At 62.2% G+C, this 56,520-nt stretch carries 50 protein-coding genes and 1 pseudogene (1 of these 51 cut by a window edge); 28 read left to right on the top strand and 23 right to left on the bottom strand.

Features of this window, described 5'->3' with window-relative positions; genetic code table 11:
- From MJ122_RS21820 to MJ122_RS21810, 3 genes are all read left to right on the top strand, one after another.
- On the top strand, positions 1-326 hold the 3' portion of the coding sequence (locus tag MJ122_RS21820) for a histone-like nucleoid-structuring protein, MvaT/MvaU family (RefSeq protein ID WP_239746014.1). It extends 37 nt beyond the left edge of the window; 326 of the gene's 363 nt are visible here — the last part of the coding sequence; its start codon lies off the left edge, out of view; its stop codon occupies positions 324-326.
- A gap of 400 nt (positions 327-726) precedes the next feature.
- Positions 727-1,488 (top strand): SDR family oxidoreductase, encoded by a 762-nt coding sequence (locus MJ122_RS21815; protein WP_239746013.1) that lies wholly within the window; start codon positions 727-729, stop codon positions 1,486-1,488.
- Between the two features lie 78 nt (positions 1,489-1,566).
- On the top strand, positions 1,567-2,124 hold the full coding sequence (locus MJ122_RS21810; protein ID WP_239746012.1) for a flavin reductase family protein: 558 nt from the start codon (positions 1,567-1,569) through the stop codon (positions 2,122-2,124).
- An 11-nt stretch (positions 2,125-2,135) separates the two neighbouring features.
- Here the strand turns inward: MJ122_RS21810 and MJ122_RS21805 are convergent, their stop codons facing one another.
- The 3 genes from MJ122_RS21805 to MJ122_RS21795 all read right to left on the bottom strand — a co-directional run bounded on the left by MJ122_RS21805 (position 2,136) and on the right by MJ122_RS21795 (position 4,210).
- A complete protein-coding gene (locus MJ122_RS21805) occupies positions 2,136-3,035 on the bottom strand; it encodes an AraC family transcriptional regulator (RefSeq protein ID WP_239746011.1) in 900 nt (299 codons plus the stop codon).
- A gap of 153 nt (positions 3,036-3,188) precedes the next feature.
- Positions 3,189-3,443, bottom strand: coding sequence for an Atu4866 domain-containing protein (locus MJ122_RS21800; protein ID WP_239746010.1), 255 nt, complete (start codon positions 3,441-3,443; stop codon positions 3,189-3,191).
- Between the two features lie 29 nt (positions 3,444-3,472).
- Complete coding sequence (locus tag MJ122_RS21795) at positions 3,473-4,210, bottom strand: SDR family oxidoreductase (protein ID WP_239746009.1); 738 nt, start codon at positions 4,208-4,210, stop codon at positions 3,473-3,475.
- A 303-nt stretch (positions 4,211-4,513) separates the two neighbouring features.
- Between MJ122_RS21795 and MJ122_RS21790 the strand changes: the two genes are divergently transcribed.
- Entirely contained in the window at positions 4,514-5,422 is a 909-nt protein-coding gene (locus MJ122_RS21790) for an AraC family transcriptional regulator (RefSeq protein WP_275590769.1), read from the top strand.
- Positions 5,423-5,760: 338 nt separating this feature from the next.
- Here MJ122_RS21790 and MJ122_RS21785 read toward each other — a convergent pair whose 3' ends face one another.
- Positions 5,761-7,215, bottom strand: coding sequence for a TolC family protein (locus MJ122_RS21785; protein ID WP_045217868.1), 1,455 nt, complete (start codon positions 7,213-7,215; stop codon positions 5,761-5,763).
- 103 nt (positions 7,216-7,318) lie between these two features.
- On the opposite strand from MJ122_RS21785, the gene MJ122_RS21780 reads away from it, so the two are divergent.
- The 6 genes from MJ122_RS21780 to MJ122_RS21755 all read left to right on the top strand — a co-directional run bounded on the left by MJ122_RS21780 (position 7,319) and on the right by MJ122_RS21755 (position 14,934).
- Positions 7,319-7,936 (top strand): TetR/AcrR family transcriptional regulator, encoded by a 618-nt coding sequence (locus MJ122_RS21780; RefSeq protein ID WP_045217869.1) that lies wholly within the window; start codon positions 7,319-7,321, stop codon positions 7,934-7,936.
- 71 nt (positions 7,937-8,007) lie between these two features.
- Positions 8,008-9,123, top strand: a complete 1,116-nt coding sequence (locus tag MJ122_RS21775) for an efflux RND transporter periplasmic adaptor subunit (protein WP_239746008.1) — start codon at positions 8,008-8,010, stop codon at positions 9,121-9,123.
- On the top strand, positions 9,120-12,209 hold the full coding sequence (locus tag MJ122_RS21770) for an efflux RND transporter permease subunit (protein ID WP_045217871.1): 3,090 nt from the start codon (positions 9,120-9,122) through the stop codon (positions 12,207-12,209). The genes MJ122_RS21775 and MJ122_RS21770 overlap by 4 nt, the downstream gene beginning before the upstream one ends.
- A gap of 31 nt (positions 12,210-12,240) precedes the next feature.
- Positions 12,241-13,047 (top strand): oxidoreductase, encoded by an 807-nt coding sequence (locus MJ122_RS21765; protein ID WP_045217872.1) that lies wholly within the window; start codon positions 12,241-12,243, stop codon positions 13,045-13,047.
- Between the two features lie 28 nt (positions 13,048-13,075).
- Positions 13,076-14,359, top strand: a complete 1,284-nt coding sequence (gene fabF / locus MJ122_RS21760; RefSeq protein ID WP_045217873.1) for a beta-ketoacyl-ACP synthase II — start codon at positions 13,076-13,078, stop codon at positions 14,357-14,359.
- Between the two features lie 2 nt (positions 14,360-14,361).
- Positions 14,362-14,934 (top strand): TetR/AcrR family transcriptional regulator, encoded by a 573-nt coding sequence (locus tag MJ122_RS21755; protein ID WP_045217874.1) that lies wholly within the window; start codon positions 14,362-14,364, stop codon positions 14,932-14,934.
- Positions 14,935-15,069: 135 nt separating this feature from the next.
- Here MJ122_RS21755 and MJ122_RS21750 read toward each other — a convergent pair whose 3' ends face one another.
- Together MJ122_RS21750 and MJ122_RS21745 are read right to left on the bottom strand one after the other, a co-directional pair.
- On the bottom strand, positions 15,070-16,056 hold the full coding sequence (locus tag MJ122_RS21750; RefSeq protein ID WP_239746007.1) for a slipin family protein: 987 nt from the start codon (positions 16,054-16,056) through the stop codon (positions 15,070-15,072).
- A 568-nt stretch (positions 16,057-16,624) separates the two neighbouring features.
- On the bottom strand, positions 16,625-17,131 hold the full coding sequence (locus tag MJ122_RS21745; protein ID WP_143514266.1) for a hypothetical protein: 507 nt from the start codon (positions 17,129-17,131) through the stop codon (positions 16,625-16,627).
- A 209-nt stretch (positions 17,132-17,340) separates the two neighbouring features.
- On the opposite strand from MJ122_RS21745, the gene MJ122_RS21740 reads away from it, so the two are divergent.
- Positions 17,341-17,583, top strand: coding sequence for a hypothetical protein (locus tag MJ122_RS21740; protein ID WP_143514267.1), 243 nt, complete (start codon positions 17,341-17,343; stop codon positions 17,581-17,583).
- Between the two features lie 548 nt (positions 17,584-18,131).
- On the opposite strand, the gene MJ122_RS21735 is transcribed toward MJ122_RS21740, so the two are convergent.
- Positions 18,132-18,533: a response regulator gene (locus MJ122_RS21735; protein WP_084358971.1), complete on the bottom strand. Its 402-nt coding sequence runs from the start codon at positions 18,531-18,533 to the stop codon at positions 18,132-18,134.
- A 96-nt stretch (positions 18,534-18,629) separates the two neighbouring features.
- Positions 18,630-18,935, bottom strand: coding sequence for a hypothetical protein (locus MJ122_RS21730; RefSeq protein ID WP_084358972.1), 306 nt, complete (start codon positions 18,933-18,935; stop codon positions 18,630-18,632).
- A 382-nt stretch (positions 18,936-19,317) separates the two neighbouring features.
- On the opposite strand from MJ122_RS21730, the gene MJ122_RS21725 reads away from it, so the two are divergent.
- Positions 19,318-27,828 carry a glucoamylase family protein gene (locus MJ122_RS21725; RefSeq protein ID WP_239746006.1) on the top strand — a complete coding sequence of 2,837 codons (8,511 nt, stop codon included), beginning with the start codon at positions 19,318-19,320 and terminating at the stop codon, positions 27,826-27,828.
- Between the two features lie 7 nt (positions 27,829-27,835).
- Here MJ122_RS21725 and MJ122_RS21720 read toward each other — a convergent pair whose 3' ends face one another.
- The 3 genes from MJ122_RS21720 to MJ122_RS21710 form a co-directional block, all read right to left on the bottom strand.
- Positions 27,836-28,573: a Crp/Fnr family transcriptional regulator gene (locus MJ122_RS21720; RefSeq protein ID WP_084358973.1), complete on the bottom strand. Its 738-nt coding sequence runs from the start codon at positions 28,571-28,573 to the stop codon at positions 27,836-27,838.
- An 864-nt stretch (positions 28,574-29,437) separates the two neighbouring features.
- Positions 29,438-29,647 carry a cold-shock protein gene (locus MJ122_RS21715; RefSeq protein ID WP_045217843.1) on the bottom strand — a complete coding sequence of 70 codons (210 nt, stop codon included), beginning with the start codon at positions 29,645-29,647 and terminating at the stop codon, positions 29,438-29,440.
- Between the two features lie 464 nt (positions 29,648-30,111).
- A complete protein-coding gene (locus MJ122_RS21710; RefSeq protein WP_239746005.1) occupies positions 30,112-30,732 on the bottom strand; it encodes a tyrosine-type recombinase/integrase in 621 nt (206 codons plus the stop codon).
- 172 nt (positions 30,733-30,904) lie between these two features.
- Between MJ122_RS21710 and MJ122_RS21705 the strand changes: the two genes are divergently transcribed.
- The 3 genes from MJ122_RS21705 to MJ122_RS21695 all read left to right on the top strand — a co-directional run bounded on the left by MJ122_RS21705 (position 30,905) and on the right by MJ122_RS21695 (position 32,673).
- Entirely contained in the window at positions 30,905-31,147 is a 243-nt protein-coding gene (locus MJ122_RS21705; protein ID WP_239746004.1) for a hypothetical protein, read from the top strand.
- A 292-nt stretch (positions 31,148-31,439) separates the two neighbouring features.
- Positions 31,440-31,910: a hypothetical protein gene (locus MJ122_RS21700; protein ID WP_239746003.1), complete on the top strand. Its 471-nt coding sequence runs from the start codon at positions 31,440-31,442 to the stop codon at positions 31,908-31,910.
- A 142-nt stretch (positions 31,911-32,052) separates the two neighbouring features.
- Positions 32,053-32,673 (top strand): tyrosine-type recombinase/integrase, encoded by a 621-nt coding sequence (locus tag MJ122_RS21695; protein ID WP_239746002.1) that lies wholly within the window; start codon positions 32,053-32,055, stop codon positions 32,671-32,673.
- Positions 32,674-33,284: 611 nt separating this feature from the next.
- Here MJ122_RS21695 and MJ122_RS21690 read toward each other — a convergent pair.
- From MJ122_RS21690 to MJ122_RS21670, 5 genes are read right to left on the bottom strand one after another with little or no spacing between them, the layout of a single operon-like run.
- Positions 33,285-35,399, bottom strand: coding sequence for a TonB-dependent receptor (locus MJ122_RS21690; protein ID WP_239746001.1), 2,115 nt, complete (start codon positions 35,397-35,399; stop codon positions 33,285-33,287).
- A 28-nt stretch (positions 35,400-35,427) separates the two neighbouring features.
- Positions 35,428-35,871, bottom strand: coding sequence for a hypothetical protein (locus MJ122_RS21685; RefSeq protein WP_239746000.1), 444 nt, complete (start codon positions 35,869-35,871; stop codon positions 35,428-35,430).
- Positions 35,868-36,554, bottom strand: a complete 687-nt coding sequence (locus MJ122_RS21680) for an ATP-binding cassette domain-containing protein (protein WP_239745999.1) — start codon at positions 36,552-36,554, stop codon at positions 35,868-35,870. The genes MJ122_RS21685 and MJ122_RS21680 overlap by 4 nt, the downstream gene beginning before the upstream one ends.
- The gene (locus MJ122_RS21675; protein WP_239745998.1) at positions 36,547-37,299 is read right to left on the bottom strand and encodes an ABC transporter permease subunit; all 753 of its coding nucleotides are present in this window, start codon (positions 37,297-37,299) and stop codon (positions 36,547-36,549) included. The genes MJ122_RS21680 and MJ122_RS21675 overlap by 8 nt, the downstream gene beginning before the upstream one ends.
- A 10-nt stretch (positions 37,300-37,309) precedes the next feature.
- Positions 37,310-38,197, bottom strand: a complete 888-nt coding sequence (locus tag MJ122_RS21670; protein ID WP_239745997.1) for an MqnA/MqnD/SBP family protein — start codon at positions 38,195-38,197, stop codon at positions 37,310-37,312.
- A gap of 277 nt (positions 38,198-38,474) precedes the next feature.
- On the opposite strand from MJ122_RS21670, the gene MJ122_RS21665 reads away from it, so the two are divergent.
- Positions 38,475-39,071: a Crp/Fnr family transcriptional regulator gene (locus MJ122_RS21665; protein WP_239745996.1), complete on the top strand. Its 597-nt coding sequence runs from the start codon at positions 38,475-38,477 to the stop codon at positions 39,069-39,071.
- A 147-nt stretch (positions 39,072-39,218) separates the two neighbouring features.
- Here MJ122_RS21665 and MJ122_RS21660 read toward each other — a convergent pair whose 3' ends face one another.
- On the bottom strand, positions 39,219-39,590 hold the full coding sequence (locus MJ122_RS21660) for a DUF6306 domain-containing protein (RefSeq protein WP_239745995.1): 372 nt from the start codon (positions 39,588-39,590) through the stop codon (positions 39,219-39,221).
- 369 nt (positions 39,591-39,959) lie between these two features.
- On the opposite strand from MJ122_RS21660, the gene ccoN reads away from it, so the two are divergent.
- The 5 genes from ccoN (at position 39,960) to MJ122_RS21635 (ending at position 44,880) form a co-directional block, all read left to right on the top strand.
- Positions 39,960-41,405, top strand: a complete 1,446-nt coding sequence (ccoN, locus tag MJ122_RS21655; RefSeq protein WP_239745994.1) for a cytochrome-c oxidase, cbb3-type subunit I — start codon at positions 39,960-39,962, stop codon at positions 41,403-41,405.
- Positions 41,406-41,415: 10 nt separating this feature from the next.
- Entirely contained in the window at positions 41,416-41,613 is a 198-nt protein-coding gene (locus MJ122_RS21650; RefSeq protein ID WP_017516351.1) for a hypothetical protein, read from the top strand.
- Between the two features lie 139 nt (positions 41,614-41,752).
- Entirely contained in the window at positions 41,753-42,886 is a 1,134-nt protein-coding gene (locus MJ122_RS21645) for a CBS domain-containing protein (protein WP_239745993.1), read from the top strand.
- Positions 42,887-42,934: 48 nt separating this feature from the next.
- A complete protein-coding gene (locus tag MJ122_RS21640; RefSeq protein ID WP_017516353.1) occupies positions 42,935-43,795 on the top strand; it encodes a LysR family transcriptional regulator in 861 nt (286 codons plus the stop codon).
- A gap of 605 nt (positions 43,796-44,400) precedes the next feature.
- A complete protein-coding gene (locus MJ122_RS21635) occupies positions 44,401-44,880 on the top strand; it encodes a carboxymuconolactone decarboxylase family protein (RefSeq protein ID WP_239745992.1) in 480 nt (159 codons plus the stop codon).
- On the opposite strand, the gene MJ122_RS21630 is transcribed toward MJ122_RS21635, so the two are convergent.
- Positions 44,873-46,309: a PLP-dependent aminotransferase family protein gene (locus MJ122_RS21630; protein WP_239745991.1), complete on the bottom strand. Its 1,437-nt coding sequence runs from the start codon at positions 46,307-46,309 to the stop codon at positions 44,873-44,875. The two genes, MJ122_RS21635 and MJ122_RS21630, sit on opposite strands and share 8 nt — an antisense overlap.
- 91 nt (positions 46,310-46,400) lie before the next feature.
- Between MJ122_RS21630 and MJ122_RS21625 the strand changes: the two genes are divergently transcribed.
- Together MJ122_RS21625 and MJ122_RS21620 are read left to right on the top strand one after the other, a co-directional pair.
- Positions 46,401-46,883, top strand: a complete 483-nt coding sequence (locus MJ122_RS21625) for a GNAT family N-acetyltransferase (RefSeq protein ID WP_239745990.1) — start codon at positions 46,401-46,403, stop codon at positions 46,881-46,883.
- A gap of 32 nt (positions 46,884-46,915) precedes the next feature.
- Positions 46,916-47,575: an NAD(P)H-dependent oxidoreductase gene (locus MJ122_RS21620; protein WP_239745989.1), complete on the top strand. Its 660-nt coding sequence runs from the start codon at positions 46,916-46,918 to the stop codon at positions 47,573-47,575.
- Between the two features lie 162 nt (positions 47,576-47,737).
- Here the strand turns inward: MJ122_RS21620 and MJ122_RS21615 are convergent, their stop codons facing one another.
- Positions 47,738-49,231 (bottom strand): PLP-dependent aminotransferase family protein, encoded by a 1,494-nt coding sequence (locus tag MJ122_RS21615; RefSeq protein WP_239745988.1) that lies wholly within the window; start codon positions 49,229-49,231, stop codon positions 47,738-47,740.
- Positions 49,232-49,471: 240 nt separating this feature from the next.
- Between MJ122_RS21615 and MJ122_RS21610 the strand changes: the two genes are divergently transcribed.
- Positions 49,472-49,921 (top strand): carboxymuconolactone decarboxylase family protein, encoded by a 450-nt coding sequence (locus MJ122_RS21610; protein WP_239745987.1) that lies wholly within the window; start codon positions 49,472-49,474, stop codon positions 49,919-49,921.
- Positions 49,922-50,317: 396 nt separating this feature from the next.
- Here MJ122_RS21610 and MJ122_RS21605 read toward each other — a convergent pair whose 3' ends face one another.
- On the bottom strand, positions 50,318-51,049 hold the full coding sequence (locus MJ122_RS21605) for a site-specific integrase (protein ID WP_239745986.1): 732 nt from the start codon (positions 51,047-51,049) through the stop codon (positions 50,318-50,320).
- A gap of 62 nt (positions 51,050-51,111) precedes the next feature.
- Between MJ122_RS21605 and MJ122_RS21600 the strand changes: the two are divergent.
- Positions 51,112-51,270, top strand: a pseudogene (locus tag MJ122_RS21600) (JAB domain-containing protein); the annotation flags it as partial.
- On the opposite strand, the gene MJ122_RS21595 reads toward MJ122_RS21600, so the two are convergent.
- The gene (locus tag MJ122_RS21595) at positions 51,244-51,813 is read right to left on the bottom strand and encodes a hypothetical protein (RefSeq protein WP_239745985.1); all 570 of its coding nucleotides are present in this window, start codon (positions 51,811-51,813) and stop codon (positions 51,244-51,246) included. The pseudogene MJ122_RS21600 and the gene MJ122_RS21595 sit on opposite strands and share 27 nt — an antisense overlap.
- Positions 51,814-51,821: 8 nt before the next feature.
- Positions 51,822-53,393: an ABC transporter substrate-binding protein gene (locus tag MJ122_RS21590; protein ID WP_239745984.1), complete on the bottom strand. Its 1,572-nt coding sequence runs from the start codon at positions 53,391-53,393 to the stop codon at positions 51,822-51,824.
- Between the two features lie 365 nt (positions 53,394-53,758).
- Between MJ122_RS21590 and rpmB the strand changes: the two genes are divergently transcribed.
- Together rpmB and rpmG are read left to right on the top strand one after the other, a co-directional pair.
- Positions 53,759-53,995, top strand: coding sequence for a 50S ribosomal protein L28 (gene rpmB / locus MJ122_RS21585; protein ID WP_015479545.1), 237 nt, complete (start codon positions 53,759-53,761; stop codon positions 53,993-53,995).
- A 12-nt stretch (positions 53,996-54,007) separates the two neighbouring features.
- Complete coding sequence (rpmG, locus tag MJ122_RS21580) at positions 54,008-54,163, top strand: 50S ribosomal protein L33 (RefSeq protein WP_017520721.1); 156 nt, start codon at positions 54,008-54,010, stop codon at positions 54,161-54,163.
- Between the two features lie 115 nt (positions 54,164-54,278).
- Here the strand turns inward: rpmG and MJ122_RS21575 are convergent, their stop codons facing one another.
- On the bottom strand, positions 54,279-54,641 hold the full coding sequence (locus MJ122_RS21575) for a cupin domain-containing protein (RefSeq protein ID WP_024762072.1): 363 nt from the start codon (positions 54,639-54,641) through the stop codon (positions 54,279-54,281).
- Positions 54,642-54,941: 300 nt separating this feature from the next.
- Between MJ122_RS21575 and MJ122_RS21570 the strand changes: the two genes are divergently transcribed.
- On the top strand, positions 54,942-56,435 hold the full coding sequence (locus MJ122_RS21570) for an aldehyde dehydrogenase (protein ID WP_088419889.1): 1,494 nt from the start codon (positions 54,942-54,944) through the stop codon (positions 56,433-56,435).
- The last annotated feature ends 85 nt before the right edge of the window (positions 56,436-56,520 follow it).

Genomic DNA, 56,520 nt, shown 5'->3' with positions numbered 1-56,520 from the left:
CTTTGGCCGATCAGTTGGCTTATCTTGAGTCTCTGAAGAATGATGCTGGCCTGAAGAAAGAGATTGAGTTCGAAGAGAAACTCAAGAGTCTCCTCAGTAGCTATGGCAAATCGCTTAAGGACATCATCGCGATTCTCGATCCTGACTGCCAGCGCGGCCTGCGTCCCCGCACCGTCAAACCTGGCCGTCGCGCTCGTGCGATCAAGGTCTACAAGAATCCACACACCAACGAGGTCGTTGAGACCAAGGGGGGGAATCACAAGGTTCTGAAGGCCTGGAAAGCAGAGTTTGGCAATGATGCTGTTGAGTCTTGGCTGCAGCCGTAAGCAGCCCCGAAGATCACTGCACTGGAAGCGCCGTTGGCCCTCTTGCCCTCGGCGCTTTTTCATTTGAGCCTTCCACTGATGCCTACGTACAAGCCCAGCAGCACTATCTGAATCACCTTAATACTGCTTGTAATTAATCTGGCATCTTTGAATTCGATCGGGCGCCTATTGCTGCACTTTATTTGAAGCCGTAGGAGACCCAGAAACCTGCACACGCCGAGGAGGCGACCGGCAGTAATCGGCCAGAAGCAGACATCAGGCATCGCAAGGCCGCCAGCCGGCGCAAAGAAAGGAGCAAGATCCCGACAGGCTGAGCAACCCTGCCAAAGAGAGGCATGTCGAGAAGAGGGAAATTTGAATCGTCGGCAGCGACGACTCAATAACTACCTGGAGACATGACATGAGTGACTTCATCCCCACCCCCAACGAAGTGGCAGGTAAAGTAATTCTGGTGACCGGCGCAGCCAGCGGTATCGGCAAGGCCATTACCGAGTTGCTGCATTCCCGTGGTGCGAAAGTAATCGCAGAGGACATCGACGCTTCCGTTAATGCACTTGAGCGCCCCGGCATTGTTCCCTTCGTCGCGGATATCACCGTCGACGGCTCTGCCGAGAAGGCGGTTGCCCTAGCCGTGGAGAAGTTCGGCAAGCTCGACGTTCTGGTCAATAACGCCGGACGCATTCTCTACAAGCCGATCGTCGAGATGACCCGTGAAGACTGGGTCTGGCAAATGGAAACGAACGTCACCGGTGCCTTCCTTCACTCCCGCGAAGCGATGAAGGAAATGATGAAACACAAATCCGGTGCGATCGTGAACATCGCCTCCTATGCCTCGTATTTCGCCTTCCCAGGCATCGCCGCCTATACCGCCTCCAAGGGTGCGCTGGCGCAGCTGACGCGCACCCAGGCGCTGGAAGCGATCGAACATGGCATCCGCGTCAATGCCATCGGCGTAGGCGATGTGGTGACCAATCTGCTGAACCACTTCATGGAAGACGGACGTGGTTTTCTGGCGGAGCACGGCAAGTCCGCGCCCATCCGCCGAGCCGCTGCGCCAGAAGAGATCGCCGAGATCGTGTCGTTCCTGGCCTCTGAGCGCGCCAGCTTCATCGTAGGATCGGTGGTCATGGCGGACGGCGGCATGAGCATCCCGGTGGGCTAATACGCCTCGATGCGCCGGGTGCAGGTTAGCCCTGAACCCGGCGTTTCTTTGTCCTTTCGACTATTCAACGGAGGCGCCATGAACGCACTTCGAAAGTCTGACTTTCCCCTGATCGACGTACGCCAACATCTGGAGACCGGACCTATCGTACTGGTCACCTCAGCCTGGAAAGGTGAAACCAATGTCATGACCCTGGGCTGGCACATGATGATGCAGTTTTCACCCGCTTTGGTCGGGTGCTACATCTGGACGGGAAACCATAGCTACGAGCTGATCCGAAGCAGCGGGCAATGCGTCATCAACGTGCCCACAGTGGAGCTGGTCGATCAGGTCGTCTCCGTGGGGAACAGCACAGGCACAGCCATCGATAAATTCTCCGCTTTTGCCCTGACCGCGGCCCCGGCAGAGCGGGTAAAGGCGCCGCAGATCAAAGAGTGCTACGCCAATTTCGAGTGCCAGTTGTTCGATGCCAACTTGATTGGCGAGTACGGCCTGTTCGTATGGGAGGTCGTGAAAGCGCACGTTGCGCTATCGGTGAAGAATCCAAAGACACTGCACTACAGAGGCAGGGGCCAGTTCATGGTTGCGGGAGAAATGCTGGATTTCCACGAAAGATTTCACCCCCAGAACCTTTGAAGCCCCGATCCTCATTTACGGTAATCGCTGGGTGTGACGCCAACTTCGCGCTTGAAAATCTGAGAAAAATGACTTGGGCTGCCATAGCCGACCTCCAGACCGATATCAATGATGTTCTGATCCGTTTCTAGGAGAAGCTGCCGGGCTCTGGCCATTCGCATTCGGATAAAGAACTGCGAGGGTGAATGCCCGGTAGCTTTCTTGAACAGTCGGCTGAAATGGTATTCGCTCATGCCGGCCTCCTCCGCCAGTGTCCCAAGACTGAACGGCGAACCCAGATTGGCTTCCATGGCAGACAAGACCCGCCGCAACTTGAAGGCGGGCAGCGCGTTGCGGTGTGCAATATCGTCCGCCGAGCTGTCCAGGTACTGTCGGGCAAGGTGGACGGCCAAACATTGGGCCAGCCCCTGGAGAAACAACGTACTGACAGCATCCCGACTCATCAGCTCCGCGCGGACTCGCTCCAGCAACAACGACAGCACCTCGTCACGGCCGCCCGATACCTCACGCAGGCGGACAGCACCGGACCCGCCGAGCACTTCCTGGACGGCTTTTTCAAGCAGTGGGATGCCGAGATAGAGGTGCATCACTTCGAATGCATCGGCGCCGGAGACCTGCCAGCGCATTTCGTACGGTTCTGCGGAGGACGTCAGGAAAAAGTCGCCTTTGGCCACATGGCTGGTTTCCCAGTTGCCGCCAAGGGTTCGCTCCTCCACGGCCGCAGTTCCTGAGATGACCCACACCAGCAACGGTTCGGCCACGGCAGGCACGATAAAGCTGTCCTGGTCACGCTCACGATTGAATATCTGAACCAGTACATCGCGCGCTGCTAGGCCGTCCGAGGTCGCCAGACGCTTACCACGAATGTACCCCTCCAGCCCCTCTGCAGAAGTCCGCTCAATCACGCTCATGCCAATTCACCTACCTGCAGTGCCATGCCAACATCTAGCATTCAGACCTTGCGAGCCGAAGCGGATTCAAAGCCGACGCCCGCACGAGGGCGGGCGATGGTTTAACAGAAGATCCCGTGAAAAGGCCGGAATTCTTGCATTCCGGCCTTCGCTTCAACGCTCTGGATAGAGCACCATCCCGGCGTGGTACAGCACGTTATCTCGGAACTCACCGTCGGCGGTGAAGCCGGTATCGTCGACGTACTCGATATGGTCCCCTTCTAGCCAGTACCGGCCCTGGTAGGCGCTTTGCTGCCGCCCCCTGGCCTCGTCGTAACGGCCGCCTGGCAACAGTTCATGGCGAATACGGCCGTCGGCTGTCACCCACATACCAACGTATTTGTCCTGGTCTCCATATGGCTGTGCCATGGCTTTCTCCTGCTCAGCGGCAATGACGATCAGAATGGGCTCGCGGTGGGACGCACGATCAGTTCGCTGACGTCCACATCCGCCGGCTGCTCGACGGCGTAGGCGATAGCGCGGGCAATGGCGGCGGCGGGAATGGCGATCTTGCGGAACTCGCGCATTTCCGCGCGCCCGCCTTCGTCGGAAATGCTGTCAGCCAGCTCGGACTCGGTAACACCGGGGGCGATGACGGTGACGCGAATGTCTCCACCCACCTCTTGGCGAAGCCCTTCAGAGATGGCACGTACGGCGTATTTCGTCGCGCAATACACGGCCGCGGTGGGGCTGACGGCATAGGCGCCGATCGAGGCGATGTTGATGATCTGCCCCGAGCGCTGTTGCTGCATCAACGGCAAGGTCGCTGCAATGCCATGGAGCACGCCGCGGATGTTCACGTCGATCATCTGGTTCCATTCATTGATCTTGAGCGCCTCCAGCTTGGAGAGCGGCATTACCCCGGCGTTATTCACCAGTACGTCCACACGGCCGTGAAGCTCCATGGCAAAGTCGATGAACGACTGCACGTCATCCAGGCGGGTAACATCCAGGGGGAGCACATCGGCAATGCCGCCGGCTGCGCGGATTTCATCCGCAAGGGACTCGAGCCGGTCGGTGCGACGAGCCCCCAGGACGACCCGTGCGCCTTTGCTCGCCAGAAGGCGAGCGGTTGCCTCGCCAATGCCGCTGCTGGCCCCGGTAATGACGACGACTTTCTGTTCGATGTTGTTCATCTTCACCACTCCTGTTTCTGCTTCAGAGGTTCCTGCTGTTCGGCAGGTGTTGAAGCGAGATTAAGAAGTCGTGCCGAGGTACCGTTAAACGATTACTACGGAGCTTTTGCACAATGCTCTGCGTGGTGGGTGCTAATTTTGGCGGGTGTGGCCGACTCACATCCTGGGGTATGCGGGATGGTACGGACCACCGCCGGCACAAGCGCCGATCAATTGCATCGCACATTGATAGGAGGAACCGCGCTACCAAGCGCCCGGTAATCGAAATATGCTCTCGCGCAGCCCATCATCGGAGTGACCAAGTTGAACGACCTGGACATGGAAATTGCCCGCCGCAGGGCAGAGCTGGCCGAAACGATGCAGCGCTTCGCCCCCGAGTACGGCGTCTACCCAACGCCGATCGCTCCGCTTCATTTCATACGCAGCGATGCTCCAACCGATACGATCCACACAGTCCACAAACCAGGTTTGTGCATCATTGCTCAAGGCCGAAAGGAAGTGCGGCTGTGGAACGAGAGCTATGTCTACGATCCACTGAACTACCTAGTCGTATCGGTCACCCTGCCGCTGGCAGGCCAAGTCATCGAGGCATCTCCGGAACACCCCTACCTGTGTATTCGACTGGACATTGACCCTGCCGAAATTGCCCAGCTCATTGCCGAAACCAGTCCTATCGGGGTTCCCGGCAACGGAGCAAACCGGGGGCTCTACCTCGACAAGATCGACACCTCGCTATTGGACGCCATGCTGCGTCTGGTCCGACTTCTCGATACGCCATCCGACATCCCAGCTTTGGCCCCTCTGGCACTTCGGGAAATTTTCTACCGTCTGCTCAAGGGCCAACAGGGCCAACGGCTGCATGAGATCGCGATCGCGGACAGCCAGACCCACCGGGTGACCCGAGCGATCGAATGGCTGAACCGGCATTACTCACAGCCTCTGCAGATCAAAGAGCTCGCTAGCCACGTGAATCTCAGCCCCTCGACCCTTCATCATCGTTTTAAGTCCGTGACCGCCATGAGCCCCCTGCAGTACCAGAAACAGCTGCGGTTACAGGAAGCACGACGCCTGATGATTTCTGAGGGGCTGGACGTTTCCACGGCGGGCTACCGGGTGGGTTACGAGAGTCTTTCGCAGTTCAGTCGAGAATACAGCCGGATGTTTGGCGCAGCGCCAAGCAGAGACATCGCGAAAATTCGCTCGACGGCATAACCGATATCGTCCACTAAAAACCGAGCAATGCGGCTTGGAAGAAGGGCTTTCGTTTTCCGTCAGACATTCCTGATGTGAGGGCTTCAACTGCATCGTCTACCGGGTAGCTCGCAGGTAAGCGGAACATCTCGGTTGATGCTGGATTAGACAGATTCTGCCTGGCAAGCCACCCCGCTTCCGGCCTGAAGCGAAACCCCCGCCACAACTGAATCTGGGTCTCTACCTCAACCGGAAACGGTCCATCAATAGGCAGCTATCGGCCAATAGCGGACTGTCGGCATCGCTATCACTAGTTACTGAAGATCAGCACAAAGCAACTACCTGATACAGCATTGCAATCACTTGGCCGCAAGCGCCTCGGGCGCTTTCCAGCCACCGCCCAACGCTTTGAATGCCGCGACGCCAGCGAGGGCCGACTCGGTTTGCGCCTGGGCTCGGGCATCTGTAGCACGCAGCAGATTTTCATCGGCCTGCAACACTTCGATCAGGCTGACGACACCCTGCTGGTAAGCCTCGAACGATGCCTGCCGCGCGCGGCTGAGCGAGTCCACGCCCTGCTCCAGCACACGGGCCTGCTGCTCACGCTTGACCAGTGCCGAGAAGGCATTTTCCACGTCCTCGGTAGCGCGCAGCGCGGCGAGGCGGTAGGCCGCCAGTTGCTCGGCTTCCTGCCCTTTGGCCAGGTCGATCTGGGCATCGATACGGCCGAAGTCGAACAGGCGCCAACGCAGCCCCAGCACACCACTCATCTGGCTGGCGCCGCTACTGAACAGGTTGCCATCGGACACCGACGTGGCACTGCCGATCAGCCCACTCAGCGAAAACTTCGGGTAGTACTCGGCAATGGCCGCACCAATGCGGGCGTTCGAAGCAGCCAGGCGGCGCTCAGCGACGATCAGGTCGGGCCGGCGACGCAGCAGGTCGCCAGGCGTACCGCTCGCAGCGATCTGCGGTGTCACCGGAATGGCCTCACTCCCGGCCAGCTCGGCGCGATGCGTGCCAGGTTGCGCACCGAGTAGCACGTCGAGAGCGTTCATCGCAGCATCCAAGCCGGCCTCCAGCACCGGCACCGAGGCGCTTACCTGAGCCAGTGCGCCGCGGGCCTGATGCACCTGCAATTCGGCAGCCAGCCCCTGGCCTTGCAGTAACTCGATGGTGGCCACCAGCTCCTGTTGCGTCTTCACCTGCTGACGCGCCACGGCTATACGGGTTTGCAGGCCGCGAATGCTGATGTAGGTGTCGGCGGTCTGCGCTGCGATGGCGAGTCGCGTAGCAGTGGCTCCCGCTTGCGAGGCTTGGTATTGCGCAAGTGCCGCCTCGCGATCACGACGCAGACCACCGAAGACATCCAGTTCCCAACTGGCGCCGAGGTTGGTTTCGTAGCTGTTGCCATAGCGGTCGAACCCTGGCGTGGAATCGAGTACCTGGCCCAACGGCGTCTCCACCGATTGGTAGGCGCGCGCTGCCTGGCCGTTGACGGAGCCGGACGGCAACAGTGCCGCATTGGCCGCACCCAGGCCGGCGTGGGCTTGGGCGATACGTGCGGTGGCTTGGGCCAGATCCAGGTTCTGCTGCAGGGCGAGCGTTACCAAGCGAGTCAGTTGTGGGTCGCCGAAGCCTGCCCACCAATCGACCAAGTAGGCCGTAGAGCTCACAGGCCGTTGCTCGACCGTGTTCTGTCCCAGGAAGCGCTCGGACAGGGATATCTCCGGACGCTGGTAATCGGGGCCAACCGCGCAGCCTGCCACCAGGCCGGTGCTGATCAGTACAACGAGGAGTCGCTTCGACGGCATGGGATGTTCTTCCAGGGCAAGGGAGGAGACTGCAGAAACTGTGACCATAATACATTTTGGTCACTAATTGTCTATCACCCTGCCGCTCTGTAGGCTATCCCCCATGAACAAGACCCCCTCCCCCAAAGTTGCAGCACGTGGTCCGGTGGATCACGAGGTGCGTGATCAGATCGTGGCAGCGGCGACCGAGCACTTCCGCCTGTATGGCTACGAGAAGACCACGGTTTCCGACTTGGCCAAGGCCATCGGTTTTTCCAAGGCCTATATCTACAAGTTCTTCGAGTCCAAGCAGGCCATCGGCGAGATGATCTGCGCGAACTGCCTGCAGCAGATACAGACCGAGGTGAATGCTGCCATCGATGAGGTGGACAGCCCGCCGGAGAAGCTGCGGCGCATGCTCAAGGCATTGGTGGAAGCTTGCCTGCGGCTGTTCTTCCAGGATCGCAAACTCTACGAAATCGCCGCCTCCGCCGCCTCCGGGCGCTGGCCGGCAACCCTGCTCTACGAAGGCTTCATCGAGCAGACCCTTCGCGAGATCCTGCAGCAGGGCCGGCAGAGCGGCGACTTCGAGCGCAAGACGCCACTGGACGAAACCACCCGCGCGATCCACCTGATCATGCGCCCCTATTTCAACCCGCTGCTGCTCCAGTACGGGCTCGAAACCACCGATGAAGCGCCGGCCCTGCTGTCCAGCCTGGTGTTGCGCAGTCTGTCACCCTGATTAGTGACTATTGACTAAATTGGTCACGCGAATCAAAGTGAGGCTCCCTACGACTTCGCAACGGGTTCCTCATGCGCCGGCGCAACCTCCTTCTGTCCACTCTGGTCGGCGTGATGCCGTTCGTGCTGGTCGCCTGCAGCGACCAGACGCCCCCCGATCCCCGCACTGACGCGCCACTGGTCCGCGTCACCACCATCCAGTCGGCAACCGCTACATCGCGCGCCTTCACCGGCATCGTCGCGGCCAGGGTGCAGAGCGATCTGGGTTTCCGCGTGTCCGGCAAGGTGTTGCAACGCCTGGTCGATACCGGCCAGACCGTCAAGCGTGGCCAGGTTCTGCTGCGTCTCGATCCAGTCGATCTGCAACTCGCTGCCCATGCGCAGCGCGAGGCGGTGGCCGCAGCGCGGGCACGGGCTCAGCAGGCCAGCGATGACGAGGCTCGTTACCGTGCGCTACGCGGGACTGGTGCCGTTTCCGCGTCCGCTTACGACCAGTACAAGGCAGCGGCGGATGCGGCTCGCGCGCAACTGAGTGCAGCCGAGGCCCAAGCCAAGGTTGCCGGTAACGCCACCCGCTACGCCGAACTGCTCGCCGATGCCGACGGCATCGTCATGGAAACCCTGGCCGAGCCAGGCCAGGTAGTCAGCGCCGGCCAGGCCGTGGTACGGCTTGCACATGCCGGTCCACGCGAAGCGCTGGTGCAACTGCCGGAAACCTTGCGCCCGGCAGTCGGCTCCAGTGCTGAGGCCAGGCTCTTCGGTAGGCAAGACATCAGCGTCGCCACCCGGCTGCGCCAGTTGTCGGATGTCGCCGACCGCCAGACCCGCACCTTCGAGGCGCGCTACGTGCTCGAAGGCGAGCTGGCCAACGCGCCGCTGGGCACCACCATCACCGTGCAAATCAGCGAGTCGCAAACCGTTTCACCAAGCGCAGTGCAGGTGCCCATCGCCGCGCTGTACGACGCCGGCAACGGGCCTGGCATCTGGATGATTCGCGGAGAGCCGACGCAGGTTGCATGGACGCCCGTCAGCGTTCAGTCGCTGGACGATGAGAGCGCCCGCATCAGCGGCGCGATCAAGCTAGGCGACCAGATCGTCGCCCTGGGCGCGCACCTGCTGCGCGACGGCCAAGCCGTTCGCCTGGCCGAGCCGGCCACCGTGGCGGCAACCGAGGAAGGCCAGCCATGAGCGAAGGTCGTTTCAACCTCTCCGCACTCGCCGTGCGCGAGCGCTCCGTCACCCTGTTCCTGGTCTGCCTGATCTCCCTGGCGGGGCTGGTCGCCTTCTTCAAGCTCGGGCGGGCCGAAGACCCGGCCTTCACCATCAAGGTCATGACCATCGTCACCGCCTGGCCGGGCGCCACCGCCCAGGAAATGCAGGATCAGGTCGCCGAGAAGATCGAGAAGCGTCTGCAGGAGCTGCGCTGGTACGACCGCAGCGAAACCTATACCCGCCCGGGCCTGGCCTTCACCACCCTGTCGCTGCTCGACACCACACCGCCCTCGGAGGTGCCCGAGGAGTTCTACCAGGCGCGCAAGAAGATCAGTGACGAGGCCAAGACGCTGCCGGCCGGGGTGATCGGCCCGCTGGTCAACGATGAGTATTCGGACGTCACCTTCGCCCTGTTCGCACTCAAAGCCAGGGGCGAGCCGCAGCGCCACCTAGTGCGCGACGCCGAGACCCTGCGTCAGCGCCTGCTGCATGTACCCGGCGTGAAAAAGGTCAACATCATCGGCGAGCAAGCCGAGCGTATCTTCGTCGAGTTCTCCCACGAGCGCCTGGCCACCCTGGGTATCGGCCCTCAGGACGTGTTCGCCGCGCTCAACGGGCAGAACGCCCTGACCCCGGCCGGCTCCGTGGAAACCCGCGGCCCCGACGTGTTCCTGCGTCTGGACGGTGCCTTCGATGAGTTGCAGAAGATCCGCGACACTCCAATCATCGCCCAAGGCCGCACCCTGAAGCTTTCCGATGTCGCCACGGTCAAGCGCGGCTACGAAGACCCGGCCACTTTCCTGATTCGCAACGGCGGCGAACCGTCCCTGTTGCTCGGCATCATCATGCGTGAAGGCTGGAACGGGCTCGACCTGGGCAAGGCCTTGAACGACGAGGTGCAGCAGATCAATGCCGAACTGCCGCTGGGCATGAGCCTGAGCAAGGTCACCGACCAGGCCGTCAACATCAGCGCGTCCGTCGACGAGTTCATGATCAAGTTCTTCGTCGCGCTGCTGGTGGTCATGCTGGTGTGCTTCGTCAGCATGGGCTGGCGCGTCGGCGTGGTGGTCGCGGTGGCGGTGCCGCTGACCCTGGCGATGGTCTTCGTGGTGATGGCCGCCAGCGGCAAGAACTTCGACCGCATCACCCTGGGCTCGCTGATCCTCGCTCTCGGCCTGCTGGTGGACGATGCGATCATCGCCATCGAGATGATGGTGGTGAAGATGGAGGAAGGCTACGACCGCGTGCGAGCCTCCGCCTACGCCTGGAGCCACACAGCGGCGCCGATGCTCTCCGGCACCCTGGTCACTGCCGTCGGCTTCATGCCTAACGGCTTCGCCCGCTCCACGGCCGGCGAATACACCAGCAACATGTTCTGGATCGTCGGCATCGCGCTGATCGCTTCCTGGTTAGTCGCGGTGATCTTCACGCCATACTTCGGCGTCAAGCTGCTGCCCGCGATCAAGAAGGTCGAGGGCGGTCACGACGCCATCTACGACACCCCGCGCTACAACCGATTTCGGCGGATTCTGGGCAGGGTGATCGCCCACAAATGGCTGGTCGCAGGCTCCGTGGTCGGGCTGTTCGTGACGGCCGTACTCGGCATGGCGCTGGTCAAGAAACAGTTCTTTCCCATCTCCGACCGCCCCGAAGTGATGGTCGAAGTACAGATGCCTTATGGCACCTCGATCCTCCAGACCAGCGCTGCTGCGGAAAAAGTCGAAACCTGGCTGGCCCAACAGGCAGAGGCGAAGATCGTCACGGCCTACATCGGCCAGGGCGCACCGCGCTTCTTCATGGCCATGAGCCCGGAACTGCCGGATCCGTCGTTCGCCAAGATCGTCGTGCGTACCGACAACCCGGATGAGCGCGAGGCATTGAAGCATCGCCTGCGCAAGGCGATTGCCGAGGGGCTGGCCAGCGAGGCGCAGGTGCGTGTCAGTCAATTGGTGTTCGGACCCTACTCGCCGTATCCGGTGGCCTACCGGGTCACCGGCCCGGATCCACAGCGTCTGCGCGAAATAGCCGCCGAGGTACAGCAGGTGATGGATGCCAGCCCGCTGATGCGCACGGTCAATACCGACTGGGGCACCCGTGTCCCCACGCTGCACTTCAATCTGCAGCAGGATCGCCTGCAGGCGGTGGGGTTGACCTCCAGTACCGTCGCGCAGCAGCTGCAGTTTTTGCTTAGCGGCGTGCCCGTCACCGCCGTGCGCGAAGACATCCGCACGGTGCAGGTCATGGCCCGCGCTGCCGGCGATATCCGCTTCGACCCGGCGCGGGTGATGGACTTCACCCTGGCCGGTGCCAATGGCCAGCGCATTCCGCTGTCGCAGGTGGGTGAAGTGGAAGTGCGCATGGAAGAGCCGATCATGCGCTGGCGGGATCGTGTGCCGACTATCACCGTGCGTGGCGATATCGCCGAAGGCCTCCAACCGCCAGACGTGTCGGCCGCCATCAGCCAGCAGTTGCAACCTATCATCGACAGGCTGCCGAGCGGCTATCGCATCGAGCAAGCGGGCTCCATCGAAGAGTCGGGCAAAGCCAGCAAGGCCATGCTGCCGCTGTTCCCGATCATGCTGGCCGTCACGCTGGTCATCATCATCCTGCAGGTGCGCTCGATCGCCGCGATGATCATGGTCTTTCTCACCAGCCCGCTGGGGCTGATCGGTGTGGTGCCGACGCTGATCCTATTCCAGCAGCCGTTCGGCATCAACGCGCTGGTCGGGCTGATCGCGCTGTCCGGCATCCTCATGCGCAACACGCTGATCCTGATCGGGCAGATCCGCCAGAACGAGGCGGCGGGGCTCGATCCGTTCCGCGCCGTGGTCGAAGCCACCGTGCAACGTGCTCGGCCGGTGATCCTCACCGCGCTGGCGGCGATCCTGGCGTTCATCCCACTGACCCATTCGGTGTTCTGGGGCACGCTCGCCTACACCCTGATCGGCGGCACCTTCGCCGGCACCGTGCTGACCCTGGTGTTCCTGCCGGCCATGTACGCCATCTGGTTCGGCATCCGCCCTATCCCCCACGAACCACTCGCGCAGGCAAAACCTGCATGAACCGCCCCTTACTTGAGCGAGAGTAACTGCCATGTCCAATTCCCCAGTGGTCGTCATAACCGGCGTGTCATCAGGCATCGGTCGCACGGCGGCCGAACAGTTCGCCCGACGCGGCTGTCGCGTGTTCGGCAGCGTGCGCAACCCGGCCACCGCGCAGGCCATCCCCGGCGTCGAGCTGATTCAGCTGGATATCCGTGACGAAGACTCGATTCGCCACAGTATCGATCATGTGATCGCGGAGGCCGGGCGCATCGACGTACTGGTCAACAATGCCGGTACCACGTTGCTCGGAGCGACGGAGGAAACCGCCATCGACGAGGCCCAGGCGCTGTTCGACACCAATGTCTTCGGCACCCTGCGCGTCACCCAGGCGGTACTGCCACAGATGCGCAAGCAAGGCAGCGGGCGCATCGTCAACGTCAGTTCTGTGCTCGGCTTCCTACCGGCGCCCTACATGGGCCTGTACTCGGCCTCCAAACATGCCGTGGAAGGTTTGTCCGAGACCCTGGATCACGAGGTGCGGCGCTTCGGTATCCGCATCGCGCTGGTCGAACCTTCGTTCACCAAGACCAGCCTCGACCTCAACGCGCCACAGACCGCCCTGCACATCGCCGCCTACGACAGCGAGCGGGCAACCGTCTCCCAGGCCATCCAGATGAACGTGCAGAAGGCACCTTTGCCCGATGCGGTCGCCGCGACCATCGTCGAGGCTGCCCTGGGCGCGTGGAAAATGCGCCATACCCCCAAAGGCGAGGCCACCCTGCTCAGACGCCTGCGTCGCTTCATGCCGGCGGGCCCAGTCGATTCGGGCCTGCGCAAGACCTTCGGCCTCGGCTGATTAATGTCTTCACGTACGAGACCACACCATGCACAGAGAACACAGCACACGCATCGTCGTTACCGGCCTGGGCATCGTCAGCCCTCTGGGCTGTGGCAGCAAGACGGTATGGACACGCCTGCTGGCCGGCCACTCGGGCATCCGTACGTTACCGGTCGAGCTGAGCGAAGGCACCGGCAGCGCGGTTGGCGGGCAGGTGCCCGGCATTGCCGACGATCCAAAGGCCGGTTTCGATCCCGAGCGCTACATCCCCGCCAAGGAGCGCAAGAAGATGGATCGCTTCATCGAGTTCGCCCTGGTCGCTGCCGAGGAAGCCCTGACACAGGCCGGCTGGCGGCCGACGAACGAAGCGCAACGCCAGCGCACCGCGACAATTATTGCGTCAGGAGTCGGCGGCTTCGGCGCCATTGCAGAGGCCGTACGGATCACCGATCAACGCGGCCCACGGCGCCTTTCCCCTTTTACCGCACCATCGTTCCTGGCCAACATGGCGGCCGGCCAGGTCTCCATCCGGCATGGTTTCAAAGGGCCGCTCGGAGCACCGGTGACCGCTTGCGCCGCCGGCGCGCAGGCCATCGGCGACGCAGCCCGACTGATTCGTAGCGGTGAGGCCGATATCGCCTTGTGCGGCGGTACCGAAGCTGCCATCGATCGCGTCACGCTCGGCAGCTTCGCCGCGGCGCGGGCGCTGTCCAGCGGCTACAGTGATCGTCCTCACGAAGCATCACGCCCGTTCGATCGCGACCGCGACGGTTTCGTCATGGCCGAAGGCGCAGGGCTACTGGTGATCGAGTCGCTGGAACATGCCCTGGCAAGAGGCGCACAACCGCTGGCCGAGCTGATCGGCTACGGCACCAGTGCCGATGCCTATCACCTTACCGCCGGCCCTGAAGATGGCGACGGTGCCCGCCGCGCCATGCAACAGGCGTTACGCCAGACCGGTATCGGCCCCAGTGAAGTGCAACATATCAATGCCCACGCCACCTCAACGCCAGTGGGCGACCGTGGAGAGTTGGCTGCCATCCGCGCGGTGTTCGGCAGTGGATCGGGCGTGGCGATCACCTCGACCAAATCCAGCACGGGACATCTGCTTGGCGCTGCCGGTGGCGTCGAGGCCATCTTCACCGTGCTGGCCCTGCGTGATCAGGTCGTACCGCCGACGCTCAACCTCACCGCTCCCGATGAGACCGCTGAAGGCCTCGATCTGGTCGCTCTGACTGCCCGGCAAATGCCCCTACATTATGCCCTGTCGAATGGCTTCGGCTTTGGCGGCGTCAATGCCAGCCTGTTGTTCCGGCGCTGGAAGGTCTGAATATGGACCAGCCAACCGCCAAGGACTTGCGCCGTGACAAGCGTCGACAAGCCATGCTGCAGGCCGCGAGCGAGGTGTTCATGGTGCTCGGCTTCGACCATGCGAACATGCAGGCCATAGCCGATTCGGCTGGTGTGACCAAGGCAACGCTCTACGCCCATTTTAGCGACAAGGCACAGCTCTACCGCGCAGTGATCGAATATTGGCTGGAGCAACTTCCAGAGCCGAGACTGCCAATCCAGGCCCGAGGCGGACTGCGCGTCTGCCTGGAGAGAGCCGCACATGAGCTGCTGCTACAGAACCAACACACTGCCTCTCACGCCCTTACTCAAATGGTGTTGCGTTCGAACCGGATTGCACATAAACGCTGGCGGCAGCGCTTTCTGCCGTATCAGCGCTACCTGGCAAAGGCCCTGTCCCGCTGGGCTCGCTGCCCAGAGCCCGAGCAAGCAGCTATACAGTTCCTTCTGCTGGCGGTTGGCAGCCTAGACTGCAGCAGCCCCCTGGTAGTTAGCAAAGAGCGGCTAGATGCGGCTGTCGAAATGTTCGCTCAAGCCTACACAAAGGCCATTTAGACGTGCCTAAAGCACGGTCGCTATTAGTGCTCAGAGCGAAGACGAACTTCATTTTGTCGCTCTACTTGCGATATCAGCTCAGATTCTGACATTGGTTGGAGCGTCCGCTTATGGCCGGAAGCGGACAAATCCTGTCTAAGGAACGGCTGCATCAACCCGTTCGGCGTGCACGCCCGCTGTGCTGCGTTCATCCTGGCTGCGCCCCATTGTTGACGGTCTGCCGATGTTCGCCTGCACATTGACTCGCGGACTCTCATGCGAAGGTTCGTCGCTGGCATGGATCGTACCGGCCTGGGTGGCCACCGCAGCTGCGACGGCGACAGTCGGATTCATGCTGTCGACCATGGAGCTGGGAATGAGGATGGTGGTTCCGCGCTCCTTGGTGGTCTCGTAGATGATGTTCATTGCGCGCAACTGCAGGGCCGTAGGCTGACCGGCATAGATCGTGGCTGCTTCCACAAACCGTCCGGCGATTTCCGCTTCTGCTGAGCCCAGGATGATTCGCGCCTGCTTCTCGCGTTCAGCCTGCGCCTGGCGTGACATGGCGTCCTGCAATGCCACCGGGATGGCCACGTCGCGGATCTCCACCGAGCCGACGGTGACACCCCATTTCTGGGTCTTTTCACCAATCTCGCGGCACAACTGCTGATCGGAGCTGCTTCGATCGGATAGCAGCGCGGCCAGCATCGACGAACCGATCATTTCCCGCAGAGAGGTCTGTGCTACCCGGTCGATGGCCTGCCGGTAGTCGGTGATAGCCAGTGCCGCTTTGCGGGCGTCGTGCACGTGCCAGAAGATGATGGCGTCGACGTTCACCGGCACTGTATCGCGAGTCAGTGCCTGCTCGGCATTGAACGCCGTGGTCTGGATTCGCTCGTCGATCACAGCGACGACGCTGTCCAGGACCGGAATGATCATGAACAGTCCGGGCCCGCGCACGCCTTGCAGGTTACCTGCGCGCAACACGACGAATTTCTGCCAGGTATTGGCCATCTTGAGGGACAGCGAGACGACCAGTGCGCACACCAGCACAACGATGCCCACAACCGAGTGGCCAAGGTAGATGAGGACGGCACCGATGGCCGTCAGAACCGTGACGATGAAGAGGGTGATGGGGTTCATGGTGTCCTCCTGCATTCAAGCGCAACGCTCATTTGAAGATTGCGCCTGAGGCGTTCGTCTGTCTGTGCGCTAGACCACTGGAGCAATCCGCTGGGAAGGGGCCCGCGAGCACTGCCGGTATTTGTGAGGGGCTAAGCGCGCTTGCGTACCGACGCCAGGAGTTGCGACCTGCCATGGTTGCATTCCGTCAACACCGAGCTGGCCTGGCGTTTCGGTACGTCCTGGCGATCAGCAGTGATCGGCTCACCAGAGGTCGCCATGAAAAAACAACCGGGAACAGTTCCTGACAGCCCGTCGCCAGCCGGTGGGGGTGTCAGGCCCACACTGCCGGGCGGTGAATATGGCTCTCCCGCCGAGCGATATTCATTTCGAGATCGCGACAAGAAACAGCCGACGCTGCCGCCATCGGTTGATCCGGCTGAAGACCCATCACAGGCTCCGCACAAGTCTCCGGGCGATCCCTCGGAGGAGTAGTTCCCGCCGAGCGTGCGATGGCGCACGGAGGGCCATCCTGACGCTGTTGTCCGTCGGCTGCCCGAAGTCGGCCGCTGCGTCGTCATGTGCCAACTCAGACCAGGCTGATGTCCATGTGCGCACCGACTCCGGGCGCTCTTTCGATGACTTCGAAGGCGCGCAGGGTTTCGCGCGCCGAGTGGGTCTCGGCAAGCAGAACGACATTTCCTGGCAGGAGGGTGTACCCGAAGGGATGGTCGTCCTGGCTGAAGTTCGCCGAAGCGCCGATTGCCGCGCCCGCCAGCCCTCCCACGACAGCACCCCAGCCCAGCAATTCGAGCAGCGGCGAGCCGCCGAAGAGGCCTGCTCCGGCGTTCGTCATGGCGATTGCGAGCAGCGCACTGACCAGCAGGCCGAACAGCGCCCCGACGGCAACGCCCTTGATGACCTGCCTGAAGGGGCGCCGCTTCGCGCGCAGGCGCCCGGAGGGCACCAGTTCCTGGTTGTCGAATATGCGCACTCGATCCAGACGAATGCCTAACCCCAACAGGTCCTGTTTCGCGCAATCGGCCTGTGATCGTCGGGTGAACACACCTGAGACCTGATGGCAGTAGTGGGTCATGGTTGCTCTCCTGCAGCGCGACCTTTCGAACCAGTTTCCAGCATCCGCGAAGCCAAGGCGTCGGTCCGTCTGTTAACGCACGTACCGGTGCCCGTTATTGGGTGACCAGCGCAAGTGGGCTACCGCACCGACAACCTGGTGAAAGGTTGTCATTGTCGCTCCCTCCACACTCTGCAAGGTGCAGGAGTGGGAAGCGCGGCGAGGCGACCATGAACCAGACAGGCAAGCAAGGCCCCCATGGCGGGGCCGCTGAACCCAAGGGGAAGACTCATCCGCAAGGCAGACGCAACGAAGCGCCGCGTTTGCCGGGCTCAGATAACTACTCCAATCCGAAGACCAGAGCGGAAGCGGTACTCCAGCAATCGCTGGAGGTCGATTCTGCTGGAAATCCGACCTATCGACCGGAGAAGGGCACGAAGCCCGGCCGCGCCGGAGATGTTCATGACCAGTGATGCGCCATCGATGGATGACTACAGAAAACGCAGTGTGGCGGCGGGTCTGCGGCGCCAATGGCGGCATGCGGTGATTCTCTGCAGGAGGGCATGGCGTCAGCTGTCCATGACGACACACCCTGTGCCGCAGGCCAATCGCCAGATCAGGGTGAAAGAAACGCCGGTGGTTCGGCGCAGGCCGCGTCGTTGATCGTGCAGCTGCCGGTTACGATGGAGGTCACCAGAGCCGATGAACAGATTGTCACTGATCGCTGCCGGGAAAATGCTCGACACCTGGCTTCCGGGTTACTCATGCGCACTCTCTCGGTCCGCCATGGGCTCCATCAGCCTTCAGCTCATGTCCTTCCTGCAGAGGGAGGGGATTACGTTCGTGGGCATCGGCCAGCATTGCCTGCAAGGCGCGCAAGCGCTGAGAACGCTCAGTCAATGGTTGCAGGGAGAGCTGGCCCTCGTCTTCACCCCGCCTGCAGAGGAAGCACAGGTTCCGGCACGCAGAGTTACCGAGGATGAGAGCCTGGACTTCGAGTGTCAGTAGCCGTCGATTGCAATCAGGGCTCCTCCTCACCACCAGGCGTCCTTCGTTCCGGGAGCGCACGAAGAGTGCCCTCGAGCGTTGCGAGGTCCCATGGCTTGGCCAGGAACGTCGAGTTCTCGAGCGGCTTTCTGCGCTCCGGTCCATTGAGTCCCGAGGTGATCACGACGGGCGTCGAGGGACAGTGCTGCAGAGAGAGTCTGGCAACGTCGTAGCCGTCGAGCAGCCCGACCATCTGAATGTCGGTGATGATCAGATCCACCCGCGTGTCCGGCTGCTTCAGGTGCTCGATTCCATCTTCGGCGCTGGAGAAGGCGGTGACCTGCGCGTCGAGAAGATTGGCCAGGATCTGCGTCATCAGAATGCGGACGGTCAGCTCGTCCTCCAGCAGGAGGATGTGCGGTGAAATACTGCCCATGTCGTTGTCTTCCAGTCCAGGTTGCCAATGCTTGAAAGCTCCCGTGGGACAGGGAGCGCTCGGCTATGTGATCCTCTGCTGGTGTGCGGGCGCCCATCATGGCTTGCCTCCAGTATCCCCGGGCAAGCTCGGCGCCTGGTCTTCCGCACGGGCTGATGTGGCCGCGGTTTCCTTCGGCAACGTGGCCTCTATCTGATGCGGCGCCTCCACTCCCAGTTCCTCCAGCATGGGTAGCAACTCGGTGCAGAACTGCTGCAACTGGGTCTCGGAGAGCGCCGCAAAGCCATGGGCGAGGATGTAGCGGGCGATCACATCCTGCGGACTGTCCGGCGTGAACGCCGATTGCGCGATCAGATGGCGCAAGTCCTCGTAGAACCGTGCATTGATGTCGTTCGATTCCATGACAATCACCTCTTCAGCGGACTAGGGAATTGCCCTGAGACGTATCGGCGCTCGGGGGCTGGACGTGCATTCGATGCATGGAACGGAACCAGCGTTTCCTGTGGGGGAGGCAATGACACAGGCCATTGATTAGACGACCTGCCTTTCATTGGAATAGTGCGATAAGAATGATCAATGCGCCTGGCAGGCACCGAGCCGAGCCTCAGGCGGCCCTTAAGTGCGCAACCGCACCGACGTCGTAGTCCTGGTCTGCGAAGGTTGGACTCAGGCATGCCCCACTTCAGGAGCCTCCGGGTACCGACAGAGGGGGCTTTCTCTGTACGTGCCACCCTGGCGCTCGTGTCGACCTGCCAGGTTTCCGACGCACTTCCGGAGCATTGCCATGATGTCGCTCCATTTCCGGGCCTTGCGCCGCGGCCGATCGAAGCCTCCCTGGGACAGTCTGGTACCGGTTCGCGAAGAACTCTTCGGCATCGAACGGCTCGAACAGCACGCGCAGAGCCTGGCCCTGGCACAACAAGTGACGGATACGCCAAGGCGTGTACTGCCGTTGCATGTGCGCCTGGATGACAACGCCCTTGTCCTGCTGGCTGCCTACCGAGCCAGCGCTGTCGAGTTGGAAAGGGGCAATGGTTTGGTACCGGCTGCCGAGTGGCTGCTGGACAATTACCACATCGTCGAAGAACAGATCCGTGAGGTCCGCGACGACCTGCCGCCTAGCTACTACCGGCAGTTGCCCAAGCTCGCCGATGGACCGTTCGCCGGCTACCCGCGGGTCTTCGGCCTGGCCTGGGCCTTCGTGGCGCACACCGACAGCCACCTCGATGTGGAACTGCTGCAGCGCTTCATCCATGCCTACCAGCGAGTCCAGCCACTGACCATTGGCGAACTGTGGGCGGTGGCGATCACCCTGCGCATCGTCCTGATCGAGAACCTGCGGCGCCTGGCCGAGCAGATCAGCGCCGGCCGCATAGCCCGTGCCGATGCCGATGCCCTGGCCGAGCGCCTGCTCTCGCCAGGGCACGCTCGCTCGGCGCTGGAGGCGGATATCGCCGCGCGCTCGACCGGTCCGCTTTCCGAGGTGTTCTCAGCCCAACTGGCCAAACGCATGCGCGACCAGGACCCGCGCACGACACCGACACTTGGTTGGCTCGAAGAGCGCCTGCACGCACAGGGCGTCAGCGTCGAAGCGGCGGTCCAGCATGCGCAGCAGCGCCTGGGCGCCTCCAATGTCACAGTGCGCAATGTGATTACCAGCATGCGCCTGATCTCCGATATCGACTGGGCACAGCTTTTCGAGAGTGTCAGCCTGGTCGACGCGCGGCTGCGCGACGGCAGCAACTTCGCTGCCATGGACTTCCCCACTCGTAACCTCTATCGCAGCGCCATCGAACAGTTGGCGCGCGGCTCGTGCCTGGACGAGCTCCAGGTGGTCGATCACGCCCTGGAGGCTTGCCGTCTGTCTGTTGCCGAACATCCGGAAGGCGAAGACCCACGCCGTGAATCCGATCCCGGGTTTCATCTGATTGCTGAAGGCCGCCCGACGCTGGAGCGCGCCATCGGCTTCAGCCCGACGCTGCACCTGCGCCTGAATCGCTTCAGCGTGCGCCTGGGCATGGGCGGCTACATCGGTACCATCGGCCTGCTCAGCCTGGTGCTGCTGGGATTCGTATTCCATCTGCTGAATCAGCCTGCGCCCTCCTGGGGCTGGATGCTGGCCTTCCTGGCCTGCCTTTGCGTTCCGGTGACCGAAGTGGCCACGGCACTCATCAACCGCTTGGTGACCTGGAGCTTTGGCGCGATAACGCTGCCTGCGCTGGAACTCCTGGCCGGCGTGCCACAGGCGTTGCGCACCGTGGTGGCGGTGCCGACCTTGCTGACCACTGAGGCCGATCTGCTGGAGCAGATCGAGCGGCTGGAGGTCCACCATCTCGCGGGTATCGGCGGTGACCTGACCTTCGTGCTGATTCTCGATGGCGTCGACGCGCCACAGGAGGTCCTGCCCAGTGATGCACCGCTGCTCGCTGTTGCGGCTGCGGCCATCGACCGCCTGAATCGGCATTACGTCCAGGGGCCCGGCGGCCAGCGCTTCTTCGTGCTGTTTCGCAGGCGCTGCTTCAACCCTGCCGAGGGCTGTTGGATGGGCTGGGAGCGCAAGCGCGGAAAGTTGCATGAACTGAACCGGCTGTTGCGCGGCGCCACCGATACCAGCTTCGTGGCGATTGCCGGAGAGCCGCCGCGAGTGCCGAGCGAGGTACGCTTGGTCATCACCCTCGACGCCGATACTCGCCTGCCCCGCGAGGCGGCCCTGCGCCTTATCGGCAAGATGGGCCACCCGCTGAACCAGCCGCGCTTCGATGCCCTGCAGCAGCGAGTGATCAACGGCCACGCGGTACTCCAGCCGCGGGTGACGCCATCGCTGCCGATGGGCGGGGAGGGCTCGTTGTACCAGCGCGTCTTTTCCGGCCCGGCAGGCATGGACCCCTACGCGGCGGCGGTGTCGGACGTTTATCAGGATCTGTTCGGTGAAGGCTCCTTCACCGGCAAGGGGATTTATGACGTCGATGCCTTCGAGCGCGCGATGGCCGGCCGGGTTGCGGACAATCGACTGCTCAGCCATGATCTCTTCGAAGGCATCTTCGCCCGCGCAGGGCTGGCGTCGGATGTCGAGGTCGTCGAAGAGTCGCCGTCGCGCTTTGATGTGGCGAGCAGGCGTATGCACCGCTGGACCCGCGGCGACTGGCAGCTATTGCCGTGGATGCTCGGCCACTGGCGCGGGCCGCAGGCGATGCCGTTGATCGGCCGCTGCAAGATGCTCGACAACCTGCGCCGGTCGCTGGTCGTGCCCTTCGCCCTGGCCAGCCTGCTGCTCTGCTGGTGGCTGCCATTGCCGCAGGCACTGCTGGCCGCGACGTTGGTCATTCTGACCCAGGCGATCCCGCCGTTACTGCCGATCTACTGCGCGTTGCTGCCAGCGCGCTCCGGTGTTCGATTACGCAGCCACTTCGCCATGCTCGGCGCCGACTTCCGTCGTGCGTTGCTGCAGATCCTGCTGTCGCTGGCCTTTCTGCCAAACGATGCCTCGAGCATGGTCGATGCCATCCTGCGCACGCTTTGGCGGATGTACGTCAGCCAGCGCAACCTGCTGGAGTGGACCACTGCCGCACAGTCCTCACGCAAGCCGCGCCCTGGCTGGCTCGGCAGCTATCGGCAGATGGCCGGCGGGACGGCCCTCGCCGCATCGGCCGGCATCACCGGGTTGGCATTGCAGCCGGCGAACTGGTTGCTGATCCTGCCATTGACCCTGCTCTGGTTGAGCGCGCCTCTGCTCGCGTTCTACAGCAGCAGGCCCACGCAGCCGTCGCGTCGTTCGGGCCTGGAGGAGGATGACGCAACCGCACTGCGCCTGTGCGCACGGCGAACCTGGCGCTTCTTCGAGACCTTCGTCACGCCGGCGGACAATCTGCTGCCGCCGGACAACTTCCAGGAGCAGCCCAGGCCTGTGCTGGCTCACCGCACCTCGCCTACCAATATCGGCCTCTACCTGCTGTCCGCGGTGGCCGCTCGCGATTTCGGCTGGGCCGGCGGCCTGCAGACGCTTGAGCGCCTGGAAGGCACCCTGGCGGTGCTGGAGAAGCTGCCGCGCAGCCACGGCCATTTCTTCAACTGGTACGGAACCCGCGACCTGCGGGCCCTGGAACCGAGGTACCTGTCCTCGGTGGACAGCGGCAACCTGGCTGGGCACCTGATCGTGCTGGCCAACGCGTGCGAGGAGTGGCGCGCAAGCCCGCTGGTGGAGGAAGCCCGCCAGGGCCTGCTCGACACCCTGCACCTGGCACGGCAAGCCGTTGCAGCGCTGCCGCTGGCTGAAGATGTCGCGTTGCTGCAGGTGAAGGCCGACGTGCGGGAGATTCACCGGGCCCTCACCGGCCCACAGTCGCTCGACGCCTTGCTGCCCGCTCTCGGGCACCGCGCGGAAAAGGCCGTGCGGGGCGTCGCGGGCCTCGCGCCGGCTGGCGAGGAGGGCGGCGACCTGTCGTTCTGGTTCGACGCACTGCGCAGGGCCTTCGCCGAGCACAGCCGAGACCGACGGCATGGCCATGAAAAGGCATTGGGCCGACGCCTTCAGGCTCTGGCCGATACGGCGCGCCGGCTGGCACTGGAGATGGATTTCGGTTTCCTGCTCAACCAGGAGCGCAAGCTGCTGTCCATCGGCTATTGCGTGGACGACAACCGCCTGGACCCTAATTGCTACGACCTGCTGGCCTCCGAGGCGCGCCTGGCCAGCCTGTTCGCCATCGCCAAGGGCGACCTGCCGACCCGCCACTGGTTCCGCCTGGGCCGCACGGCCACGCCGGTGCCCGGTGGCTCGGCGCTGATCTCCTGGTCCGGCTCGATGTTCGAGTACCTGATGCCCTCGCTGGTCATGCGGGCGCCGGCCGGCAGCCTGCTGGAACAGACCAATCGCCTTGTCGTGGCGCGGCAGCAGGCCTACGGCGCCGCGCTGGGCATCCCCTGGGGCATCTCCGAATCGGCCTACAACGCCCGCGATCTGGAATTCACCTACCAGTATTCGAACTTCGGCGTGCCGGGTCTTGGTCTCAAACGCGGGTTGGCCGAGAACGTTGTCATAGCGCCCTATGCCACGGCGCTGGCGACCATGGTCGATGCGCAAGGGGCGCAGCGCAATTTCGATCACTTGACAGCCGTCGGTGCGCTCGGCCGCTATGGCTTCTACGAGGCTCTGGACTTCACCCGCTCACGCCTGCAGGACGGGGAAAGCGTCGCCATCGTCTGCAGTTTCATGGCCCACCACCAGGGCATGAGCATCGTCGCCATCGCCAATACCCTGCAGCACGGGCGCATGCGCTGCCGCCTGCATCGCGAGCCGATGATCCAGGCCAGCGAACTGCTATTGCAGGAGCGCGTCCCGCGCGATGTGGCGCTGGGGCATCCCCGCGCCGAGGAAGTAACGGTAGCGCCCAGCGACACCATTGCCGATGCGTCCACGCTGCGCCGAGTCGATGCAATGCTCGATGGGCCGCCGATCACTCATCTGCTGTCCAACGGCCGCTACGCATTGATGCTGACTGCCAGCGGTGGCGGCTACAGCCGCTGGGGAGATATCGCAGTGACGCGCTGGCGCGAGGATGCCACCTGCGACGACTGGGGCAGTTTCATCTTCCTGCGCGACCTGCAGAGCGGCGCACTGTGGTCGGCCACGGCGCAGCCTGGCGGACAACCGCTGGAGAATGGCGAGGTACTGTTCGACGAGGACCACGCCGAGTTCATCCAGCGCGACGCCGCGCTGCTGACCAGCCTGGAAGTACTGGTGTCCGGAGAGGACGATGGCGAGGTGCGGCGGGTGTCGCTGACCAACCATGGTCGCCGTGCACGCGAAATCGAACTGACTTCCTATGCCGAAGTGGTGCTGGCAACGCCGGCAGCCGATGGCGCGCATCCGGTGTTCTCGCGGATGTTCGTACAGACAGAATACCTTGCCGAGTTCGGCGCCCTGGTCGCCACGCGACGCCTGCGCTCGCCGGACGATCCGTCGATCTGGGCAGCCCATTTCGCAGTGGTCGAGGGCGAGGTGATCGGCGAGACGCAGTATGAGTCCGACCGCGCCCGCTTCCTCGGCCGTGGCCGAACCCTGCGGGAGGCGCAGGCAGTTCTGGGCCACCGTGCCCTGGGCAACTCCCAGGGCAGCGTGCTCGATCCGATTTTCTCCCTCCGCCTGCGCCTGCGGGTGGCACCCGGCAAGGTTGCACGGGTGGCATTCTGGACACTGGTAGCCAGTACCCGGGAAGCCTTGCTTGACCTGATCGACAAACACCATGAACGCAACGCTTTCGAACGCGCCAAGACCCTAGCCTGGACCCAGGCCCAGGTGGAATTGCGCGACCTGGGCATCGATGCCGAGGAGGCCGCCGATTTCCAGCGCCTGGCGGCGCCGATTCTCTATGCGGATTATCGCTGGAGGGCACCGCAGGAAGCCCTCCGGCGCGGCGCAGGGCGCCAGTCCGGGCTCTGGCCGCTGGCGATTTCCGGAGATTTGCCGATCGTCCTGTTGCGCATCGACGAAATCGACGATTTGTCGCTGCTGCGGCAGCTCCTGCGCGCCCGCGAGTACTGGCGGATGAAGGGCCTGGACGTTGACCTGGTGATCGTCAACGAACGAGCCTCGTCCTATGTCCAGGATCTGCAGACCGCCATCGAAACCGCCGTACGCAGCAGCCCCTCGCGTCAACGCAGCGAGGGCCAGGCCTCGCGCGGCGCCGTGTACACCTTGCGCGCCGACCTGATGACCGTGGAGGCGCGGGAACTGCTGAACGCCGTGGCGCGGGTCAACCTGCTGGCGCGCCGCGGCCCCATCGCTGCCCACCTGGGGCGTCTGCCGCCGGCCAAGCCGCAGCCGTCTGCCGCCCGGCATGCACCGGCGGCCTTGCCGCTGCTGCCCGCGACCGAGGTAACGAGCAGTGATGAGCTGCTGGAATTTTTCAACGGGCTGGGCGGCTTTGCGCTGGGCGGGCGCGAGTACCACATCGTTCTGAACAATGGCCACACGACCCCGGCGCCGTGGATCAATGTGATCGCCAATCCAGCGTTCGGCTTCCAGGTCTCGGCGGAAGGCAGCGGCTACACCTGGGCAGGCAACAGCCGGGACAATCAGCTCAGCCCCTGGTCCAACGACCCGGTCATCGATCCTGCAGGTGAGGCTTTCTACCTGCGCGACGAAGACAGCATGGCATTGTGGGGCGTTACCGCCCGGCCGATCCGCGACGCAGGCTTGTACCGCGCCGCCCATGGTTTCGGCTACAGTCGGTTCAGCCACACAGCCCACGGTATCGAGGCGCAGCTGCTGCAGTACGTGCCGCTGGATGACCCGCTGAAGATATCGCGGCTCACACTGCGCAATGCCTCCGGCCGGCCGCGCCGGCTATCGGTGACGGCTTACGTGGAATGGGTACTGGGTACCGCGCGCGGAGCCTGCGCCCCTTTCATCCTGACTGGGGTGGATGTCGACAGCGGCGCGCTACTGGCACGTAACCCGTGGAGCATCGCTTATTCTGAGCGGCTGGCTTTCGCCGACCTGGGCGGGCGGCAGAGCAGCTGGACCGCCGATCGCGGCGAATTCATCGGCCCTGCCGGTAGCCTGTCGGCTCCTCGGGCTCTGCTCGGCGCCGCGGCGTTGTCGGGCGCCACCGGCGCTGGCTTCGATCCTTGCGCTGCCCTGCAATGCATCGTCGAGCTGGGTGTCGGCGAGTCCGTGGAAGTGCTGGCGTTGCTGGGGCAAGCCGGATCGGACGAAGAGGTTCGTGGTCTCGTGGAGCGATATCGCAGCATCGATCTCGATGCGGTATTGGCCGATGTGACGCGGTACTGGCAGCAGCGGCTGGGCGCAGTCCAGGTGCGCACGCCTGATCGCGCCATGGACCTGATGCTCAACGGCTGGTTGCTCTACCAGACGCTGGCGTGCCGCATCCATTCCCGTTCGGCGTTCTACCAGGCCAGCGGTGCTTATGGTTTCCGTGACCAGTTGCAGGATGGTCTGGCGCTGTCTTTCGCCTGCCCAGAGCTGACCCGCCATCACCTGCTGCGGGCCGCCGGGCGCCAGTTCGTCGAGGGCGATGTGCAGCACTGGTGGCTGGAACAGACGGGGCAGGGAGTGCGCACGCGAATCTCCGATGACCGGGTCTGGTTGGCCTATGCCTGTGCCAGCTATATCGAGTCATCCGCGGACCTTGCGGTGCTCGACGAAATGCTGCCTTTCCTCGAAGGGCCACAGCTGCATCCTGGCGAGAGCGATACGTTTTTCCAGCCGATGCTTGCGGAGGAGAGCGCTTCACTGTTCGAGCACTGCGCTCGGGGCCTGGACCAGTGCCTGGAGATGACCGGCGCCCACGGCCTGCCACTGATGGGGAGCGGAGACTGGAACGACGGAATGAACCGTGTGGGCGTCGGCGGGCAGGGCCAAAGTGTGTGGCTCGGCTGGTTGCTGTTGCATACCCTGGAGCGCTTCGGTGCTCTGGCCGAGGGGCGTGATGAGGTGCGGTGCGTGCGCTGGCGGAAACATTCGGCGGCGCTGCAGCTGGCCTTGGAGGAGCATGGCTGGGATGGCCAGTGGTATCGCCGAGCGACTTTCGACGACGGCACCTGGCTCGGCTCGGCGGCCAGCGACGAATGCCGGATCGATTCCATCGCCCAGTCCTGGGCGGTGCTCTGTGGCGGCGCGAATCCCGAGCGCGCAGCCACTGCCATGGCCTCGCTGGAGCGCTGGTTGATCCGTCAGGATGATGGGTTGGCCTTGCTGTTCACTCCACCCTTCGATCAATCGCCGCGCGATCCTGGCTACATCAAGGGATATCCGCCGGGCCTGCGCGAGAACGGCGGGCAATACAGTCATGCGGCGATGTGGAGCATCCTGGCGTTTGCCCGTCTCGGTGAGGGCGACAAGGCGGCCGGGCTGTTCTCCCTGCTCAACCCGATCAACCATGCACGTACCGCAACAGAGGTGGAGTGTTACAGGATCGAACCCTATGTCGTCGCGGCCGATGTCTATTCCGTTGAACCCCATGTCGGGCGTGGTGGCTGGAGCTGGTACACCGGCTCCGCTGGCTGGATGTACCGTGCGGGGGTGGAAGGGATTCTGGGGCTCCGGCGCGAGGGTGCAAGTCTGCTCATCGATCCGTGTATTCCGCTGGACTGGCCGGGGTTCGACGCCAGCGTGACGGTGGATAGTTGCCATTACAGCATCGTCGTGGCCTCGGCCGGGACGCACTGCCGCGGCATCCAGCGTGCGCTTCTGGATGGCCTTTCACTGGTCTGCGGCGAAAGCCCGGTGCGGGTGCCGCTGGCGGTTGGCGAGCATCGCCTCGAGCTGTTCCTGTAAACTCGTGTCACTCCGCCGCATGGCCTGGACGACGGGGAACGTAGGGTAGCAAGCGGTCGGTTTCCGCCTTCACCACCGCGTAACACTCGCAGCTCAATGCCTCCAGGCGCGGGCGGTCCAGCACGGTGATCCGCCCCCGGCTGTACTCGATCACACCTTGCTTCTGCAGTTTGCCGGCCGCTTCTGTGACGCCCTCTCGCCGTACACCGAGCATGTTGGCGATGAGCTCCTGGGTCATGATCAGCTTGTTGCCGGGCAGGCGATCGAGGGACAGCAGCAGCCAGCGGCAGAGTTGCTGGTCGATGGAGTGATGGCGGTTGCAGACTGCCGTCTGGGCCATCTGAGTGATCAATGCCTGGGTATAGCGGAGCAACAACATGAGCATGTCGCCGTGGCGACTGAACTCGTCCTTCATTCGTTGCCCCGCGAGCCGGTAAACGCTGCCGGCGCTTTGCACGATAGCGCGGCTGGGGGTGCTCTCGCCGCCCATGAAGACGGCTATACCGACCAGCCCCTCGTTACCGACCACGGATATCTCGGCCGATGCACCACTTTCCATCACGTACAAAAGCGAAATGATGGAGTCGGTGGGGAAGAACACGTAACGCATCGCATCACCGGGTTCGTAGATCACCTTGCCCAGATCCAGGCGTTGCAGCTCCAGATGGGGAAAAAGGCGTTCCTGAACCTCGCGGGGGAGTGCGGCCAGTAAATGGTTCTGCGCGGGGGAGGGAGTCTCTCGCATGGCGGCCTCCTCACGGGGCGTATCGCGACTATTCAAGCATACAATTTCAGGCCTTTGCCGGTGGTGCAAAGTTCCCTATCGCACAGACCGGGCTCCTATTTGCGCGCAACCTGGAGCTTGCGGCGGCGGATGCTGATCTGGCGCCTTGTACGACCCTGTCATCGCATCGTTCCAGAGTGGGCGTGAACATTGAAGATCGCGATTCCTGCGGTATTTACGAGGGCCATAACGGCATAGTCGCCGATGACCATTCCTGCCCCGGCCGGGCGCAGATAGGCTCATCGGGAGTGACAACTGCAACTCCGAGGATGAAGGCCTTGGCGGCCCTCCGGAAATCATGCTGGATTCGCAAAGTGGGCAAGTTGCGTGTGCCAATCTGTCGTTTGGCGGATTCACGGAGATGGGAGAAAAACGGTTTGCAGTTCCATGGAGTCTCTTGGGGCTGGATACGGCGAACAAACGCTTCGTGCTTGATGTGGACCAGGGCCGCCTCAGCAGCGCACCGGGGTTCGTCTGGCCGTGCCCCGCCTTTTTGTAAGATTGAAGCCGGTCAGGTGGTTTCTAATCAGCGGATTGGAAATATATTCGAGATTGACTGGGTATTGGCCCGCTTGAGTGAGTCCATGATCACGGCGACACATTCAAGTTGTTGTCTGATTCTGGCGAGATTCTCCCTATTCGTGGAGGATTCGGAACTGACTTCTTCTGCCGCAAGATCATTTATTGCCTGTGTCAGGCAACTGCTTGCAATATTAAGGCTTTGCCCAAATCGCTTTTCTTTCATGTCGAATCCCCGCTATTTCCCTGAGAGTCGCATGGCTTGATCCCAATGAGAGACCCCGCAGTTAGCGGGGTCTGGGGATTTCACAGTACTTTAACCTGCTCGGCCTGGTCACCTTTAGGGCCAACGCCCACCAGGAAGCTCACGCGCTGACCTTCATCCAGTGACTTGAAGCCTGGAGTGTCGATTTCTCGAAAATGGACGAATATATCCGGCCCCATCTCGGGGGTAATGAAGCCAAAACCTTTTACTGCGTTGAACCATTTTACGGTTCCATTCTGACGAATAGCCATGATGATCTCCACGGGAGTTGCTGCAGAGTGAAGTGGCCGAGGAGATGGGCGTCATGCATCAAGACGGAGCCGCTAAACACGGCAGAGGAATTAGATTATACAGCGAGCGGGGAGGTTTGCAGGGATTTTAAGATTAATTTTGATTATTCGGATGAATGGTCTGCCGGATGAGCATCGATATTATGTCTTTCATGAGTTTTTATTTGGTCTTTCTGTTTTTTGATTTAGAGGTTTTAATGGTCGCAGTTGCGGGGATGTTTCCCTAATGGGATTGAACTTGGTGGGAAAGATAGCCGATCCAGATTCATTCCAGTAAGTTGGGTGCATATGAACAAAGAATCCTCCCGTAGCGAGTCTGGCTGCAGCTTGGCATATGGCCGGCACCGGTCCACGGTGCCGGACTCTTTCAGTTGATTGCCGCGGGTAGCGTTACGCAGGCGGCCAGCACTCAGGCGGATGCATGGTCAAACCTCAGTCTGTTCCGCCATCGCCAGAGCGTCATCGACCTCGATACCCAAATACCTAACAGTACTCTCCAGCTTCGTATGGCCGAGCAACAACTGCACTGCTCTCAGGTTTTTCGTTCTGCGATAGATCAGCGATGCTTTGGTCCTACGAAGCGTGTGAGTTCCGTAGAGTGTGGGGTCGAGGCCGATTGTGGTTATCCAGGCTTTCACAATGCGGGCGTACTGCCTCGTGGAAATGTGAGCTGAAATTCGAGCACTACTGGGAAAAAGGAAATCGTCGTTACGACGGCAAGCTGTTCGGATCCAAGCTTCAACCGATGCTCGCGTCTGAGCAGTGATTTCGAACTGCACCGGTCGCTGGGTCTTCTGCTGCATCACGATCGCGCGCGTCGACACATGATCGCCGTGAGCTATGTCTCTGACGCGCAGCTTCGTTAAATCACAGGCTCGCAGCTTGCTGTCGATGGCGAGGTTGAACAGCGCCAGATCACGTTCCTTGTTTGCGATCTCAAGTCGCACTCTGATAGCCCAAATGTCCCCAAGTCGTAGCGGTGCTTTTTGGCTGACCAGTTTGCCCTTGTTCCAAGGTTCGCGAGCTTTCGTTGCGGGTGTGGCCATGATTTGTCCTCCACATGAGTGAAGGGCTAGGGTGCATCGCATGCGATCTTAGGGCCGCTTCCGACCCAGAGCGGACACTCGTGTGCGGCTCAGACCTGCCGTTACCGGGTAAATGCATTTGCTCTGCTTAGGCACGGCCGATATGGTCAGTCAATAACTGCGGAGTTCTATGATGCCAACCGATCCACTATGCCTCGTTTTTGTTCCCCCGTTGGTGGCATTGCTCACTGCTGCCGAGAGCAGAAAAGGCTCTCCGCTCACAGAAGACGAGGTTTGCACCATTCGCGATCAGGCGGCCTGCATCGCCGTTCCCTTCAGCACTGCGCTCGAGATGGAAGACAAACGCGGTTATGCGGATATTGTCGCCGAGGACTGTTGGAGCGAATGGAGAAAGCGACGCGCGCAGCAAGTCTGAGCCTAGTTGGGCCTCGTCCAAGGCCGCGCGGGTCTATGTTCGCTAATGGCCGTTTACTGCCCCTGACGAGAGGCCGCTGCCTTTCCATGATGGACTGGGCCGTAGGTCAATGAGGCAACGGGCGTAACCGGGGGTTACAACCTGTTTCCTGGGAGATGAGAGAAACGTCACGGAGTCAGCAGTCGTCACTGGTATCACCTAGGGTGCATGGGTATCTGTAGCAATGCCGGGCCCGATCAATTCGGGCTTCTGAGATGACAGCAGAATCAGAGAAAGCAAGGATGACAGGCCTATGAGATGGATCCTTCCTGCTCTTGCACCAATCATCGTTACTCAGTTCTACATACCTCACTCACGCGCGGATGAGCTGTCAGCTATCCGAGTTGCCGCAGAGAAAGGGGAGTGTGTCGTCGTTCATGAAGGGCAGGTGGAACCAGCTATTGCGCTGACCGCATCGTCCTATGACCTCCCTGGCTCGGACAAAAGGGAAGTATTGAAGTTGATAGATAAGTTTCGTGCTCATGGTTGCTCCATTGCACAGCCCGATAGCGAGGGAGCTTCTCCTATCAATGTCGCAGTGCTTACCGCTGAACCAGAATTGCTGCATTACCTGCTGGAAGCTGGCGGCGACCCTTCGGCCCGAATTACAGGCTCGCGTCCTTGGGCGAACGGAAAAAACAGCATTGAGTTCGCACAGCTTTTGTACAAAGTCGAACCCACTGAAAAGCGAAAGAAAGTGATCGAGATCCTGATCTCGAATTGAGTCAATCGGTACTAGAGTTGCTCATACAGCTGGTCTTTCACCGAAGGGGATTCTGAACGACTGAGCGTCCGCTTCTGGCCGGAAGCGGCCCTGAGGCTACGAGCGATGCACCCTAGTCCTTCACCCATGTGGAGGACAAATCATGGCCACACTCACATTGAAAGCTCGCGAACCTTGGAACAAGGGCAAACTGGTCGGCCAAAAAGCACCGCTGCGACTTCGGGACATTTGGGCTATCAGAGTGCGACTGGAGATCGCAAATAAGGATCGTGATCTGGCGCTGTTCAACCTTGCCATCGACAGCAAGCTTCGAGCCTGCGATTTAACGAAGCTGCGCGTCAGGGACATAGCTCATGGTGATCACGTGTCGACGCGCGCGATCGTGATGCAGCAGAAGACTCAGCGCCCGGTGCAGTTCGAAATCACCGCTCAGACGAGAGCATCAGTTGAAGCTTGGATCCGCGCAGCTCGCCGTCGTAACGACGATTTCCTTTTTCCCAGTCGTGCGCGATGTTCAGCTCACCTATCCACGAGACAGTACGCCCGCATTGTGAAAGCCTGGGTATCCACAATCGGTCTCGACTCCACGCTCTACGGGACTCATACGCTTCGTAGAACCAAAGCATCACTGATCTATCGCAGAACGAAAAACCTGAGAGCAGTGCAGTTGCTGCTCGGCCATACAAAGCTGGAGAGCACTGTTAGGTACTTGGGTATCGAGGTTGATGACGCTCTGGAGATGGCGGAGCAGACTGAGGCTTGATCATGCTCCCCTGTTGGCGCCGCGCCGCAAGCCGGCGCCTCTTTGAGGCCGCTAGCGGCCAGAAGCGGACATCCGCAAAGACAAGTTGAGCAGCAGGAGAATGTCGATTCAGGCTCGTCTCGCTGCCATCGCGTAGCGGTCTCATCCAAGCTCTCGGAGCGTCCCGACCTTACAAGAAACCGGTGCGCCAGCCACAAGGACATCATGACTTGGCTGATGCCCGGTTGCACATCGCGTAGCCGGGCATCTTTGACCTAGGTTTTGCCCTCGATTCGACTGAGACAATCCTGCCCGCTACGGAGATTGCGTTTCAGATCACCCACGTATCGAATCCATGGACCACCGCAGTACCTTACCATCAGGATCCCAATGAGTCGCAGCACGGTGGTCAGCGCAATCGGATGCGCCGAACAGACGTTCGCCTCCTCCTCCGGAATAGCCCACACCGTAGATAGAGAACCAATCCAGCATCGCCGCCGGGTTGGCACGGGTGCAGCCCGGCTGGTGTATGACCAGGAGCCACACAATTTCGCCCAACCTGCTCGGTATCTTCTGATAACGGCGAAAGCCCATCACTCTCACCGCGGTTCATTGCACCGCAGACAGCCATCCTAGAAGGCGTACTCCGCCCCCACACTCAGGCTGCGCCCGTTGCCACTGAGGAAGGTCGGCTGGCTGGCATCGGCACGGTTGCGGATCACGTAGCTGCTGGCGTAGGTCTTGTCCGCCAGGTTGTCGCCCTGCACGTAGACGCTCAGTCCTTCGCGGGCCTTATAGCTGGCCTTGAGCCCCCAGAGCGCGTAGGAATCCTGATAGTTGTTGCGGGTGTTGGCGTGGTCGGTCGGAGTGTCCTGCGGCAGCCAGCGCAGGTTCGGTCCGACGCTCCAAGGCCCGCGCCGGTAGAGCAGTTCCGCCGCCCAGAGCTGACGCGGCACGCCGGCGATCTGGTTGCCCTGGAACTCGCCGCCACGGAAACGGAAGTCGCTGAAGGTCCAGGCCACTCGGTAGGCCAGGTCGCCGCCGATGCTGGCCGAGGTCGGCAGCAGGCCGTTCAGCCCCGCTTCGACACCGCGGTGGCGGGTACGTGATCCATAGTTGTAGGTTCCCACCTTCACCCCGTAGGAGTCGCTGGTGGAGATCAGTTCGTCTTCCACGTCGCTCTGGTACAGCGTCAGGCTCCAGTCGGTCTGGGCGACGTGTCCGGTACCGCCGATCTCATACGTGGTAGCGCGTTGCACGTCGAGGTTAACCAGTTGCGCTTGTGCCGCCGCGGGGGCCACGGGAGAGACTTCGGCGGAAATGATTTCCCAGAATGTCGGCGCTTCGTGACTGCGGCTGATGTTGGCGTACCAGCGCAGGTCAGGGCTCGGCGTCCAGTTCAGGCCGATCTTCGGCGTTGCAAAGTTCCAGCCCTGATCGAGGTGACCGGCGCCGTCACGCGAGTCCGCATCGCGGCGGACATCGCTCCACTTCACCTCGGTGACCAGGGTCCAGTCCGGCGCCAGGTGCCAGTCCACGCCGAGCAGCAGATCCAGGTTTGACGCCTCCAGGCCGAAGTTGCCGAAGCGCTGCATGCGGCTGCCGTTCTGCGGATTGTTGGCATACAGCTCGCGCGTCATGTCGCTGTAGGACCAACTGGCGCCCAGGCGATAGCCGAACAGGCGCTGTTCGCCTTCGAAAAGCCATTGCGCGCCGAGAGTATCGCTGTCGGTCAGGGTGTGGCTGAGCGGGTCGGTGAAGTCGTCCCGGGTGTTCTGCCCGTAGACGCCGAAGCTCTGCTGCCAGCCCGCACCGCTCCACTGCGTACGGTTGGCCAGGCGCAGTTGTTGGGTGTCGCGGTGCGGATCGCGCTTGTAGATGTTCAGCAGGCGGTCCTGCGGGGTGTTGCCGTCGCCCAGCACGCTGCGTGGATCATCCTTCAAGCGCGCCTTGGTGATGACGTTGGGGATCTCGAAGGTCAGGTCGCTGTAGGACAGGTAGCTGCGGTTCTGAACGCCGTTGCCCAGGTCTAGGCCGACGTTGCTCTGCACCACCGTGCGATGGGAAGCGGAGTGATGGCGATAGCCGTCGTACTCGTCATGGCTGACGCTCAACCGCGCATCGTGCCCGCCTCCATCCAGCCCGGCGGCGGCCTGCAGGCCCTGGCGGCCGAAACTGCCGGTCTCCAGTCGGACGCGTCCGGCTTCGTCGGCGCCAGTCAGCGAGTTGAACTCCAATTCGCCACCTAGAGCAGTCGCACCGGGGCTGCCGGCGTTTGCACCCCGTCGGGCGCTGATCCACGAGGCGTTGCGCGGCTCCAGCAGACCGATGATGAAGGAGCCATCCGCCTCGTTGAGCGGCAGGCCGTCCTGCAACAACAGCACGCCGCGGTTGACCGGGTTGCTCTGGATACCCGAGCCGCGAATATTCAGGCGCGGCTGATCGGTGCCGCCGAAGAAGTCCTGGATCACCAGGCCGGGCTGGTAGTCCAGCGCGTCGCGCAGGGTCGCCAGGCGCGTCTCCTGCTGCGGCTCGGCGAGATTGGTTCCGCCGGGCACGCGGGCCAGGCGCTCGCTTTCGGTCTGTGCCGAAACGCTGACCGGCGCGGGGCTTTTCCCGCTGACCTGCATCGGCTCCAGTTCGATGCGATCTTCCGCCAACGCCGCCAGCGGCAGCAGGCCGAGGGCCAGCAGGGGAAATGAGATTTTCGAAGGGAAGTGGCGTTTGGGGGACAAGCAACGACTCATGACAAGCTCCGTCTGCACGAAATCTGGCTTACCAGCTCAGGTAGAACATGCCCTTGGCCAGCAGCACGATGCCGACCATGTGGCTGAAGACACTCAGGTGAATCCGGCGGAAGTACGTCGAGTTCATGCGCCCGCTGTAGAGCAGGAGCATGGCGGTGAAGAAGTGCCCGAGTACGCTCAGGGCGAGGAGGATCTTCAGGCTCAGCAAGGTGCCGAAGGAGGACGCCAGCGGGTCTGCCAGCAGCGGCAGGTAGCGCGTCCAGACCATGCCCAGGCCGGCACTGAACAGCACCAGCAACACCCAGGGCATCAGCCGCCGCGCACACTTGCCGATGCCCTGCTCCACCTGGCGCATTGCCGCAGCCGGCACGTACTTGCGCACGCTCTCGAAGATCAGCACCTCGAAGAACACCGTGCCGATGAACATCAGCGCGGCGAACAGGTGCAGGATCAGCAGGATCGGATAGATCATGGCGCGGGTATCTCCAGGGCCAGCAGGGTCTGATGAAGGACCGCCGCCGCTTGATCGGCGGTGTGTCCACTGAGGTCGAATGGACGAAGCAAGCCGTCGTTGACCAGCACGAAGCGCTCGACGAGGCCGACCAGTTCACCGGGGTGGTGGCTGACGCACAGCAGGGCCGCACCCGAGCTGGCCAACCAGTCGCGGCAGAGATCAAGCAGCGATTCGCGCAGCGCCGGGTCCAGCGCGCTGAATGGCTCGTCAAGCAGCAGGTCCGGCTCAACCGAGAAAGCGCGCGCCAGGGCAACGCGCTGTGCCATGCCCCCGGACAATTGATTCGGCCAGGCGCGCCCGTGGCCGGCGAGGCCGACTCGCTCCAGCCAAAGGCTGGCCAGCCGACGCGCCGTCGTACGGTCGTGGCCGATAGCGCGCAGGGGGATTTCCAGGTTCTCCGCGACCCGGCACCAGGGCAGCAGACGCGGCTCCTGAAAGGCCAGCACGGGATGGCGGAATCCGTTGTCCGCTTGCCCTCGATGGGGCCTCAGCAGGCTGGCCGCCAGGCGCAGCAGGCTGCTCTTGCCGGCGCCACTGGGCCCGAGAATGCCAACCCGCTCACCGGGTAGCAGGCGCAGGGAAGCGTCGGCGAGTACGTGCCGTTCGCCCAGCCGCAGATCGACTCCGTGCCACTCAAGCATGGGCGGCCTCCTGCCAACGGCCCATGCGCCGCTGCAGCGGCTGCAGCAGGAGGAACTCCAGTGCGCCGACCAGCAGCAGGATAAGCAGAGTCCAGGCATACAGCCCGGCGCTGTCGAACGTACTGTGCGCGTTGGCCAGCGCGAAACCGGCTCCACTTTCCGCGCCAAGCACTTCAGCCATCACCACCAGGCGCACGCCGCCGCAGGTGGCGATCAACAATGCCGCTCCAAGCGGCGCGGTCAATGAAGGGATATAGAGCCGCCGCAACTTCTGCCAGGGACTGAAGCGGTAGACCCGCGCCATCTCCAGCAGGCCGCGGTCAACCATCTGCATTCCCTTGACGGTGTTCACGTACATGCCCGGCGCCAGCATCAACACGCTGATCAGCACCACCATGGCCGAGCCCAGGCCGACCCACAGCATCGCCAGCACCACGACCACCACTGGCGGCACCGACATCAACAGCCAGCGCAGGGGTTCAAGCAGACCGCGTACACGAGCGTCCAGCCCGGCCAGCAGGCCCAGACAGAAGCCCAGCAGGCAACCCAGTCCAACACCCAGGACGATGCGCAGCAGACTGGCGCCGGCATGAAGGCGGAAGTCGGCCTCGAAAGGCAGGCGAGCCATGGCTTGCAGCGTCTGCCAGGGAGTTGCCATGAGCAGCAAGCCCAGGCGCATCGCCAGCAGTTGCCAGCCCACCAGCAACAAGGCGCCACCCAGCACGGCCCAGCGTCGGGAAGTCATTCGACTCATCTCACGGCCCATAGAAGCTGGCAGGTGGCACGGAGCCACCGATGGCCTGCGGATGGCGTTCGGCGATCAGGCCGAACAGCGCCTCCAGAGGCCCGCGTGCGGTGCTGGCGGCAACACTGTCCAGGCGCGTGACGCGGATGGACTCCTCGACCGCCTCCACCGGCAGGTGCGGCAGGTGCCGATGCACCAGCTCCGCGCAGTCCCGCGGCTGCGTACTGCACCAGCGGGCGGACTCGGCATAGGCGGCCTCCACGGCGCGCGCCAACTCGCCGTCCTCGGCGCGCTGCGGGCTGCTCATCAGTCCTGCCTGAGGCAGTTCAGGCTGTTGAGGGAAGGCCTGCTTCCAGGCGCTCTCCAGACTTTGCACGCGGTAAAGCGGCGCCCCACCCTCGCTGCGGTTACGCCAAAGCAGCAGGGACACCGCCGGCTCCACCAGCAGGGCGTGATCGGCGCGACCGGCCAGCAGCAGCGCCTGGGCGTCCTGGCCGTCGCGGACCCGGCGCAGCGTCAGGTCCGTGCCCGGCTTCAGGCCATGGCTGAGCAACAGCTCATCGATCAGGATCGCCGGCAGATCGCGCTGGAAAGGCAGCACCACGTCCTTGCCGGCCAGGTCGGCGAAGCCTTTCACCTGAGGGTCGCGGCTCACCAGCCAGATGATTCCCCACACAGAGACGTTGAGCAGCCGCACGTGCTGCCCGCGCCCAGCCATCAGCGCCGGCAGGTTCACCGGGACAGCGCTGTAGTCGAGTTCGTTCTTGGCCAGCAGCACGCGCAGCTGGTCGGGGTTCTGCCAGAGGTGGAATTCGACGCGCTCGGCGTACTCCGCCAGGGCATTGGTTTCCACCATGTGCAGCAGCGGAAAGCTGACCACCGCGCCGGGGCCACCCAACCGCAAAACCTTTTCCCGGGCCATGCCGGCCGGGGACGCCAGGCAGGTGCCGGCGACCAGTGCAAGTGAAAGGAAGAGGCGCGGTAGCCTCCGATTGATTGATATGCGAATAAGTCTTATCTTCATTCGCAAATCATTGCAGCCCGCATGCTCATCACGAATGACAAATGTTAAGTTCGCGCCAGATCGTGGTGAATGCCTGCGATTGTTGGGCGCCCTCCCCCAGTTCTCCGACCTGCCGGACGTCCTCATGGCCGGATTGTGTGAGTCGGCAACCTTGCTCCGCGCTGAAGCCGGCAGGCTGTTGTTCCGCGAAGGCGACCCTGCCGAGTATTTCCTGCTGGTACGCCGTGGCTGTGTGGAAATGCTGCGCTTCACCTGCGATGGCGAGGAGCGCGTCTTCCACCTGTTCCGCGAAGGTCAGTTGATCGCTGAAGCGGCCATGTTCATGCCTCACGGCCGCTACCCGATGAACGCCCGCAGCCAGGGCAGCGGCGAGTTCTTCCGACTGAGCCGCAATGCGCTGCGCAAGGCCTGCGAGGATCATCCGCCGCTGGCCATGCGCATGCTGGAAAACCTCAGCCTGCGCCTCTACCGCCAGGTGAACGAGGTCGACTGGCTGACGGCGAGTTCCGCCTCCCAGCGTCTGGCCGCCTATCTGCTCGGCCTGCACCGTCGCCAAGGCGAGCGTCTCAACCTGCCGATCAGTCAGCGCCAGCTCGCCACACACCTGGGTATTCGCCCGGAATCACTCAGCCGGTTGCTGTCCGATTGGCAGCAGGCCGGACGCATCCAAGGGCGACTCCGGCAATGGCTGCTGTGCGACCTCACCTACCTGCAGGACCTGGCCAGCCCGGCAGTACGTTCTTTCTGAGCGGGTCGGATTTCGGCTATCGCTTCAACTGGTCGGGGCAGCAGCCTGGAAAGGCACGCAGCGATGCAACGCGCACCATGTTCAGCATTGTTGGTTTTCGCCGCGAGACGATCCCGAAAGGCATCGCGGATAACCTCAGCGCTCAATTCACCGATGCAACCGCAACACCGCCTCCAACTCCTCGCGCAGCCAGGGCTCGTCGATCTCCGGCAGGCGCTGGGTTATCTGCCGGGCGACCCAGCGCTGGCCGCGGCCAATGAAGTCGAAGCGCAGTTCCAGGTCATCAATGGCCATGGCGCTGGCGTGGAAGTCACCGACGCCGGTATCGGGCGTGACAGCCAGGCGTTCCAGGCATCGGCGCAGGCGCCGGCAGCTTTCCGCCTCGCCCTGATGCAGATGCTCCAGGCGATTACGTGCCACCAACTCCTCGGCCTGCCGCAGGCTGTCGAGCATCACCCGCGCACCGGCACGCTCGGCGCGCATCAGCGTCTGCAACCAGTCAATCAGTTCGTCGGACATGAAGCCCTCCAGGTCTTGGCGAGAGCCCATCCTAGACTGCCTCATGAAGCGGTTTTAAATGAATTGAATTGCACTGACGCTGCAATTTCTCGAATGCATCCAGCTTGCGCTGTACCTCTTCATTTCCGCTGCGTCGCTCGTCGGCGTTGATCCCGGACAAGGCATTGCAGAGCCGCCGCATGCCAACACCCCACCTTAAGATCAAAATTATTGCACTTATGCAGCATTATTATTCGTTTGTTGCATCCATCGCGTCTATTCAGACTGATCGGGCTCCCTGCGGCGAATTGCCTCCTAACTGCCTAGTTCGCCTTGCCGCATTCGTGCGGGCAGGGAGCCGTCAGTCAACCGGAGTACGACGGAATCAAGATGGACAGCGCGATACCCCTCGATCAGCACACATCCCGCGACGCCGAATACAACTACGACATCGTTCGCCGCTTCACCCTCACCACCCTGGGCTGGGGCATCATCGGGATGCTCATGGGCGTGTTCATCGCCGCCCAACTGGTGTGGCCGCAACTGAGCCTGGAGATGCCCTGGACCAGCTTCGGACGCATCCGGCCGATCCACACCAACCTGGTGATCTTCGCCTTCGGCGGCAGCGCGCTGTTCGCCACCTCCTTCTACGTGGTGCAACGCACCTGCCGCGTGCGGATCATCTCCGACAGCCTGGCCAACTTGCTGTTCTGGGGCTGGCAGGCGAGCCTGGTGTCGATGCTGGTGAGCTACCCGCTGGGCATCACCACGTCCAAGGAATACGCCGAGATGGAGTGGCCCATCGCCGTCTGGGTGACCTTCCTCTGGCTGGTGTACGCCTACCTGTTCTTCGGCACTATCGCCCGCCGCAAGGTGCGCCACATCTACGTCGGCAACTGGTTCTACGGTGCCTTCATCGTGGTCACCGGGATGGTCCACGTGGTCAATCACCTGGCGATTCCGGTGACGCTGCTCAAGTCCTACCCGATCTACTCGGGCGCCACCGACGCGATGATCCAGTGGTGGTACGGCCACAGCGTGGTGGGCTTCATCCTCTCGGTGGGATTCCTCGGGATGATGTACTACTACGTGCCCAAGCAGGCCGAGCGGCCGATCTACTCCTATCGCCTGTCCATCGTGCACTTCTGGGCGATCATCACCCTGTATATCTGGGCCGGCCCGCACCACCTGCACTACACCGCCTTGCCCGACTGGGCGCAGAGCCTGGGCATGGTGATGTCGCTGATCCTCCTGGCGCCCAGTTGGGGCGGCATGATCAACGGCATGATGACCCTCTCGGGTGCCTGGCATAAGTTGCGCACCGACCCGATCCTGCGTTTCCTTGTGGTGTCGCTGGCCTTCTACGGCATGTCGACCTTTGAAGGACCGATGATGGCGATCAAGACGGTGAACTCGCTGTCGCACTACACCGACTGGACCATCGGCCACGTGCATGCCGGTGCCCTGGGCTGGGTGGCGATGATCTCCATCGGCGCGCTCTACCACATGATTCCCAAGCTCTACGGCCGCGAGCAGATGCACAGCGTCGGGCTGATCAACGCGCACTTCTGGCTCGCTACCATCGGCACCGTGCTGTACATCGCCTCGATGTGGGTCAACGGCATTACCCAGGGCCTGATGTGGCGCGCGGTGAACGAGGACGGTACGCTGACCTACTCCTTTGTCGAAGCGCTGGCTGCCAGCCATCCGGGCTACATCGTGCGGCTGATCGGCGGTTCCACCTTCGCCAGCGGCATGCTGCTGATGGCGTGGAACACTTGGGCCACAGTGCGCTCCGGCAAGCCGGTGTCGAACCTCGCAGCGGCTGCGGCCTGAGGACTCGACGATGCTGCTGCTGAGCCTGATCGCCTGTATTGCCGCCTGCTGGCGGACCTGCCGCAGCGCCGGCGAACAAGCGGCGCTGCTGCCCTTCGCCGACGACCCGGATGCCGCGCGGCGCATGAGCGCGGCCACCGGCCGGCACTGCGAGCGGATCGTCCAGCCCCTGCCGGAACCACCACCACCGTACCGAATGCGCGCCTGATCTCCAGCGCTCCTGTTTTCCAGCCTTCTGGTTTCCCAGCCCCATGGACGGGGCCTCCCCGAGTGCCGATGTTGGCACCTTGCAGGGCTCTTCCCCGCGAGAGCCCGTTTTTTTCAAACTTCGCTCCACGGACCTACCGATGCCCGCCCTCACCGGCTGGCGGCACCGCGCCGCCGCGTACCTGCCAGACATTCCCCACACCCGCCCGCGCGAATGGCTGCGCGCCTCGCTAGGCGCCAGCCTGGGCTTCCTGCTCAGTGCCGCCACCTGCGGCCTGCTGTTCGGCTCCGCGGTGGCCCTGCACTTCGCCGGAACCTGGGCTGCTTCGGCAGTGCTGCTGTTCGCCGTTTCCTCCGGCGCCCTGGCCCAGCCCTGGTCGGTGATCGGCAGCTACCTGTGCGCATCACTGGTGGCGCTGCTGATCGGTTTCTGGCTGCCCGCCGGCATCGCCAGCGCGGCCCTCGCCCTTGGGCTTAGCCTGCTGCTGATGTACCCACTGCGCTGCCTGCATCCGCCGGGCGGCGCGCTGGCCTTCTGCATGGTGTTCGCCTCGCCGCTGCCCGGCGAGCCCAGCTGGATGGCGCCGCTGCCGGCCATCAGCGGCGGCCTCTGCCTGGTGCTCCTGGCCCTGCTGTTCAACAACCTCACGCGCATGCCCTACCCGCGCCGCCGAAGCTTTGCGCCGGACAACCACCAGACCCAGGACCCGGCGCCCGGCGCGCGAGTCGGCATCCAGGCCGCCGACCTCGACCAGGCGCTGGACGAACTGGGCTCCTTCGTCGACATCACCCGCGACGACCTGGAACGCCTGGTGCGCAGTACCGAGCGACATGCCCTGCGCCGCAGCATGGGCGAGACCCGCGCGCGGGAGGTGATGTCCCGCGACCTGATCTGCGCTTCGCCGGAAACCCCGCTCAGTCACGCCCTGCGCCTGCTGGTGAAGCACCACCTGAAGGCCTTGCCGATCCTTGACGAGGAGCGCCGGCTGGTGGGCATCGTCAGCCTGATCGACCTCCTAGTGCCCAGGGGCGTCTGGTGGAAGCGACTGCTCAGCGGTATCGGCCTGCGCCGCGACCGTCTGCTGGGCGAGGTGATGACCAGCCCGGTGCTGCACGTGGATGCCGACACCCATGCGGTGGAGTTGATCCCGCTGCTCTCCGACCACGGTCTGCACTGTTTGCCGGTACTGGAGCGCGGCGAACTGGTAGGCGTGATCACCCAGACCGACCTGATCGCCGCCCTGGAGCGCGACCTGCTCAGTCATCTGGGCTGACCGACCTTTCCGTTACACTGGCCGACTGAATCGCGCAGAAGCCTCCGCATGGACATCGACCTCACCCGTACCTTCCTGGAAATCGTCCGCCACGGCAGCTTCGTGGCCGCCGCCGAACGCATGCACGTCACCCAAACCGCGATCACCGCACGGGTGCAGAAGCTGGAGGCGCATCTCAACTGCACGCTGTTCGTGCGCAACCGCGCCGGTGCACGCCTGACCCCGGACGGCGAGGCCTTCGTTACCTACGCCAACCAGATCCTGCAGACCTGGGAGGCGGCCCAGCGCGACCTGCCGTTGCCCGAAGGCATCCACAACGTGCTGCACATCGGTGGCGAAGTGAGCCTTTGCAACCCGTTGATGCTGCGCTGGGTCAGCCGTATCCGCCAGGCAATCGGCGACCACGCGGTACGCGCCGAGATCGGCGACGGCCACAGCCTGCTGCGCCAGCTGGAGCTGGGGGTGCTCGACGCAGCCCTGGTCTACCAGCCAACCTACTGGCCGGGGATGCAGGTGGAGCAGTTGCTGGAGGAGAAACTGATCCTGGTGCGTGCGCAGAACCCCGAGCCCTACGTCTACATCGACTGGGGCGAAGGCTTCCGCCAGCAACACGACAGTGCCCTGCCGGAACTGTCCAAGGCGCCGGTGTCGTTCAACCTCGGCCCGCTGGCGTTGCAGTACATCCTGGAGAACGGTGGCTCGGGCTATTTCCGCACGCGGGTGGTGCAAAGTTACTTGGACCGCAAGGTGCTGCGCCGGGTGCCCAAGGCGCCGGAGTTCAGTTACCCGACCTATCTGGTGTATTCGCGGGACCGCGATTCGCAGGCGCTGCAGCAGGCGTTCGAGCTGCTGCGCGAGGTGGTGTCGCAGGACCCGGACTGGTCACAGCGCTGGGATCCGATGATTTGACGTACCGGCCGCCACAGGAGCGGGGCCCATCAAAAATCCTCCCTAAAAGCCACGACAGGCAGGCTCGCCTCTGCAGGAACTCCTACTCACATATTTCAGATATCCGGCGCTCTGCACATGCGCGAAGCCATGGGGCTTCCCCAGCGGGCTTAAGCAAGGACTTACGAGCGCCCTTGGCGGACGGCCATCGCGGCCTTTACTACTGAGCATTCGTTCAGCTATAAGAATTACCCCGACCTTAGATCAAGTCGAGCGTATCGGGAACACCATTCACCCCTCCCAGTGCGGCTCACGTCGCCTGTCCATGCTCTTCGCCGAACCGGAGTGCCAATGCGTAATCAGCTGTTCAGAACTCGCATTACCGAGATGCTTGGTAACGGGTGATCGAAAGCATGGAGTTCAAGCTCAGCTTCGATTGCTGCCTCTAGTCAGGGGCAGCAATCGGCCAATAGCGGCCGTCCGAACGAACCGCTCAATGGGGCGATCATGGCGAGCATCGAGTCAGACATGGCCTAGTTCGAAGTTACCATCTTGGCACTGTATGGCTAGGCCAAGCATGACTACAGTGGCTCCAACAAACACCCACCCACTGCGAGTGACTTTCCATGAACAACCGTCTTGATTACTTCAAACTGTCCCCCCATGCCTCCAACAAACTGGTGGAGCTCACCCTGCACTTGAGCAAGAAGCCGCTGCTGGCCGACCTTGCCCACCTGATCATGCTGCGGGCTTCACAGCTCAATGGCTGTGCGTTCTGTGTGGATATGCATGTGAAAGAGGCCAAGATTCATGGCGAGCGCGAGTTGCGTCTTCACCATGTGGCTGTCTGGCGTGAGTCGCCACTGTTTTCGCCGGTCGAGCGCGCGGCGTTGGAGTGGACTGAAGCCCTGACCCAACTGCAACCTCATGGTATTCCCGACCGCCTGCATGCGCGTGTGCGTGAACAGTTTTCTGAGCAGGAACTGTCTGACCTGTCGTTCCTGATCGTCGCCATCAATGGTTGGAATCGCCTCAATGTGGCGTTTCAGGCAATCCCGGGTTCGTCCGATGAGATGTTCGGTCTGACCAAGGCCAACCTCAACTGAGTGCCTTGCTGATCAATGCGCCAAGCTGCTCGCCCGAAGCAGCCGTGGCGCAGTTGGTAAAGCTCAACAGCAGCCCCGATTGACGCTGCGACGACGCAGCCCAGCGCGACAACGCTTGTACTGACATGCCCTTGGCCAGCGCCTGCTCGGCCAGGGCGGTGTCGCTTACCCCGTCCGGCAAACGCAGTAACAGGTGCATGCCGCCTGGCGAGCGTTCTGGCTGCATACCTTTGGGCAAACTCTGCTCCAGCGCTTCGAGGGTCAATGCCCGTCGTTCGTTGTAAAGCCGGCGCATGCGTTGGATATGGCGAGTGAAATGCCCCTCGGCGATAAATTCCGCCACCAGCGCCTGGGTGATCGATGGCGAGCCGGCGGAAAACAACGCCCGCCCCACCCGCTCGAACGCCGCCACCTGCGCCTGCGGCACCACCAGGTAAGCCAGGCGGATCCCCGGAAACAGCACCTTGCTGAAGGTGCCGGCATACAGCACCCGGCCGTGGCGATCCAGGCTGGCCAGCGCCGGCAACGGGCGGCTGACATAACGGTACTCGCCGTCGTAATCGTCCTCGACAATCCACGCCCCGCTGCGCGCCGCCCAGTCCAGCAACAATTGCCGACGCGGCAGCGACAGGGCCATGGACAGCGGGCTCTGATGCCCCGGCGTCACCATCGCCACCTGCGCCGGTGCGGCCTGGGCAATGGCCTGCTCCACGTTCATGCCCTCCTCATCCACCGCAATCGGCTCCAGCTGCATGCCGAACTGGCGCAGCACCTGGCGCGTGGTGGGATAGCCCGGATCTTCCACCCAGGCCCGCTCACCGGGCTGCAGCAAGGTATGGGCAATCAGCGACAGGCTGTTGCGCCAGCCGCTGGTAATAAACACCTGATGGGCGCCGCAATCGATCCCGCGCGACACCTGCAGGTACGAGGCAATGGCACTGCGCAGCGCCGGCAGGCCGTGGGGCGCCGGGTAGTCCAGATCGCCCAGACGCATGCCACGCAGATAACGCGCGCCCAGGCGCGCCCAGATCTTGCGCGGAAAGGCATCCAGCGCCGGCACGCCCATCTGAAACGGCAACAGCTGCGGTGGACGCCAGAGCGAATCCGGGGAGTCTTCGATCACTTCGTTGCTCACTGGCAGCGCGCTGGTCGCCAGCATAGGCTTCTGTAGCTCGGGATTGACCACGGTGCCTTTCTGCCCAAGCGCCAGTAGGTAACCCTCACTGGTCAGTAGCGAATAGGCCAGCTCGATGGTGCCACGTGCCACGCCCAGCTCCTTGGCCATGGCTCGCGCCGACGGCAAGCGATCACCGGGGGCCAGCGTGCCAGCGGCAATGGCGGCCAGCACGCGGTCGTAGAGTTGACGATACAGCGGCGAGCCGGGTTGCTCATTCAGAGGCGCAAAAGGCGGGGTGGGAGTATTTGTCATGGCCTAGTTGATATCCCATTTCTTGGCTCATTTAAGTGGGGCAATGGTAGTCCAAGATAGCGCCATCACCTACTCACTGAGGCCAACTCCCATGACGTTTACCCTCCACAACTTCGTACCCAGCGTGCTCGACCTGGCGGACACGGCCCTGCGCCCCCTGGATACCCCCTACGACCTGCGCATCGCCTTCCCAGTGATGCAGCAACTGCGCCCTCACCTGACTAGCGAGGCCGACTTCATCAGCCGCATCGAGCGCATGCGCGCCGAGGGGTATCGCCTGGTCGGCGCATTCGACGCGGGCAGCCTTGTCGGGTTGGCCGGTTATCGCCTGCAGGAAAACCTGATTTACGGCGCCTTCCTGTATGTCGACGACCTAGTTACCGCCGAGGCTCAGCGCGGCGGCCAGTGGGGCTCGCGGCTACTGCAAGCGCTGGAACGACTGGCCCGCGCCAGCGGTTGCGCACGCCTGGTGCTCGACACCGGTTTAGCCAACGCCCGCGCCCAACGTTTCTACTTCCGCGAAGGCCTGTACACCGGTGCACTGCGTTTTCAAAAACAGTTCGATACGCCTTAACCCGCGCGCCACTTTTTTCAGGAGGCAACACCATGACGTCGTCCCCGCAGCCACTCCCTCCTTTACGAATTCTTCGCCTAGTCGCCAGCCCCAATGGCGGCGCCTCGGAAAGTCTGAAACTGTCCCAGCAGATTCTGTTTACCCTGGCTATCAAGGCTGGCAGACGCGGTATCGAGCTGACTGATTTCGACCTCAGCACGTTGGCCGCAGTCGACGCGTTGTACGCCCAGACCCTAGCCAATCAGAGTGTGGTGGTCGCCAGGGAGCCGGGGGACACATTGGGCCGTTCCGACGAGCTGATCGAGCAACTTCTGAGGTGCGACGCACTGCTGATTGCCACGCCGATGCACAACTACAGCGTGCCAGTTCCGCTCAAGGCCTGGATCGACCATGTGGTACGCGTCGGCAAAACGTTCCTGCCCACTGCCAGAGGCAAAGTCGGAACGCTGGCGGATCGTCCGGTTTATGTCGCTGTAGCTAGCGGCGGCTACATCAGCGGCCAAAACGCTCGCCAACCCGACTTTCTGCGCCCCTACTTGTCGGCTGTGCTCGCCACCATCGGTCTCAATGACGTGCATTACTTCACCGTTGAAGGTACGGCCAAGGGAGTGGAGTCACTGACTGCGGGACGGGAGGCGGGGTACGCCGAAGTGCAGGCGTTCTTTGGCAGCGAATTGAAAATGGCGATGTAGGTGGTTGTCTCCTGAACACTTCGGCTGCGCATGATCAATGAAGGGGCATCGCAAGAGACCGCAATTGGCGAGAGGCGAACGCCTACGCTGATCTCATGCGCAGAGGAACAAGACACAGCCACACGGTCGTACAGTTGTCTAGACCAACGCAACAGCGTTTGTTTAAGACAATGCGTTTCTAACTGCCAACGCTGCATCAAATATGGATCGTTCCTCATAGGGAGCGAATCCCAGCAAAAAACCGGTAGATACCGGTGCCTGGTAAAACCGCGCTAGCGGCATTACATCAACATTGGCCTCTTCGATTCGCCGGCATGCGTCAGACTCGCTGCCGCCCAGCAACGAGCAGGCGATGTCCAGACCTGCACGAATCTCCGGTACCTCGATCAAGCCCTGCCAATACTGCTGCGCTGCGCAACTGAGCGCTTCAGCACGCAGTGAATAGAGCTTGCGCATGCGTCTGACATGTCGTTCGAAATGTCCTTGATCGAAAAAAGCTGCCAGTACAGCCTGACTCAGGCTGTTAGGGTGTCGCGAGGTCAACGCCAGTGCTCGGGTGAACATGTCTACCAGATGTAGCGGAAGCGCCAGATACGCCAGGCGAGCGGACGGAAACAGCAACTTGCTGAACGTACCGGCAAGGATCACCGAATCATCGGCGCCAGCCATGGCGCGTAATGCTGGAATGGGCTTGGCGATGAATCGAAACTCGCTGTCGTAGTCATCTTCGATGACATAGGCCCCGCAAGCGCCCGCCCAACGCAGCAGTTCGAGTCTTCTGGCGGGAGACAGTTCGTGACCTGTTGGCATTTGCCGCGACGGCGTCACATAAGCCAGTTCGGCCAGGGGGGCGGCCCGCATACCCTCCTCGACACGCATACCCTGTTGATCCACCGGCACGTCCACCACCTTGCAACCTGCGACAGTCATAAGCTGGCGTACCATCGGATAGCCCGGATCCTCCATCCAGACTGTGCCCCCGGGCCTTGCCAGCAGGCGCAGGCATAAGTCGATTCCCTGTTGCACGCTACTGAGCACCACGATTTGATCCGGCGAAACGTGCACACCTCGAGCGGAGCCCAGATATTCGGCAATGGCGCCGCGCAAACTCGGCAAACCGGCGGGGTCGTAATCGAGCAGCGTCTGCACTTTGGAACTGCGCATCTGCTGGATATGCAACTTGCGCCACAGGTCAATCGGGAATGAATGAACGTCGCCACGCATTGGGAAAAAAGGGCGAAGGCCAGGAGCGACTTCGCGCCTGATGAACTCTGGAGTAGCAGCTTTTAGCCGCTCCAACCAATCCGTGACTGGCGGCGCTCGCCGCACAGGGACTTGCATTCCATCACGTCGTTGCTGGGAAAAGGCTCGAAGTTTCGCATCGGGGAGCTCGCACACGCGGGTACCACTGCCTGTTAGGCTGACCACATAGCCCTCCGATAAAAGCTGCTGATACGCAGCCTGTACCGTCCCACGTGCAAGTCCCAGATGGGCGGCTAACGTCCGGCTTCCCGGAAGCTTACTGCCGGCAGACAAACGCCCGCAAAGCATTGCCTCGCGCAGCTCTAGATACAGCCACTGCTGAAGATTGACGCCCGCAGCGGGCCTATCACACGGTAATGCCATTGCCCCAAACAGGGCCGCGTCAGATGGCATGAGCACCTCGAAAGTGGATCAGCGTTTCAGGCTATAAGTGGATCAATACCATAGGCCGCTTTATGATCACAATTGACTCCAAGCACATGTACACGCCGCACACCAAAAACGCTCAGGGCCATGTGCTCTATGTGCGAGCCAATTTCAGGGTTCAGCTCGGGTAAACACTCAATCGACTCGGCTGAGGTGATCCGTATGCCGCGCTCTCTTCATTGCCTCAAAACAAAGGAAAAGAAACTCATGAGTCGCCTCAATTGGTTTGAAGCTTCGCCTGGTGCAGCTAAGTCTCTTGGAAGTCTGCATCATTTCGTGACCACCGCTACCAATCTGCCAGCCTCGCTGATCCACCTGGTGTTTCTCAGAGTGTCTCAAATCAATGGATGCGCCCACTGCATTGATCTGCACTCGCGTGACCTGATCAAAGAAGGTATGTCGGTAGACAAGGTGCTGTTAGTGCCGGTATGGCATGAAGCGCAATTCTTGTTCTCGGATCAGGAGCGCTCGGCATTGGCCTGGGCAGAGGAAGTCACGCGGGTCAGCGAGACACATGTATCCGACGAAGCCTACGCAGCAGCATCGGCGATGTTTGTAGAAAAGGATCTGGTCGACCTGACAGCCGCTATTGCCGCGATGAACGCTTTCAACCGCATGGGCGTCAGCTTCCGACTAAAGCCTGCCGCTAAAGCTTGATGGCGTAGTCGCTCGCCGATCGTATTGCCTAGAGTCTGCTTCTGGCCGATAGTTGCCTGTTGGCGGGACCGTTTCCGTTTGAGTTAGCGCCCTAGACTCCGCTGTGGCGAGGGTTTCGCTTCAAACCGGAACCGGAAACGGCTTGCCCAGGAAAAGCTGGCATGTAGTCCGAAATCGGGGCTCGAATTACCCTCTGCGACTCCAGATTCCCTGGGGGGCCCCCGGTGGTTGGAACCACGTCATGGGTGTCGCCCGGGTGCCTGGGGTGCCCCACAGATTGTGGCAACCTAGTGCCAGTATCGACTTCCTCAAACTGAGGAAGTCGATGGCTCACATCTGATCCATGTCGGACCGAAAGTGCTCTGGATGTAGCTGATCTCTGCGTCAGCGCCTGGGCTATATCTTCAGCCCCTTATCACAATGTTCACTTAGCGCCTCCCCAACCATAGCTTCCGCCCCATAGCTGCCGATTGGATCTGTTGCCCGAAGGTGTCTACGACACGAGGGGCGATTCATTAATCTATTTATGGTGAGTGTCTCGGCTGCTCTGGTTCCAACCTCGTATCCGAGACGAAGAGATATTCGATCCCGGCTTTTTATGAAGATGTCTTGGCATGTTGAGGTGCCGAGAAGTTCTTTATATGTTTCGGGGTCAATATAGGTAGAGTGCAGATCGGAGAAGTCTGGTTTTTTGATAGTGGGGGATGGGTTTCGGCTTGAATAATATTTCTTGTAGTTCCAGTTGTACCGATTTGCGTCAGCACCATAGCCCATTTTTCCTAGCCATACGTAAAATTTACGTATACTCGATAAATGCCTCGATGTAGTTGATTCTGCATAGTTCCGGGCCTGTATGAGATCTCCAACTACATACCCTGTCATGTCGCGTTTCTTTACTTTAGACCAACCGCCTAAGTGCTTGGTTGCTTTGACAAAACTTAGAAGGTCATTAGCGTATGCCTTGCAAGTATTTGCGCCATACTCTTGGGCTGCATCAATTAGGAAAAGATTCTCATGCCAAAGTGGGCGTTCGTTATCATCGATTATGAGATAAACATCTATTAATATTGGAAGTTTTGAAAGTTCTGACTTCGCGGCGCAGCAGTTGGGTACGAGTCTGACCTGCATATGGATGCATCCACTAGGCTCAAAGTTTGTCAACAAACTCACTGAAAGCAGAATAGTCCATAAACAACCATCCTTCGGGCATCTGCGAGCCGAGCCAGTCCGATGACCTTCTGACCCGACGCATCGTCCAGGCGCTGGCGCTGATCGATGTGCGCGTGCTGGATCACTTCATCGTCGGTGACGGCGAGCCGCAATCAATGGCCGAGTTGGGGCTGGTCTGAGGCGCGCCGCTGGATGTCGCGCAGCAGGCGCCGGCGGATCAGTCCGCTGATCGGCCGGATGGCCAGCCAGTAAGGAGTGAACAGCAGGCGGCTGCGGCGGTCCGGGCAGTGCACGCGGGTTTCCGTGCGGACATGGATGAAGCCGCTCCGTTCGGCTGGCTCGCAGGAGAAGTGCAGCACCAGCCTCGCCGTGCCGGGCTCGGCGAAGCGCCGGAAGGCGTCGCCGTCGGCGCAGGGGCGCAGGCCGAAGTCGCTGCGCCAGAAGCGTCCGATCAATCCGTAGGCGATCTCGCTGTCGCCTTCGCGGCCCAGCAGGGTGAACTCATGCAGGCCGAAGCGCGGGCGCTCCGCCAGGGCATTGCGCAATCCCAGGCGCAGGGCAAGCCGCGCCGGCGCCTCGCGGATCTGCAGGAAGCGCTGTACCAGCGGGTCGTGCTCGGCGGTCAGCTGGCTTACGGCGTCCAGCACCTGCCCGGGCGACGCCCGCATGGTCAGCGAGTGCCGCTCGGCGAACTGGAACCCGGGCAGCAGATGGTCGAGCAATTCGCTGCTCAGAGCTGCACCTTGGAGTAGTCCTGGCGGCCGAAGGGGCTCACCGCGTAGCCCTTGACGTTCTGGCGGATCAGCGCCGAGGCGGTCGGGTGTGCCAGCGGCAGCCACAGCGCCTGCTCGTGGATGATCTGCTGCGCCTGGTGATACAGCTCGCTGCGCTTGGCCTGGTCCGCTACCGCCTTGCCCTGGCTGATCAGGCCGTCGAGCTTGTCGTCGCAGTAGCGCGCGAAGTTCAGCCCGGATTTCACGCTGGCGCAGGAGAACTGCGGGGTGAGGAAGTTATCCGGGTCGCCGTTGTCGCCGGCCCAACCCATGAACAGCAGGTCATGCTCGCCGGCCTTGGCGCGACGGATCAGCTCGCCCCACTCGATCACGCGGATCTCGGCCTGGATGCCGATCTTTGCCAGGTCTGCCTGCAGCAATTGCGCGCCGACGCTGGGGTTGGGGTTGAGCAGGCTGCCGGAGGGGCGGGTCCAGATGGTGGTCTTGAAGCCGTCCTTGTGCCCGGCTTCGGCCAGCAGCGCTCTGGCCTTGTCCAGGTCGCGGGGGTAGCCGGGGATGTCCTTGGCGTAGCTCCAGGTGTTCGGCGGGTAGACGCCGTCGGCGGCAGTGGCGCTGCCGGCGAACACGCTCTGGAGGTAGGTGCCCTTGTCGAAGGCGAGATTGATCGCCTGGCGTACCTTGGGATTGTCCAGCGGCGGGTGCTGGCTGTTGATGCCGACGAAGGCGGTCATGAAGGCCGGAGTCTGCTCGACCTTGAGCTCGGCGCTCTTCTGCGCGGCCTCGACGTCCAGCGGCTTGGGCGACAGGGCGATCTGGCATTCGCCGCGCTTGAGCTTCTGCAGGCGCACGCTGGCGTCCGGGGTGATGGCGAATACCAGGTTATCCACAGCCGGCTTGCCGCCGAAGTACTGGGCGTTGGCGGCGTAGCGCACCACGGCGTCCTTCTGGAAGCGCTTGAAGACGAAAGGCCCGGTGCCGATCGGCTGGGCGTTGAGCTTCTCCGGGGTGCCGGCCTTCATCAGCTGATCGGCATATTCGGCGGAATAGATAGAGGCGAAACCCATGCTGAGCATCGCCAGGAAGGTGGCGTCCGGGTGGTTGAGGCTGAAGCGCACATGGCGCCCATCGACCTTCTCCACGGCCTTGACCAGGCTCGGCAGCTGCATCGACTGGGCATGGGGGAAGCCGCTCTGCGCGACCTTGTGCCAGGGCTGGGCCGGGTCGAGCATGCGCTGGAAGCTGAACACCACGTCGTCGGCGGCAAGCGTCCGGCCCGGCTTGAAGTAATCCGTGTGGTGGAAGGCCACGCCATCGCGCAGCTGGAAATCATACGTCAGGCCGTCTTCGGAGACCTTCCAGCTTTCGGCCAGGCTTGGCACCACCGCGCCTTTGGCGGCGTCGAAGTCCACCAGGCGGTTCATCAGCACGTCGGCCGAGGCGTTGGTGGTGGTCAGCGAGTTGTACTGGACCACGTCGAAGCCTTCGGGGCTGGCTTCGGTGCACACGCTCAGCGAGGCGGCACTGGCGAGGGCGGGGGAAAGAAGGAGGGCTAGGAGGGTAAGACGCATGACGAACTCCGTGTGAGCTGGCAAGATGCCCATCCGCGAGGCTGGGCGGGTCATGCAAGGCTGTTGTCAGCCTCGAAGGAGCTACCCTAGACCAAGCCGCTGCCCGTCACAACGATGACAGGCGACGAACGGCACCAGTGCCACGGCCCACGGGGGCTGGCGTCGAGTTTTCCGAGTCATGCTTTCCCTTGCAGCGCTGGGTGTCTTTCTGATATAAAGCTGCGCTCTTTTCTGGGGCCCTGCTCTGATCCTGCGACTTCCTCGCGGCGAAGCGGCAGTTAAGACCCCGGTGAAACTGAGAATCCTATTGAGTTAAGCAGCCAACCCATGCCGGGTTTGGCATGTGGTTTACAGAGGGCTGAGCCATGTCGAGAGTTTGCCAAGTGACCGGTAAGGGTCCGGTTACCGGGAACAACATTTCCCACGCACACAACAAAACCCGTCGCCGTTTCCTGCCGAACCTGCAGCACCACCGTTTCTGGGTAGAATCCGAGAAGCGTTTCGTGCGTCTGCGCGTTTCCGCTAAAGGCATGCGTATCATCGACAAGCGTGGTATCGAGGCCGTTCTGAACGACCTGCGCACCCGCGGCGAAAAATTCTAAGGAGCTGCAGTCATGCGCGAACTGATTCGTCTGGTGTCCAGCGCCGGTACCGGCCACTTCTACACCACCGACAAGAACAAGCGTACCAAGCCTGAGAAAATCGAGATCAAGAAATACGATCCGGTTGTTCGCAAGCACGTGATCTACAAGGAAGCCAAGATCAAGTAATTGATCTTCGCCCTTGTGAAGAAACCCGCCCCTCATGGCGGGTTTTTTCTTGCTTGGGCAAAAAGCCCAGGCGAAAAAAAGCCCGCCGATTGGCGGGCTTTTTCATGTCCGGGGCTCAGGCCTTCTGCTCGAAGATCACGTAGACCTTGCGGCAGGGCTCCAGCACTTCCCAGGTGCCGCTGAATCCGGCCGGGATGACGAAGCGGTCGCCGACGCGCACGGTCTTGGCACCGCCGTTGGCGTCACGGATCACCGACACGCCCTGGAGGATCTCGCAGTACTCGTGCTCGGTGTAGCTGACGTTCCAATGGCCCGGCTCGCCTTCCCAGATGCCCACGTTGAACTGGCCGCAGTCGCTGGCGTAGTGGTTGCGCACATTCTGCGCCGGGTCGCCCTTGATGATGCGGTCCGGAGCGGGGCGGTAGTGTTCGGGGGCGGTGGTGGCCTGGGCGAAATCGACGATCTGCTCGACGTTCATGGCGGTCTCGGTTCTTTAGAGTTGTTGGCGAGAGTGCGTGCGGGCACGCGCAGCGCTGTTGGATATTTACTCCGAAGCGGCTGTCGGAAAACCATCAGCCGACGAATCAGGGCAGTCTATGTTTAATAAAACGAACGTGACAAGGCCATTTGGCCGCATAGTGTAAAAAATATTGAAAATTGGCGATCTCCGGTTTAGGGTGGCGAACAGCATGCGTTTGCTCCGCCTTGCGGAATATTTGACAGCGCGCCCGCCCGGCGCCTGCACCTGATAAGTACATTAATAAGAGGACACGTTGTCATGGGTAACCTCACTCGCGCCGATTGGGAAGCTCGCGCCAAGGACCTGAAGATCGAAGGCCGCGCCTTCGTCAACGGTGAATACGTCGACGCCGCATCCGGCGCCACCTTCGATTGCATCAGCCCTGTGGATGGCCGCTTCCTGGCCAAGGTCGCCAGCTGCGACCTGGCCGATGCCGAGAGTGCCGTGCAGGTCGCCCGTGCCGCCTTCGACTCCGGCTCCTGGTCGCGCCTGGCCCCGGCCAAGCGCAAGAAGGTCATGATCCGCTTCTCCGAGCTGCTGCTGGAGAACGCCGAGGAACTGGCCCTGCTGGAAACCCTCGACATGGGCAAGCCGATCAGCGACTCGCTGAGCATCGACGTGTCCAGCGCCGCCAACAGCCTGCGCTGGAGCGGAGAGGCAATCGACAAGATCTACGACGAAGTCGCTGCCACCGCCCACAACGAACTGGGCCTGGTCACCCGCGAGCCGGTCGGCGTCGTCGCCGCCATCGTGCCGTGGAACTTCCCCCTGCTGATGACCTGCTGGAAACTCGGCCCGGCGCTGTCCACCGGTAACTCGGTGATCTTGAAGCCCTCCGAGAAGTCGCCGCTGACCGGCATCCGCATCGCCCAGCTGGCCATCGAGGCCGGTATCCCGAAAGGCGTGTTCAACGTCCTGCCGGGCTTCGGCCACACCGTCGGCAAGGCCCTGGCCCTGCACATGGACGTCGACACCCTGGTGTTCACCGGTTCGACCAAGATCGCCAAGCAGCTGATGGTCTACGCGGGCGAATCGAACATGAAGCGCGTCTGGCTGGAAGCCGGTGGCAAGAGCCCGAACATCGTCTTCGCCGACGCCCCGGACCTCAAAGCCGCTGCTGAAGCTGCCGCCAGCGCCATCGCCTTCAACCAGGGCGAAGTCTGCACCGCCGGCTCGCGCCTGCTGGTGGAGAAGTCGATCAAGGCCGAGTTCGTGCCGATGGTCGTGGAAGCCATCAAGGCCTGGAAACCGGGCAACCCGCTGGACCCGGAAACCAACGTCGGTGCGCTGGTCGACACCACCCAGATGAACAACGTGCTGAGCTACATCCAGGCTGGCCACGACGACGGCGCCAAGCTGGTTGCCGGCGGCAAGCGCACCCTGGAAGAAACCGGCGGCACCTACGTCGAGCCGACCATCTTCGACGGCGTGACCAATGCCATGCGCATCGCCCGTGAAGAGATCTTCGGCCCGGTGCTGTCGGTCATCGAGTTCACCGATGCCGAAGAAGCCGTGCGCATCGCCAACGACACTCCGTACGGCCTGGCCGCCGCGGTGTGGACCAGCGACCTGTCCAAGGCCCACCTGACCGCCAAGGCGCTGCGCGCCGGCAGCGTGTGGGTGAACCAGTACGACGGCGGCGACATGACCGCTCCGTTCGGTGGCTTCAAGCAGTCCGGCAACGGCCGCGACAAGTCGCTGCACGCGTTCGACAAGTACACCGAGCTGAAGGCCACCTGGATCAAGCTCTGAGGACGGTTCGGAGGGGCTGCGCGTCGGCCATGCTGCGTTGAGAACGAATTTTGGCTGCTCATTTACGGGCGTAAACTCCGCGCCA

The organism is Pseudomonas sp. DP-17 (genome assembly GCF_022380625.1).
GTDB lineage: Bacteria > Pseudomonadota > Gammaproteobacteria > Pseudomonadales > Pseudomonadaceae > Pseudomonas > Pseudomonas nitroreducens_A.
Note: the sequence above shows the minus strand (reverse complement) of the source record. Positions and strands in the feature narration are given on the sequence as shown.

What these genes read in the sequence shown, in the direction of transcription:
- MJ122_RS21815 (WP_239746013.1), top strand. Translation starts at nt 727, where the DNA reads ATGAGTGACTTCATCCCCACCCCCAACGAAGTGGCAGGTAAAGTAATT.
- MJ122_RS21810 (WP_239746012.1), top strand. Translation starts at nt 1,567, where the DNA reads ATGAACGCACTTCGAAAGTCTGACTTTCCCCTGATCGACGTACGCCAA.
- MJ122_RS21805 (WP_239746011.1), bottom strand. Translation starts at nt 3,035, where the DNA reads ATGAGCGTGATTGAGCGGACTTCTGCAGAGGGGCTGGAGGGGTACATT.
- MJ122_RS21800 (WP_239746010.1), bottom strand. Translation starts at nt 3,443, where the DNA reads ATGGCACAGCCATATGGAGACCAGGACAAATACGTTGGTATGTGGGTG.
- MJ122_RS21795 (WP_239746009.1), bottom strand. Translation starts at nt 4,210, where the DNA reads ATGAACAACATCGAACAGAAAGTCGTCGTCATTACCGGGGCCAGCAGC.
- MJ122_RS21785 (WP_045217868.1), bottom strand. Translation starts at nt 7,215, where the DNA reads ATGCCGTCGAAGCGACTCCTCGTTGTACTGATCAGCACCGGCCTGGTG.
- MJ122_RS21780 (WP_045217869.1), top strand. Translation starts at nt 7,319, where the DNA reads ATGAACAAGACCCCCTCCCCCAAAGTTGCAGCACGTGGTCCGGTGGAT.
- MJ122_RS21775 (WP_239746008.1), top strand. Translation starts at nt 8,008, where the DNA reads ATGCGCCGGCGCAACCTCCTTCTGTCCACTCTGGTCGGCGTGATGCCG.
- MJ122_RS21770 (WP_045217871.1), top strand. Translation starts at nt 9,120, where the DNA reads ATGAGCGAAGGTCGTTTCAACCTCTCCGCACTCGCCGTGCGCGAGCGC.
- MJ122_RS21765 (WP_045217872.1), top strand. Translation starts at nt 12,241, where the DNA reads ATGTCCAATTCCCCAGTGGTCGTCATAACCGGCGTGTCATCAGGCATC.
- fabF (WP_045217873.1), top strand. Translation starts at nt 13,076, where the DNA reads ATGCACAGAGAACACAGCACACGCATCGTCGTTACCGGCCTGGGCATC.
- MJ122_RS21755 (WP_045217874.1), top strand. Translation starts at nt 14,362, where the DNA reads ATGGACCAGCCAACCGCCAAGGACTTGCGCCGTGACAAGCGTCGACAA.
- MJ122_RS21750 (WP_239746007.1), bottom strand. Translation starts at nt 16,056, where the DNA reads ATGAACCCCATCACCCTCTTCATCGTCACGGTTCTGACGGCCATCGGT.
- MJ122_RS21745 (WP_143514266.1), bottom strand. Translation starts at nt 17,131, where the DNA reads ATGACCCACTACTGCCATCAGGTCTCAGGTGTGTTCACCCGACGATCA.
- MJ122_RS21740 (WP_143514267.1), top strand. Translation starts at nt 17,341, where the DNA reads ATGAACCAGACAGGCAAGCAAGGCCCCCATGGCGGGGCCGCTGAACCC.
- MJ122_RS21735 (WP_084358971.1), bottom strand. Translation starts at nt 18,533, where the DNA reads ATGGGCAGTATTTCACCGCACATCCTCCTGCTGGAGGACGAGCTGACC.
- MJ122_RS21730 (WP_084358972.1), bottom strand. Translation starts at nt 18,935, where the DNA reads ATGGAATCGAACGACATCAATGCACGGTTCTACGAGGACTTGCGCCAT.
- MJ122_RS21725 (WP_239746006.1), top strand. Translation starts at nt 19,318, where the DNA reads ATGATGTCGCTCCATTTCCGGGCCTTGCGCCGCGGCCGATCGAAGCCT.
- MJ122_RS21720 (WP_084358973.1), bottom strand. Translation starts at nt 28,573, where the DNA reads ATGCGAGAGACTCCCTCCCCCGCGCAGAACCATTTACTGGCCGCACTC.
- MJ122_RS21715 (WP_045217843.1), bottom strand. Translation starts at nt 29,647, where the DNA reads ATGGCTATTCGTCAGAATGGAACCGTAAAATGGTTCAACGCAGTAAAA.
- MJ122_RS21710 (WP_239746005.1), bottom strand. Translation starts at nt 30,732, where the DNA reads ATGGCCACACCCGCAACGAAAGCTCGCGAACCTTGGAACAAGGGCAAA.
- MJ122_RS21705 (WP_239746004.1), top strand. Translation starts at nt 30,905, where the DNA reads ATGCCAACCGATCCACTATGCCTCGTTTTTGTTCCCCCGTTGGTGGCA.
- MJ122_RS21700 (WP_239746003.1), top strand. Translation starts at nt 31,440, where the DNA reads ATGAGATGGATCCTTCCTGCTCTTGCACCAATCATCGTTACTCAGTTC.
- MJ122_RS21695 (WP_239746002.1), top strand. Translation starts at nt 32,053, where the DNA reads ATGGCCACACTCACATTGAAAGCTCGCGAACCTTGGAACAAGGGCAAA.
- MJ122_RS21690 (WP_239746001.1), bottom strand. Translation starts at nt 35,399, where the DNA reads ATGAGTCGTTGCTTGTCCCCCAAACGCCACTTCCCTTCGAAAATCTCA.
- MJ122_RS21685 (WP_239746000.1), bottom strand. Translation starts at nt 35,871, where the DNA reads ATGATCTATCCGATCCTGCTGATCCTGCACCTGTTCGCCGCGCTGATG.
- MJ122_RS21680 (WP_239745999.1), bottom strand. Translation starts at nt 36,554, where the DNA reads ATGCTTGAGTGGCACGGAGTCGATCTGCGGCTGGGCGAACGGCACGTA.
- MJ122_RS21675 (WP_239745998.1), bottom strand. Translation starts at nt 37,299, where the DNA reads ATGACTTCCCGACGCTGGGCCGTGCTGGGTGGCGCCTTGTTGCTGGTG.
- MJ122_RS21660 (WP_239745995.1), bottom strand. Translation starts at nt 39,590, where the DNA reads ATGTCCGACGAACTGATTGACTGGTTGCAGACGCTGATGCGCGCCGAG.
- ccoN (WP_239745994.1), top strand. Translation starts at nt 39,960, where the DNA reads ATGGACAGCGCGATACCCCTCGATCAGCACACATCCCGCGACGCCGAA.
- MJ122_RS21650 (WP_017516351.1), top strand. Translation starts at nt 41,416, where the DNA reads ATGCTGCTGCTGAGCCTGATCGCCTGTATTGCCGCCTGCTGGCGGACC.
- MJ122_RS21645 (WP_239745993.1), top strand. Translation starts at nt 41,753, where the DNA reads ATGCCCGCCCTCACCGGCTGGCGGCACCGCGCCGCCGCGTACCTGCCA.
- MJ122_RS21640 (WP_017516353.1), top strand. Translation starts at nt 42,935, where the DNA reads ATGGACATCGACCTCACCCGTACCTTCCTGGAAATCGTCCGCCACGGC.
- MJ122_RS21635 (WP_239745992.1), top strand. Translation starts at nt 44,401, where the DNA reads ATGAACAACCGTCTTGATTACTTCAAACTGTCCCCCCATGCCTCCAAC.
- MJ122_RS21630 (WP_239745991.1), bottom strand. Translation starts at nt 46,309, where the DNA reads ATGACAAATACTCCCACCCCGCCTTTTGCGCCTCTGAATGAGCAACCC.
- MJ122_RS21625 (WP_239745990.1), top strand. Translation starts at nt 46,401, where the DNA reads ATGACGTTTACCCTCCACAACTTCGTACCCAGCGTGCTCGACCTGGCG.
- MJ122_RS21620 (WP_239745989.1), top strand. Translation starts at nt 46,916, where the DNA reads ATGACGTCGTCCCCGCAGCCACTCCCTCCTTTACGAATTCTTCGCCTA.
- MJ122_RS21615 (WP_239745988.1), bottom strand. Translation starts at nt 49,231, where the DNA reads ATGCCATCTGACGCGGCCCTGTTTGGGGCAATGGCATTACCGTGTGAT.
- MJ122_RS21610 (WP_239745987.1), top strand. Translation starts at nt 49,472, where the DNA reads ATGAGTCGCCTCAATTGGTTTGAAGCTTCGCCTGGTGCAGCTAAGTCT.
- MJ122_RS21605 (WP_239745986.1), bottom strand. Translation starts at nt 51,049, where the DNA reads ATGCAGGTCAGACTCGTACCCAACTGCTGCGCCGCGAAGTCAGAACTT.
- MJ122_RS21590 (WP_239745984.1), bottom strand. Translation starts at nt 53,393, where the DNA reads ATGCGTCTTACCCTCCTAGCCCTCCTTCTTTCCCCCGCCCTCGCCAGT.
- rpmB (WP_015479545.1), top strand. Translation starts at nt 53,759, where the DNA reads ATGTCGAGAGTTTGCCAAGTGACCGGTAAGGGTCCGGTTACCGGGAAC.
- rpmG (WP_017520721.1), top strand. Translation starts at nt 54,008, where the DNA reads ATGCGCGAACTGATTCGTCTGGTGTCCAGCGCCGGTACCGGCCACTTC.
- MJ122_RS21575 (WP_024762072.1), bottom strand. Translation starts at nt 54,641, where the DNA reads ATGAACGTCGAGCAGATCGTCGATTTCGCCCAGGCCACCACCGCCCCC.
- MJ122_RS21570 (WP_088419889.1), top strand. Translation starts at nt 54,942, where the DNA reads ATGGGTAACCTCACTCGCGCCGATTGGGAAGCTCGCGCCAAGGACCTG.